Genomic DNA, 56,746 nt, shown 5'->3' with positions numbered 1-56,746 from the left:
GCCCACGATTTGAGCCGATCCCGCATATAGGCAGGCAGCGCATCCGGTTGGTCTTCCAGGGGGCGGCAGCATTTGCCGCAAAGCGCCTGGACAATACGTTGCGCCATCAGCCCGACGATCAGTTCGTGATCGCAGAGGGTTGCCAGAGACAAGCGCTCGTGATCCATCATTTCGAGGCGGCGGATCGTTCGATAGGGGTCCGTTACGTGCACGGTCGTCCAGACGAGGTGGCCCGTCATAGCCGCCTGCAGCGTTGCCAATGCTTCCTCGGCCTTGCGGATTTCCCCCATCAGGATGATGTCGGGGTCCATACGCAACGCCTTGTGGAGCTTGTCGAGAAAGTCCTTTGACGCCGATAGCTGAACGGCCCAATCTTTCGGGTATTCAATCGGATCTTCGATCGTTACCTGGCGCAGATGCGGGAAAAGACGCGCCTGGTCTTCCATGTATTCGTGAAGCGTCGTCGTCTTGCCGCTACCCGTTGGGCCAGTAACGAGCACAACGCCCATAGGAATACGAACCAGATACTCGCTGAGCGCTATCTGTAGCGGCGTAAAGCCTGCAACGGCGAACTTGCCTTCGGGGCGCGCCGGCACCGACAGTTCGATAGTCCGGCTCGTGGCGCGAATTTCCTTCTTGTGCCGGTGGTATTGCATACGCGCGACGAGAAAGCCACCGCCTGTTTCCTCGGGGAAAGACGGTCCGCGAATGAGACGCACGCTTGACACATTTGTGCCCGGCAACGCGTCGCCGCTAATTTGCCCGTCCTGGAAGCTAAGCGGGTTGTACACCGGCTCCTTGATCGTTGCCAGGCCTGTGTAAATCGACCGGACAAGCGCCTCGCCCTCGTCGCGCCGCATGTTCAGCTTGTGCGCAACCATCAGGTCGCCTTTCACACGAAGCTGGACTTCCGCGTGCTTCTCTCGCACGAGGACGTGAATGTCACTTGCGCCCATCGCTGCTGCATCGACGACGATACGGCGAGCCTTCGTAAGCGTAACGAGATCGGTGTCGTCGGCGACGCCGCCTGCCTTTTCGGCTTCGCGCACTGACTCCAGGTCCTGTGCGGAAACGCGCTCCACCTTGGTGACAACGTGTCTTCTCGACAGGTCTTCGAGCCACGTAAGGAACTGCGGGTTGCCAGCGTGACGGGCGTCCACGTGAATCGTGATGGTCTGCACGCCGAGAATCGCATCCACCTGATCCTGGGTGAGCATGCCCAGACGAATCGCGCGATCGCCAATCCGCCCGCCTTTGGCGAGTTCCTTGGGATCTAGCAAGGCACTGACCTGGGCTGCGGTAAGCAAGCCCAGATCAATAGCCACGCGTCCAAATGGCCGCGCCCTTGTAGCGGGATAGACCACATGCGGCAACAGGCCGTTGGGCGGCGGCGGAAGCGGTCCCGGATCTGCGCTCGAGCGCGCCTCCAGCGTTGTCACCTGGAACGACTCTGACGCCGGGACGACGCCCTTGCGAAGTTTCTCTGCGAATCCCATTACGCACGCCCTCCGGGCAACGGTTTTGCCGGGCCACCGTGAGCGGCCGGTATAGTGCTTGCGCGCAACGTATAAAGCGTCGTGTCGACGGTCCATTGCGGTGTACCCTGCGACCAGCGAAGGCCGCGCACGCGCAGGCCCGGGACCGTATCGAACGACGGTGCGGCCGGATCCCACGGCGCCATGCCAAGCTTGAAGACCGGCTGGGAAATCGTCCACGGATCTACCGCAGGCTCGTCGGGCGTCGCTCCCGGTAGCACTGGCTTCGCGATTGCCGCAGTCATGGTGAGCGTGAGCCCGTTCGACTGCGCGAACGACCAGATTGCGCGTTGCGCCGCCTCGGACTGGGCGACGAGCGGCGAAGGCTCGGAAAATGCGCGCCGCACCTGAACTGATTCTTCCGATTTCTGCCCGCCGTCCTGGAGCGTTCCGGGCGCTTCCGATGCAAGCCCGCCTGCCCGCTCCCAGTCCGATGTCATCGAGATGCCGTTCGTGGAGGCGTCGCAGCGCCACGAACTGAGCATCCAGCCACCTCTCGCGAGATCCTGATCACGCCAGGCCAATCCGCACGCCCGGACAACGTCTGAGGGCATGGGCTCGTGCGTCCATGGAAGCACTCTGGATTTGGCGACGCGCTCCGCGCGCTGGGCGGCAGCCAGAGCCAGCCGGTTGTCGTCCTCGATCTTTTTCCTGGCGGCGGCCGCACGCTCGTTATGGACAACCACGCCGGCCGAAATCGCCGCGATCGCGATCGCGACACCAGACACGATCGCGACCGGAACCCAGAGACGCCGTTGCAGATCGGACAGCGTAACTTTTCGCGTCCATGTGCGCGCCATCTCTGCAAGGTCATCGATCGTACCTTCGAGATCGGTTGTCCATTCTCCCAGCTCGCGATGCTGCTCGCGGATGCGATCCACGTCCGCAGCCGTGCCGATCCGGTCACCATCCGGGATGACCTCCTGCCCATCGCGGACCGCGATATACCAGTACCGGTTCTCCGAGATCCGGTACCGGCCCATCCACGGTTGCGGATGCTGGTCAGCAACCATCGCGGCGAGGGATCTCAGTTTCGCCGGCGACGTCACTCCGTCGATCGGGTTGCAAAAGCCGGCCTGAATCGTTCCCGCGCTTGTTTCACGTACGAGCCCCCACCGCCCCTTCTCCAGGGACAGCGCACGCAGTGCTTTGGCCTTCGGACGGGTATCTTCGTGCCGCCATGAGAGGCCCGCCGCGAACGGAGCTCTTACACCGGGAAGCGCAATGATGTCGGCCACGTTAGACCCTCAGAATCCGAGCCTGCTTACCGTTCACGATCGTGACGCTGGTTTCGGTGATCGCCGAAACTTTCCAGCCGTCTGCCACCGTTTCTCCCACCCGCACAGTGATCGTCTTTCCATCGACGTCCAGCACCGCGTTGTATCGCCCATCGAACGCGTTGACCGCGACGGCACGAATCGATGTATGAACTATCGACCTTTGCGGCGCCTGAGGTAGCGCCACCGGCGACGCAATGGGTGCGCCAAATGCAGGCAACGCTCCCATAGGGATCGCCCCCGCCTGTCCGCCGCCCTCATTGACCGCTATGTCGTGCTTGAGCTTGGCGATCTGGTCCTGCGCCTGGAGAATCGGAATCTGCTTGAGAAGTGCGGCGAGCCGCTGCGAATCCGTCATCTGACTAGCTGCATCCATGGCGGCGACACTGGATGCGCCGACGCCAGGTTCCGCGGCTGCGGGCGCATTGACGGCCGGTGCCGCTGCAAATGCCGCAACTGGAACACAAGCCGCAAGGAAAAGACCTTTCATCGTCATCTTCGTTTTCAATCTGTTCTCCTTCACAGCAACCGCGCCGAGATCACCACTGCGATGATGGTGTCGCCCTTCTGGGCGTCGACGCCGCCACCGAGTATCGGCAAGTAAGGGCTGCCAACACCGTTATTGGTCGTGCTCGTGTTTTGCTGGCGCATACCCGTGAGGATCAGTGTCTCGCCCGGCTTGAGACTGACGCTCTGCTCGAAGCGGGTGAGTTGCATCGTCGGAAGTTGCACGCTGGAAGCACTCGATCCGCTTCCGCTTGTGAAGGTCTTCAGATCCAGGAGATCCGACAGCGTCATGTCGAAATCAATCAGGATACGGCCGTCAATGACCTTAGGCAGAAAGCTGCTTGTGAACCCTGGAACGAGGGTCGCGGTCTGCATCGTTGTCGACGAGCCCACACTCGCCGTCAGCGTGCTCTGCGTCGAGGCAACGTAGCCCTCCTGCTTGGCCGCCTGAAGGGCGAGCAGCTTGCCGTTCTGCGTGACGCCGGAGCGGGAGATCAACTGCGAAACGTTTCCGAGTGTCGCGAGCGCCTGCACTGCCGCACTGGATCCGCTCAGGGAGCCTCCCAGGATCGATGCGCCAAAAGTCATCGGCGTCGATGTGCTGGTGACAAGCGGAGCCGCCGCGCCTGTCATTGACAGGCCTGTGTGAGCGCCCGAGCTCTTGTATCCCAGCGTCAGATTGATACCGTAGTTGTGTTCGAGCGTTTCCTGGATCTGGTAGACGTGCACATCGATTGCGACCTGCTTCCCGTACATGGAGTCCAGGTTCTTGACCCAGCTCTCCAGGCGGTCACATTGCACAGGGGTACCGGTTACGGTCAAAACCCCGAGATTCTGGTCGCCGATAACGCAATCCTTGCAGCCCGCAATGGCGTTGGCGGTACGCTCAAGGGTCTGCCACGGGGTGACCTGTACACCTAGCGTGATTGTCTGATTGCCGCTACCGGAGGACGAACTGGAACCGCTTGTACTCGCGGTCTGCGCAGAGCCGGCATTGGCCGTTCCAGCGCCAGAAGATCCCTGCGACGAACCGGAAGATGAATCGCCAGTCGAGATCGATCCGTTCATCGAGGCCGTGTCTGCAATGCTCGGCAACTGGAATGTACGGGTCTCAGTGGTGAAAAACGTCACCACGCCGTCCTTGTAGCGCGACCACACGTTGTAGTGCGCGTCGGCCTGATCGAGAAATCCCCGGAAAGCGCCCGTATAGAACCTGAGCGGCGAACCTGCAAGGGCGCCGGAGGAAACAGGATATGCGGCAGGCAGCGACGGCAGCGCCTGAGCGCCCGGTAATCCAAGCGCTGGCGATGGCAATGCCGTTCGTGCGGAGAACGGCATTGCCATGCCGGCCGCGGCGCCGGCTCCGCCAGGCGAGTTAGCTCCTTGAACAGAGGCATCGACGACCGCGCGCACGCCGATGTTTTCAGTGATCCACATTGCCACTTCCGGGAGGGTCATGCCCTCGGGGTGATTGAACACGACCTGTTTGTCGTAGATTTCAGGCTCTGGCTTCGTCGCCTGAATCTTTTCGCCCATCAACCACGCCCCGTCATGCACCTGGACGATGGGACGACTCTTGACCGAAGTCTCAACCTGCGCTTTCGCGTCTGCGCCCAGCACATCCTGTTCGTGATACACCTGCTGTACGCCACAGCCTGCGAGACTCGCAAACGTCACCGCGGCAGCGACGGCCAGAATCGAATGATGAAATGGAAACTTCATTGGCCCGCCCCCGGTTTATCGACCACCACTGTGTTGTCTCCCTTGCCCTTCCAGATGTCAGCGTGTACGTCTGCCCCATTCGCAGCGAGCTGCTCAAACACGTTCGTGACCGCGGTCTGGAAGTCCGTACCCCACGAAGAATCGTGCGGAGGAACAAAGTCGTCCGGCGTATTCCAGCTCACCGCCCAACCGGCACGCTTCGCCCAGGCCATCAACTGGAATTCCAGAGATTGACCACCAACAAGCTCGTACGGCGCGACCGGATCGGCCTGGCTGACAGGTGCGCTCGCCGGGACATCTGCCGTGGCGCGACTATTGACCACCACTCCAGCCAGCAACTGCGAGGGACGGCCCCGGTGCAAGGACACGGCGCGCTGGCTCCAGTCGATCGTGGCGTGCACATCCGCCAGAGGGCCAATCGCGTTCGTCAGGACGGTGTCCCAAGGGAGTCCACCGCTCCACGACACCAGTTGGGAGTGATCCACGTCACCCATCTCGATCCGGAAGTCCTTCGGTACGATCACCGGCATCATGTCTGCCAGCGCAATATCGCGCCCCTTTCCTCTCGGAACGTAATCATCCGAAGGCCGGTACCCGATCTGCGTCACTTTCCGGCCAGTCGAAACCGGTAAGTCATCGGCCAGCGGTTGTATGGAAATCGCGGGCGCGGGGGCGGCTACCGCCGAAGCCGGTGCAGCTACCACCGGCGGCACTTCGTTGACGAATCCCGCGTATGCCGTTGACGCACATCCCATCCCAATACCAACAGCCGCCAGGATGGCGACGATCATCCTCTTGTGCATCTCGCACCCTCTCATTCGTAATATCTCCGGTGATGCCACCCGGCACTTGCGTGGATCACGGTCCCGCGTGATGTGTGGCGAATTGCGCGTCATGGCGAACCCCCTTGTGACGGGGGCTGCGGCTGCAAGGCAGGCGGCGTGGACGGACTGGCATCGGCTGGGGCAACGCTCGCCTGCCACCGGTTCGGGTCGGTCACGAAGCCGCCGTGATCGGTCACGCGATACAGCGTGTCGCCAACATTGATATGCGAGCGGTCGCCGGAGACGACTTGCGGAGCGACAGCAATCGACGGCTCGGACACCATGCCCTTGTTGAGCAGCTCCGAATAGCGCAGCATCCCGGTGTAGTCGCGATTCAGGCGGTTGAAATTGGTCTGCAGAATCTGATCCGCGAGCGCTTCGCCCTGCGCATAACCGAGCATGACCTGTTCTTTCCAGTATTCGCGCTCGGCCGCTGTCTTGGGCAGAACCGCGGAGAAAGGTACCTGGTCCGTCTGTGCCTTGATGCGCAGCCCCACAAAGAGATAGTCGCGCCAGGAGGGCGCAACGGTAATGAAGCGGGACGGGACAACGATCCGATACATCGAGTCGGCGGTGCGGATCTGGTCCGAGGTTGCTTCTACCGCGTCACGTGCTTCGGTAATCACGGGCGGCAGCATCCCGTTGCGGGTCACGAGCGCCCCGAAGCGGTACATCGTGTCGAGCCGGGTGCCGCGCGCCTCGAGTTCGGCAAGCAACTTCGCGGACCGGTCGGCGAGGCCCTTATGACTGCCCAATGGAAGTGCCGCCTCCTGCAACTCGTTCGCGCGGATGGGCGTGATCGCCGCGGCAGCCGGGACCGTATCGACCGACAGGTTGGCAATGTCGTTCACCGACATGTCGGAGGTGTCTGTCGCATCCGCGAGCGCGAGCGGGCATGCGACCGTGGCCCAGGCCGCTGCGCAGGCAAGCAGGATGGTGGCCGGCTCAAATTTCACGGTAACGAATTTTCACGCGGTTAATCTTCATGACGACGCCCACCCGTGCGCCGGGCCGGGTTCCGATGTCTTCCCGAATCTCCACGAAATCCGTTCCCGCAAGCCCGCATACGAAAGCCGCAATAGCAACGCGCGTGAGTCGCATGTATTGGTCTACCTGTTTATGTATCTGAGGTCCGTCGAATCGCTTCAAATTCCGTATAAAGAGTAGCATACGGAATGTACGGACCGCAACAGATTATTTCGTATCAGGTAAACGATACGTACTTTACATGGCGAGCTTTGGCTGCGGCTGCGTGCGCTGGCGGTAACCGTTCTCCTCCAGCCACTCGTCAACGCGAGCCGTGGTGTTGCCCGCGCTGTCTTTTACGAGCGCTGGGTCGATATTGCCGTGCTCGTCGATACCGAGGATGTTGTACGCCGTGGTGGCGCCGTGAGCCCGCGTGTAGCCACCCGCAGCTTCGGCGACCGCCCTGTATTCGGACTGGCTCACCTGAAACAGATCCTGCACTTGCTGTGACGGCATGCCGTTGAGTTGCGGTAACGGTATGTTTACCATCGCCGTATCGCTCGTGCCGTAGAGAATGAGCGGGCTCTTATGGGCCTCCGCTGCGTTGGCCACCCCACGCAGAACCATGCCCCCTCCGATGAATGCACCCAGGACGGGCGCTGTAAACGCCAGCGCTGTGCCGCCGGCAATCAGTCCGGCCGTCGACAACATCGACGGTCCGAGCGGCAACGGTACCTCTTTTGTTCCCGCCAGATCGTGACCGCCCGAGAGGTGGACGACATCCCCTTGAGCCGAGAAGTTATAGCTGGTGTAACGGCTGCCATCACCCTTGTTCCACAGGGTTGAGATACCCGGGGCATCCAGCGAGACGTTGGTGATGTGGACGTCGGTTGGAACAAGGGGCTTGCCGTGTGAATCAGTGGCGGTGCTCAACATGGACGCCTGCATTTGCGCCTCCGCGCCGCCAAGGGAGTGACCGGTGGTGTATACCGCACTAAAAGGGACATTCGCCTGATCCAGCTTTGCCTTTGCCGCGGTCAATCCTGCGCGGGCAAATCTTTCCGCCACATTCTGCGTGTTCGCTACCGCGTCGACGGCCACCCCAGCGTCCGTGACCACGTTCTTCAAGTTGGCTGTACCACGGTCGGCGATAATGACCTCCCCGGTCTGGAAGTTGATATTGACCTGAGCTGAAAACCCAAGCTGATCCATGGCGGCTCCCAACTTCGGATCGAACCGAGCTATGTCGCTCATCGATAGCGGAGTCCATTGAGGACCTAACTTTGGATCATTCTTATCGCCGTAAGTCGCTACAGCGGCTGTAAAGATATCTTTCAGCGTCGCCGAAGGTGTGGTTTGCGTCATCGCTACACTCCCGAATGTTCGAGTTGGTTATCGGAGGTTGAAGAGAAGAACCGAACTTTTATTGGCCAGCGCCAGATATTGACCGTCCGGGCTCACGGCAAGCCCCTCTCCGTCGCCCATTGCCCCGCTAAATTGCAGCAGGGGTTTTCCCGAGGCAATATCCACGATGCTGTTCTCGATCGGCTTGCGTCCCGGGTCAGCGAACGTTGAACCTTTCAGATAAAGAAATTTCCCGTCAGGACTAAACCCCATTCCGGACCCACCCGGTGCAATGTCGGTTGCATTGAACGAGTGGTAATGGCGAACGCTGAGCGTAGCGCCGTTTATGATCTGACCGGAGGCCAGGAAAATCTCATTCGTTGCGAAGTTCGTTTGACCCTCCGTACCGACTGGAAACGCATAGGTGTACGGTGATTTAGGGTCGTTAGTCGGTTCCTGAGGAAACCACACGGCCTTGGTCTTTTCCTTACCGGAAGGATCCACAAGCCTGATCGCGGTGTCGTACCAGTGAATGAGATGTCCATCGAGCGTTTTGCCTTCGCCAGTTTCACTGGTAGGCATGGCGCTAACCAGTATTCTGTCGTCCGTCGTCCACGAAGCGGTTGTGACCCGAAGGCCGTCGGCATGAATGATCTGCAACGCCCATGTCTTCGTGTCGTATACGTAGATGTCGGATGGATCACCAAGTGTGCCGACGAGGGTCAGCAGCTTGCTGCCGTCCTTGTTCAGCCGCGCGGAAAATCCCACTGCGGGCCGCTCCGGCAGAGTGTCGCCCGTCATCGCATCCCACTGCATCTTGGGGCCAAACGAGAGGGTTTTTCCGTCTGAACTCCACAGCAAGTGGTCCTCTTCGGTCGTCGAATAGTCATACTGACAATGAATGCGGGACTGCTCCCTGTCACGCTGCATGTCCCACACCACGATGATGGTCGGCGAAGAATGACCCGAACCCACGATTCCCAGATAGCGACCGTTCGGGCTAAAGCTTATTTTCATGATCTCTATCGACTCCGACAGCAAACCACCGAGCTTGATCGTCCTCTGCAACTTCGGCGTCGTCACCGAAGCGCTCGCGACATTGCTCACCACACTGTTGCCTGACTGTGCATCCGCATCCGTAGTCATACCTGCTACTCCCATAAAAATCACCGAGGCCACCGCAGCTTTGCGTAATTTCATTGAATTCCTCAAGGTCGATCCAGAAACGAGCCGCACCTTCCGTGGAGTCAAACGCCGCACGAGGGGTTACGGCCGCAACGTATGATTAGCCGGCTCCCGCACGCTTTGACTCGGCTTTACTAGAAACACAAAAGAAGTCACCCGTATTCGAAAAACATACAGGCAAGTCCATCCACGTAGCCACCGCACGAACTTCCGCGCCCCACGCACGTTCCGCGCAGATACCCTCCAGGTAAAACTCGATCCACGAATCCCCCGGCATGTTTGCTCCTGAGTTCGCCGTATAGCTTTGTTCGCCCCACTGCTCCCAGGCCAGACGGTCCACCTCGGCCAGCCATTCCTTGTACGTCAATGCATGCTCGATAGGCTGGACGCCGACGATCAGGCAATCGGTCAACCCATCCGGCTCTGCACCGTCGCGAAAGCTGAGCGAATCACCAACGGCAAACTCCCGGGTCGCCAGCGAGTGCTGTTCCCAGCGCAATCGTTCGACGAGACCGCTGTAGACGATCACCCCATCGATCACATAAAGCGTGGTGACACTCTGCCCGTGGTGTTCGAGATCGAGCCTGTACACCACCTCTTCCTGTCGTCCCGGCCGGACGCTTGCACCCGCCTGCTTTTCGCTCATGGCATCTTCCGCTGCTTTGATATGGCTCGGATTCAGGTCGATCCGTCTGATCTCGCCACTACCGCTACGCCGTATGTTCTGCGGTGATATCGCCCGCGCTGGTTCGACTTCCGGCAAGAGCCAGCACCCGTTGTTCGAGAGCAAGCAAGGCCGACAAATGAAAATGTTCAGTCTTCGGATCCCCGAAGTAAAGGCTGCCGCGCGAGGGATGTCCCGTCTCGAGATACAGTTGCCCGAAGTGACTGGTGGTGGGGTCGTCCATCCGCACGAAATGCGATCCGCCCCACATCATGAAGTCACGCCGAAAGCGATAGGATTGAGGGCGCCACTTCAGCAACCGGAAGATCTCCGGCGCGCTTTGCGCCGAAACCGTAATTTCGCCCCGCGCATCGTCACGCTCAAGACTTCGGATTCCTACCCATTCGTTTCGGATCGATAGCATGTAGTACTCACCCCAGACCGGCACATGTGTCCGGTATGCATACTCGTACTCATCCCGCATTTCCGTCAGCCGGCGATCAAACGCCGGATCGGCGTCAGTCGGCGCAAGCAAGGGCGCGCTCATTTCCATGCCTTCCTCGGCGCGGGCAATTCCCGCTCGACGGGCAAGGCGCAAGGCGTCCGAGAGCAGCCGAAACGGGCCATCGGCAAAGTGGTATGTCGCAACCGCGACGCGAGCGCTCAACAGCAGCGAACCGCTGCTCGACATTGAGAGAGTCCCTGCAAAAAAAGCCGAATGAACAAACGGTCGAGGAACCGCACGTCCATTCGGCACAAAGAGAGCCATCTGGACCGACGACCAGGCGCCGGGGCACTACATCCAGACGCCACCCTGATACGGATCGATCACCACAATCACTTACGTATGATGTATACGATACGATATTAAGAAAACGAAATCAAGCGCCGTTATCTTGCGTTGGTTGCATGTACGCGCTGAAGTTGCGCCTCGAGCACCGGACGCTCGTTGGTCCGCTCCAGCACCGCGAGAAGCTGCCCCAGCAGCACTTCGATATGCTGCGACCGCTGAAAATTCTGGTAATCGATATCGGCCATGAATGCCGTCGTGTAGAGCTGCTCCCGCGCGATCTTGGTCGGGTCGGCAACCGCACCCATTTCGATCTGCCAGTACGGATTACGCCAGCGGCGCCCGGCCTCGAAATCCTCGAGCTCGGCGAGGCTCATCGTGCCTGTGCTTTTGGCAACGGGCGACGCGTTCGCGTTGAAATACTGCTCCGCCGAGTCCGACGAGGAGTTGATGTCGCTGATCAACTGTGCACTGCCTGGAAACGGTGCACGCGCGGCAATCAGGTTGTTGAGTGTGTTCTCCGCTGAGGACACGTTCGCCTGATAGGCCTTTTGCATTGCGATGTAGAGCTTGCCGACTTCCGTATTGGCCTCGGCCTTCGAGACGTACTGCGGAGGTTCCGGATCCACCGACATCCGCTCATAGGCGCGGGCGGCTTCGATTTCCTGCGGCGTAAAGGTCAAGTCGGCATCCTTGCCGGGCATGCCGGCACCGTCGTAAAGCGAGTCCGCATTCGCGTCGCCGTCCGGCATGCTCGACGTCGAGCAACCCGGATAACCCAGCGCAACTTCGTTTGCGTTGCAATACGCCGCCTCGTGGATGGAGGTGGACGCACGGCGCGAAGCCTCGATAGATGGCGCGAAGCTGCTCAATGCCTTCGACAGCGGTGCGCTGGACACGGTGGCGTTACCGCCGGGACGGTAGTTCGTCGCCGTCATGTTCACGCTATGAACGGCCTGCATCGCGTAATTGCTTCCCGATGTCGCGCACGGGTCGATCGGCAATTCGGTTTGCTGCAGGGTCGCGTCCATTTCACTCTGCTGCTGAACCTGAGCCGCCATATCCCGTTGCGTATTTGCTGCCATCACGCTACTGCCCGACTCCTTGGCGCCGATAGCGCCGATATCGTCGTCGATTTCGGTTAGCATAAGCTGCAACATCGATCCAATCGATGTGAGTTCCGCAGACAGTTGCTGAGCGCCCTCTTGCACGGCTGCGACCACACAACCGTCGCAAACCGCGTATGCATTACTGCTGCTCGATAGTGTCAACGCCGCGACCAGCACGACAAGCGATGGAGCGATCTTCTTCATTGGAAGAGCCTCGACAAGCTGTTCGTAATGGCCGACATCACGCCGCCGCTCGACGAGGATGTGTTCGCCTGGGTCGCGCCGGAAAGCATGCCCGAGCTCCCGCTGGAGCTGACCACGCTCGATATGATGCTGTTGATCTGCTGTTGTGCCTGCGCCTGTGCCGCAGCCATCCCCGACTGCGCGGTCGAGCGAGCCTTGTTGACCAGGGACTGACAGACCGACTGTTCAATGTTGGTAAGCGCTGTTATAGCGATCGAGCTGGGCCCCATTCCCTGGGTCGGAATCATCTGAAAGCCCTGAAGACAGGCTGTCTGCAACTGGCTCAACAACGCAAGCGTCTGCAAATTGGCATTGATGTTGGCAAGACGCCGCGCCTGTTCTGCCGCCTGTGCGCTGGCCATCTGCGTCTGCATGGTGCAGGTTGCCAGGACGGGCTGGGCCATCGCCGAAGCAAGCACCGTCGCCAGCACAATCTTCTTCAGGTTCCGCATCATCGTGTTATCCCCAGTAGGTAACGATCAGTCATCGGCCGTCCGGCTGCATTCGCGAACGCTGGCGATTTCATCGTTAATATCGTATCAATATAACGATACGAAATAAAAACCGTACTATTCAACGGGAGGCTGACGGCCTCGCGTGAGCCCGGCCCGGCCAGGCGCCGGCGGCACAACCGCATCCGGGCTGCCGGCTCACGCGCCCAGCCCCGCTGCCGCTACCCTTTGAACGTCGGGCGAAACGTTTGCGAAGCCTTGTTGGCTTCGGCTTCCTGCAAGATCGGTTCGAGCTTGTCAGAGGCCCTGGATAGCCACTGTTGCGCGTTCGCCATATTCTCCCGGCTCGGCAACACGCCGATGTTCATATAGCCCAGCAGACGGGCGACATGAGTGCCGGATTTTTGCAGGTCACGCACTGCGTCGATATTGTCGTCCAATGCCATGTGTCAACCTCTATATGTGATGCGCGTCAAACAGATCTATCCACTATCCGGTTCGACAACAGACACCGCTTCATCAAGCTTGCGCCTGCCTGGTGAGGCAGCTCAGCGGCCATCGTTCGCGAACCCAGATACCTGAGTTGGACCCCATCCCCGAAACTTACGTATAATTATATTGATACGCATCAGTATCCGATTATATCGCTTTCCCGCTCGTTGTCCAGCCGCTGCGGACCTCACATAAACCCGGACAGTCGAGGCCGGTCAATGTGTTGTGCATCGCTCGCCCCTGTTTCCGCGCAGGCGTATGAAGGCCAGTGCGCCAAGACCGGCGAGCGCGCCGATGATCAGCTCGGCATAACGCCCGATGCCGAACAGCATCCAGCGTAGTTTGTCGCCGCCCGTCATTTCCAGAAACGGTCGAGCCGCCAGCCGCTCGCGCTCCAACGTCAACCGTCGCGTGGCAACGCCCGGCGCCGGTCGCGAGGCATACGCCTCGATAGCTACAACACGCTCCCGCAGTCTGCGCACGTCGCTGCTGCTCAGACTCGAACCATCCGCGAGACGAGAGGCAACGACCCGCTGCGCCGCTTCATTCGAAGCCGCCAACGCCTGCATGCCACGGATCTCCGCGGCAGACGCCGGCAAACGGTCGCGTAGCCACATCACAGTGGTCAGCACGATCAGCGCAACAAGAAAAACCTCGCCGCAACCCATCTTCGGAATCTTCATTCCCGTTCGCCTAGGACAAGTGGACGCGACTGGCCGCGAGGTTCATCGACGCACTCTTGCCGCGCGGGCCATCCAGGCACCCGCGGCAATCGCGACGACGCCGAGCGCCCACACCGAGGCGACCAGGCTCTGCATAACGCGATACACCACCGCATCGTCGGCCATGCCGTCGTAATACGCTTCGACCTGCTCACAGATAAACAGGAAATGCGGGAAATGAACCTGAGATGCCGATGCGCAAAGCACGCTCCATGCCGCGAGCATGGCAAGCACCGGGCGGGATAAGAGCGTGCGGTCAGGCTTCACGCGACACGCTCCTGATCCGCGACCGAAACGGCGCGCAAACCGGGCTGCTCGACGCGGATGCCGCCATCGCTCACGCCGACAACATTGGGCACGATGCGCGTCAAGGTTCCGTTGATTGTTCCGCCCTCTTTCATCGCGAGTGTCGTGTACTCGACGTTGCCATTGACGTGGCCGGTTTCGAGCACCACGACCCGGTCGGCGAATACATCGCCCTCGACCGTTCCGCCGATCACCGCCGTGTGGGCCCGCAGCGTGCCGTGAATGCCGCCGGTCGATGTCAGGACCACCTGGTGATCGCCGACCTGTGTCACGTTGCCGCGCACGACGCATTGCAGAACGATGCTCTCCTCGATCTCGAGATCGCCGTTCAGTTGGGCGGCCGCGGGAATGACCGTGCTGATGTCGGTTTCGCCGCCCCGCGCCGGAAGTCCATCCGCGATTTGCAGCGCTGGTTTCGGGGTTGGCGCTGGCTTGGGCGAGGGGGCGGCTGCCGATACACCCTGCTGCGCGTAAGAAGCCTGTTCCTGCCGTTGCTGCAATGCCTGCTGCTGCGCTCGGGCCGCATTCTGCGCGTGCTGCGCGGGGGGCGCAGGCTGCGCGCGGCGCGGCTGTGCAGATGCATCGGGCGCCGGAGCCGGAGCATCGTTGACACTCTGCATCCGCACGGCTGGTGCAGCGCGTCGCGCGAGGCCAACGCCAAGCGCTACGCGCACGAGGAAACCTGGTTCGTTCATATCATCCTCAGTTCGAGACGTTGATGATGCGCCGGTTGGTCACAATCGATCGGCTGACCGGGTCGACCGCAACAATCGTCTCGCCCGGCTGGTAGATCTGGCCCACCGTCAGCTTCTGATTGCCGATTTCCACCACACCGTTGCCGAAACCCGTCACGTTTAGCGCCTGCGCAGACACCGTTTCAACGGGCAGCGACGCCACATCGATATCCGCCGTCGTCTTCGTGGCGTCGAGGGTCGCGTGAAGCGCTTTGGCGCTGGAGATGGCATCCGCGCTGCCGGCACGCACGAGGCGCGCCGGTGGCGGAGTCTTCTGGATGGCATCGATCTTGCCGTCAAGCGCCTGCAGGCCCGCTTGCAGGCTGGCGATCTGTTGCCGCGTCGCTTCGGTCAGTGCCCGCCACGCAGCAATCTGGATCTCATGATCCCGGCGCTCTTTAAGGAGCACCTGCGTGAGCTGCGCCACCGACGGCGTGCTTGCGCCCGCCGGGGCTGCCTGGGGCGCATTCCCCGGTTGCTGCGCCGTCTGTTCGTGCAGCACCGGCTGCGGCAAGCGCGCAGGCGTAGCGGGCCCATAGTGCTGATATGCAGCCCATGCACCAATGCTGGCCCCCGCTATCGCCAGAATCAGCACCAGTCTTCCTGACGCGGTCAGCTCAACACGGCGTTCTTCGGTTTCGCCACCGGCCGGCCGCGCCGCGTGCAATGCGTTTTCCATTCGCTCCCCCGCTTCTCCTGCACCTGTAAAATTGCGTATCAGATACATGATACGTATTAAAAAATAGATTCGCAATCTTTTGCGGAGGCGGCTTTGTATTTGATCGCATGCGATCAAATACAAAGCCCCGCACATCCATAGGATGCCGGGGCTACGAACACAACAAACCTGGGAGCAAATCCGAACTCGAGCCAGTTAGACGATGACTTCGATATCCGGGTGAAAACGGGCCGCTGCCCGCTCGATCATAGGGTACCCCACTCGAAACGACGTGGCTGTGAGCGGCTTGTCGTGGTAGGCGGTGATGGCTGGATAGGTCACGAGATGAATGTGATCGAATTCATCGAGTTCCAGCAAACGCGGCAGCAGATCTGGGCGGCGCGCCACGAAGTCCGACGGCCGGCTCCACTCATAGCGGGTCTTCGCCCGTGTGCCCTCGTCGTCGATCACCCATTGCTGCCAGTGGTCGGCGATGAGCGCAATCAGTTCCTTGGAGGCGCGAAACAGATTGAGCACATCGTGCTCCTTCACCAGCTCGGGCGGCAGCATTTTTGGATACAACGGCAGCTCAAACCCGACCAGAAGATCGATCACGATCATCTCCAGCCGATGAGCGTCCGCGTATTGCCGGGCGTACATCATGCTTTCCATCCGTTGATGTCCGGACAGACCTGTGACGAAGCCCTGCATTCGCCGCGACAGAGGCAACGTGATATCCGAGACATTCAACTGTGCAGGAATGTTACCCGGCTTGTAGAAGAGAACAACGCTGACGTCGATTCCCGGTCGCTTTGCTTTTATCATTCGCGCTCCCCAACCTAATCGTCCTTTCGCCAAGATCCCCGCGCGAGAGGATCGCGTATGCCCTGCCGCTCAGCAACGTCTCGGGCGATACCTTCCAGGGTCTGCCTTTTTTTCTTTCCGGATTCCGTCGGCAGCCGGTCGGTCGCCTCGATGAGCCGTTCGACCGGCTTGCTGATGCCCCCCTGTCCACTGTCCCAGCGGTACGACGCGGCTTTCTCGCGACCATGGGTCGTGGCGAACAGCGCCTTGTCCGTTGGGTTGTCTGGATCATAGCCGAGATCGATCATATGCTGCCGGATGTTGATGATGCGACGGATCGGAATGGTTGCGGGATTGCGCTCGTAAAAGTCCAGCAGGATGCAGACGGTATTGTCGGCCAGAACAGCCGACGGAGTCTTCTGCAACGCGGTCCACTTGGCGCGCTGCAATCCGAAAATCTCGCATGCCGAACTGATGGACAGACCGTACTTCACCCGGAATTTCTCCAGGTCGAGCGCCAATATGGGCCCTTTGCCACTTTGCTTTTGCGTCATAGTTTCGGCGCTGCTTGAACGGCCGTCCCGCTTTTGAGGGAGTGGCCCGGATTACCCCTGCAGATTTCCACCGCGAGCGCGGGCTGGTTGCCGGGCACGGTAGCGAGTGCAGCCGCCTGCTCGACCGCGGCGGCCCGTGTTTCGTTTAGAGGAGATGCTGCTGTGACTGCGCCAACCTGAATTTTTGCTGGTCCTGCTACACTGCAATCCATACGGTGCTCCGATGTGGATTATGTATCAGCTTGATTATACGCATCAATCGCGGAATTTGAATACTATCTCTGACCCAATCAATCTTTCCATTCATCTGAATATTAGAACGGCCACAAATAATCGCAAACTGCCGCAAACGATTGCATGGACCGCGCTCCTGCGAGGCAGCCCGCTCTGGCGAGCTACGGCGAGCGCCACGCCACGACGCGGCCACGCACATCCGTGTGAATAAAGTCGCGCGTATAGAACCCAACCCCGCCTTGCTGCGACAGATACGCAAGGCGTCCCATGTACTCACTGGGAATGGATGGCGTACTGAGATCGCCCGCGCGAAACACCATGCGCTGATCGGGAAGGTGATAGGAGGCGAGCGCCCCCTCATAAAATTCATTGGTCGATGCGGTACGCAAGCCGGAATGAATGTCAAATCTGGCATGGTGTCCGTATGCGGCGAGCCATGCCTGCATCCACGACCATTGCTGGAGCAGCCGCCAGTCGGGCGTTCCTGTGACGCCCGCACGCACGTCGCGCATCATCCATGCAATCGCCCGGAATCCCTCGTCCGTCGAATAGTCGATGTTGGCTTCGTCCGCCCCGCGCCGCACCCACAGCAGCGTCGGAACCGCGTTCGCGGCCTCGGCATTGGCCTTCGTCGGCGCGACCAGCGGAGCCAGCGAGACGGCTGTCGCGAACGCTTTGCAAAATTCTCTACGGCCGATCATTATCTCGCCCCGTCTGGTGAACGCCGAACCGCTTCTTCGATGCGGCGCAGAAGGTCTTCCAGCTCGCCTGCCGATATCGCGGCAGGTGCGCCGGCCCATTTCAATTGCGCGGAAATCTTCGCTTCCATTTCCTTCACCGAAGCCGCCGGATTCTCGCGGCCGAGGCTCGCCTCGATCCTCGCGAGCGCTTCAGCCGTCTTTTCGGTGAAGGCTATCACCGTCCCTCCCGTGCCTGCCTCATCGGTTCTTTCGCACAATGGCGGATCGTGATAGACAGGATTGCGGCGCATCGGCACACGCTCCTCCAGTGAAATTTCGGCCGGCACCGGCGATGCAGGTGGCGTCGGCCCCGACGCTTGCGCCACAGGCACCTCGCGCTCATGAGGGACCTTCATCGCAGCCACCCCCACGGATGCCGTGGACGCATCCGCGTCAACCGGCTCCCAGTACCTGCCCGCCTCATCAGCCTGATGCCTGCGCATCGCCTCGACGGCCGCGGTGTAATAAGCGATCCCGCGATTGATCGCCGTTTCGTCCGGGTTGAGCGTTTCGATGCTGCGATAGGTATCGCGCACCGCGTCCAGCACAGGATCGACAGTCTCGACATACGCCGGGACATGACCCAGGCGGATCTTCTTCGCGATGCGGTCAATCGTGGCGAGCCGTTTGTCGGTCTGCTGGTCCGTCTGTCTGAGCGGCTTGACCTTGCCGGACAGATCCGCGCGTGTGGGCCGCTCAACCTGCAGGAAACGATTCAGGCGAAACGGCAGCCGGGTCTTCTCCATCGAATGGAACCACGTGAAGCTGCGCGCCCGCGTCACCTGATCCTTGAAGATGAGCACCCCCTCCATCTCCTTGAGCGCTTTCAATTCCTGCAGTTCGATGCGGTCACGCCGCTGAATCGAACCGGTCAGATTGCGCCGGTAGTTGGCCGAGGTAAAGTGGTTGACGGAACCCTCGAAGGAGCCCACCTCAACGGAGATCGACTCGCCCGCGACTTTCTTGAACACGTCCAGGGTCTTGTCGGGATCTTCGAGCGCCAATGAGTATTTGATCTTCGTGTTGGCGATCATCGAGTCCACCTCTTCCTTGTTGTCTCCCTTCGCCATCGCGGCAATGTCCTGCCCTGCCGCTATCATCATGAAGCCCAGGCTGCGCGCCTGGGCGAACATCAGCGCAATCCCTTCCGCGAAGTAGTAGCCGAGCTCGTCCATCGTGATGATGTACGGCGCGGGCGATTTCGTCGCCTTGGTGTCGATGATGTCGGCGTAGGTCCCTTCCAGCTTGTGACCGAGGTTCATGGCCATCATCAGCCGGATGCTGGAGACGATCAGCTTGCCGAGGTTGGCCGCCTCCTGCGACGACTTCTCCAGCGTCGGGATCATCACGACCAGGACGCGCCGGTTCAGCAGCACGTCCATCATGTCCACCTCGGAAAGCTTTTCCTTGAAGATATAGCCGTAGGTATCCATCAGCATGGACAGCGTGCGCGCATACTGCCCCGTCAGATAGCCGTGCTGATCCCAGACCGTCTGGTCCCATTTGTCCGGCTGGTGGGCGTGCTCCGGCCTGAAGCCCGGCAGGCCCGTTTCCAGGTACGCCTTGATCGGCAGAAACGCAAATTCGGGAATCTCGCCCTTCTTGCCCTTCAGATACAGCTTGACCAGATTCGGCAGCGCCAGATGTTCGCGGATCACGCCGATCGATAGCGTGATGTTGCCCGCTGCGCGTTCGTAGCACAGCGTACGAATCAGCGCATCCATCATGTTGACGGCCTTTTGCTGCCATTGCGCACCGTCGCCACTCGCCTTCGGCAGCAGGGCCGACGACAGTTGCGACAGAAAGTCCGGTCCGCCCTCGTACCACGGATTGGTGCCGTTCGAGGTCTTTTCGGTGGTTTTTCTCTTCTTATAGGGGTCTGCGCCGCCCGTCATGAAGTTGAGAACAAGATAGTCATCCTCACGACCGACGCGCCGGCACAACGCCCACACAGACGCATGCAAGCTGGAATCCGCCTTGCCGTCCGAATAGAAAAAGCCGGAGCCCCATGAAAGCGCGTTGAAGCACAAGGACAGCAAGGTCACCGTTTTACCCGACCCGGTGGTCCCCATCAGCAGCATGTGCGTGCGGGCGTCGTCGTTGGTCGCCCATAGTTCTCGCAGGTGCTCGGCACGATCCGCGGAGCGCTGGTTGCCGAGATAGACAATCCCGTCCGCCGGCTTGCGCTCGATGATTTCGCCCTTCCCGCCGGGGCTGGGCTTCTCGACGTCAAGCGATGGATCGATCCCGCCAAGGTCTTTCGGATAACGCATGGGCATCTCGTGGCGCTGCCACGAGAACCAGAAATGCGCGAGCAGGATAAGGAGCGTAATCGGCAGCCACATGAAGGCCAGCACGCACGCCGCAATCCCCATGCCGACCTGAAACTTCGCGTAGTGGCCCGGCTGCCTCAGCCAGGCACTGAACCGCTCCGAGATAGTCCGGGGGTCAAGCGTGATGCGCTGCTGGTCGATCTCCTGCCATCGCGAGGTGCCATATTTTTGTGCCATACACCGCTCGGTTTCTTCTCAACGGTAGGACTGTCCGCGCCCGCCCTATTGCGCGGCCGACTGAACGCGGATGGTGTTCGCGCTCGCGCCTGCCGCGAACACATATCCGGTTCCGCTGACGACGCGCGGTGTGGAATTGAATCCGAGCGAGTCGAACGCCTGCATGTTCGCCTTGATGCCGCCGTACGCCCGTGCACACTCGTTGCCCGTTACCGGCTCGCCGGGTTTCACGTGCGTCATCGTGTCGGCCCATTTCTGCTTGCGGTCCGTCCCGCACAGGATTTGTGCCGCCACCTTTGCCGAGCCGTCCTGATAGGCGACCGGCAGCACGTAAACGGAGAAGTCTTTGGCGAGGTCGTTGATGTGCGGCTCGAACTGCTTGCAGGCCGGGCAGTTGGGATCCGAGTACACATACAGCGTTCGCTTCGGTGGCTGATTGTCGAGCCCGAAATGAATCGACGTCATCGTGCGGGCGACATCCGGCGCCGGGTCCGGCGCATGTCCGGCCACCACAGGCATGGAGGCCGGTGCATCCGGCGGCAGCGCATCCGCCGCCGGCTGAACCGGGAACGCGGACGCCACGGAGCTTGCCGCCGACGCCAGAGCGGCACTCGGGTCCGGCACTGCCGCCGCCGGCGATCCGGGCGGCAGGCCCGGTTGCGAACCGGGATTGGCCTGCGACGCGCGCACCAGCGCGTTGAGCGCATCGAGCGATCCGTTGTGCGAGTCGAGATAACGCACGGCCGCCATCGTCAGCATGAGCGTCAGAAACGGCGCTCCGGCATAGCGCAGGATCATGCGCCATACATGCCTGCGGCGCTGGCCGACAACATGCCGGCGCACGGCCGAATGAACCAGCGACAAGCCCTGGCGCGCATCTGCCTCGGTCGCAAAACGTTCGATCAGGGCGATCTTCTCCTGCCCGTCCACCTCGCTGATAAACACGAGGCCATGATTCGCGGTCCCACCATTGCCTTCCTCCCCTTGCTGAGCGGCTCCGGAGGAAATGGAAAACGCGCCGGTTGCGGCTGCATGCCCGCTGGCAAAACGGGTTCGCGTCGCCGCGCTCAGATAGCCCGTTTTCATGAAGGCCGTAAAAACCGTACCGTCCGGCTCGACCAGAACAAGGTCGCGTGACTGTGGCCTGGTCCGTTCAAACTTCAGTTTCATAGGGATTCCTCATCGAAAAATCGGCCATGTCGATTACAGCACCCCGGTTTCTTCGAGGTAGCGTTGCAGTGCCTTGACGGCGTCGTCAACGTGCGGCGCGGTCAGAACGCAGTCGTTATCCCACGCGACATCTTCGGCCTGCATCTGGTTGAATACGCCGGCCGACTCCATGAAGGGCACCTTCCGGCCCGCCGTATTCAGCGGATACCAGAGTGCCCGATCGAGCGGCTTGAGCCAGATGAAATTCGAAGACGGCAGCACACCCAGTTGGCGGGACTCGATCAGAAGCGCCATTAGCAAGGTCCGCGGATAGGGATGCTTGCGCAGCCAGTCTCGCGCCGGTTTCGCCTGGGCGCAGCGCTCGAACGCCTCGCGCGCAAGTGCAAGATCCGGCCGCGACTGGGCATTGGACGCGCTGTAGTTCAGGGCGTCCACCAGCGCCTTCGAAGCCTCCAGGTCCTTGAAGAAGACCCGCAGGCCGAAGATCGCGAACAAGGCCCTCTCAGTGTCGCTTAACTGCGTGAACGCATTGACCGGCTTGCCCAGCTGGCGCACAAGCAGCTCACGCGTGCGCTCAAGCTCCAGCCGTTCGTTGACGATCAGCCCATGTTGAGCAACCCACTCCTCCGGGTGCATCGAGGACGCCCATTCCGGCGCGCTATCGTTGGACAGATCCCGGCGCAAAACCGGTGCAACGGCAGAAAAGCTACGGCTCTGGACCTCGAGCAACGACTGGATGGTATGGACACGGGTGGCTCGAACAACCGGATGGCGTGCGGCTCGCCATGCAAAAGCGATGCTCAGCGTGACTGGAATGACGAGATAGAACGCGCCGACCTCCCATCCAAGCACCAGCAATTCCTTGAACGTGATGACGCCCGCGTACCGCGCATAGATCCCGATACGTCCGCGAAGCGCGTCAGCCGCACCCGACAGGTGCGCGACCGGCAGGACTTCCCATGCTTTCCAGACCAGCAGGAGACGCGCAATGGCTTCATGCTTCTGATGCCAGAGGAGCATGGCCGCGCACACCACGACGACCACCCCCAGCGCGACGATCGGAGCCGAGCTGCGGTTATTTACCTGATCCGGCATCCGAACCTCTCGGCCTGTTGAGCCACCCGCAGAACGTAGCGATCGTGCTCGCCCGGCGTGCGGCTATGGTAGTTGCCGACCCCAGCCCAGAAGCTACCGGTAGCGTTGATTTCGTAGCGAATGATGTATGCCGAGCCGTTCACTGCCAGACATGCGTTATTGGCAAAGTCAGACGCCGTGATGCCAAACTTTCTCTGGAAATAGTTCATCCAGACGGTATTGATTTGCGTAATGCCGTAGTCTTTCGTGCCATTGCCGTTCGAGCGCACCAGACCGGGCCTCAGGTCGCCGCTGGATTCGACCTCGTGCACCGCATGCAGGATGCACGAGGGAACCTGGTACTTCGCCTCGGCTTCGACCACGCAGGACTGAAAGGTCTGCTCCGGCATCGGAAATGGCAGGTAGGGCATGCTATTGCCTGGGCTCCATCTGGCCAATTCGCGCGATAACGCTTTCGATTTTCTGTTCGCTGAACAGCATCGCGTAGTCCCCGCCCTTGCGAATCAGCTTCAGTCTCCGGTTCGCCTCGGGCAGCGTTTCAATGTGATGCGGCCACTTCAGCTCCACCTCCACCGCAACCGGAATCGCTTCGCTAAACGGCATCATGCGGAAGAACGTGTTCAGCTCGGGGTCGCAGGCTTCCATCTGATCCCGATTCATGGCTCGAACCAGTTCAGCCATGCGCGCCGCCACTCCCCTCACCATGAGGCGAACGTCGGGCGACGCGGATGCATAGTTGTGCGCGGCGTCTATCTGGCGGGCGACCAGTTGACCGACGGTGGACGTCATCAGGTCGATCAGCTCACTCCGCGCTTGTCCAAGGCCAGGTGCCATATGTGTTACGATAAGGTGTGTTGTTTCGTATGATATGGTTGATACGAAATTAAGTCAACTTTCCGATTTCAAGGCAAAAAGGGGATTTCATGGACGCGCCTATCAAGCCGAAACTCAAGCCGCACTCGCCTCACCCGACACCGGAGCAGAAGGAAAACGTGCTCAAGCCGGTCGCCGAACTGGTGATTTCCGAGCTGGAAACCGGGGAAGCGCCTGGTCTCGATTACCTTGCATCCGCCGATGGGCTGGGACTGCTGGTCGAAGTGGCCAAGTTCGCCGGGGAACTGGTCGAAACGCGGCAAGCGCCGGCCCGCCACGTCGTGTCCGAACCGGTCGACCCGCGCCGCTGTGTCGATCCGCGCAAGAAAATCTTGCCGCGCTGAGCCGTGACGCGCGGTTCCGACGCCCCCACCTCACGCGACGGGGGCTGCGTACCCGCAACCGCTATCCCAGCCGTGACGCCAATTGCCACGTCGCCTGAATCAGCGGAGTCACGTACGGACGCACATCCTGCTGCGCAGCGAAAGAGACACTCATCGCGGCGAGCGGTTCGCCGCGGCGGTTAAGCACCGGCGCGGCGAGATGACAAACACCTGGAGCCACGTCCGAGCGAATCAACGCATAGCCGACGCGCCTGATTTCCGCCAGCTCGTGCAGCCATTCGTCCGCGCCGGGCAGATTGGGCGAGGTCTGCGTGACGCGGGTCGAAATGAACTCGCTCCAGTAGTGCTTCTGCACGCTCGCGGGAAGCATGCTCATGAGCGCCTTGCCCGCCGCGCACTGATGAAGCACATCGGACAGGCCCACGTAGGCACCGAACGTTTCGGCGAACGGCCATGAAACCTGCGCGACCACGAGCACGTGGGGACCGGCCTGCACGCTCAGGTTCACGGTCTGGTGCAGTTCATTTTTCAGCACGTCTGCGATCGGATGGAACAGCGGCACGATCGGCTGCTGGAGGTACGCCGCGGACGCCATCTGAAAGAGCCTCGCACCCGCGCAATATGCCTTTTTGCGCCGCAGGTCACGCACCACCATCCCTCTCTGTAGCAGCGTTCCGATAATGCGGTGGCAGCTTGTCACGGGAAGGTTCACGCGTTCGGCGATTTCGGAAAGCGTCAGTGGCCAGGTGGACTGGACCAGCGTTTCCAGAATATCCAGGGCCCCGTCTACAGCCGGGGCCTTCGATTTCTCTACGGGTAAGGGGTCGGGCGCGTTCATCGACGGGTATTCTATCGGCTTTGGCCGGTCCAGCCGCTGGAGTTGGCGGGTGTTAGCGGGTGTTAGCCCACGGTCACTGTCTTCAACCCTGCAAAAGCGGGCTTGCGCAGGACGAATCAGGCGGCGGCACTCTCCAGAATCAGGCTCGCCGCCCTTTCCGCAATCATCATCGTAGGGGCATTGATGTTGCCCGAGGTGATGTTCGGGAACACCGAGGCGTCCACCACGCGCAGATTCGCCATGCCGTGCACCTGCAACCGGCTGTTCACGACCGTGCGCTGCATGTCGCTGCCCATCGCGCACGAACCGCACAGGTGGTAGATCGACCCGCTCTGCTCCCGGAAGAACTGCAGCATGCTGTTGTCGTCGGATACGGTTTCTGCCGGGCGTACTTCCTCGGCCGTCACCCGTTTGAGGCACGACGTCCCTGCCAGATCGCGCACGAGCCTGCTGCCTGCAATTGCCTCGGCCCGGTCGTGCTCGGTCGACAGGTAGTTGGGATCGATGCGCGGCGCCGCGTGAATATCGGTGCTGGTGAGCCGGATCGTGCCGCGGCTTGTCGGCCGGCACGGCGCGAAAAAGATCGTGTAACCGGAGTACGGCTCGACGCGCGGCATGCCGCCCGATTCCGGCAGGACATACGAAAGCGGATTGAAGTACAACTGCACGTTGGGCACGGTCTCCTCCCCGCTCGTGCGCAGGAAGCCGCCGGCCTTGACCGTCGTCGCCAATATGCCCTTGCGCCTGAACAGGTACTGGAGCATGGCGCGAGCCTGTTTGGGCAGGCTTCGTACCTCGTCGTTCAAGGTCGGGCAGTTCGCCCGGTAGTAGTACGAGGCGCACAGATGATCCTGCAGGTTCTCTCCAACCGCCGGCATAGGGTGAACGACGGGAATCTGGTGCAGCGTCAGAAGCGCCGCGTTGCCGACGCCCGAACACTGCAGCAGTTTGGGCGTTTCCACGGCGCCGGCGGACAGAATGACTTCGCGGCGCGCAGTGAAGTGCTGCCTATGGCCCTTGATCAGCACATTGACGCCGGTAGCCTTTCGGTTCCGGTCGAACAGGACGCGCTCCACCAGTGCATCCGTCTGCACCACGACATTCGCACGCTTCATGGCGGGGTGCAGGTAGGCCGTGCACGACGAATCCCGTTGTCCGTTGCGGGTGTTGATATCGTAGACACCGTAGCCCTCGAGCCGCGCACCGTTGAAATCGTCATTCGAGCGGTAGCCCAGCGTGGCGCATGCCTCGAAAAACGCCTCGCAGATCGGATGCACCGGATCACGCGTGATGTTGATCTTGCCGCTGCTGCTATGCCATTCGGTATCGCCCGCATGGTGCGATTCCAGCCGCTTGAACCACGGCAGCACGTCGTCCCAGCCCCAGCCGGGATTGCCCTGCGCGGCCCAGTCGTCGAAATCCTGCCGCTGGCCGCGCACATAGATCATTGCGTTGATCGAGCCTGAGCCGCCCAGCACCTTGCCGCGCGGCGTATAGACGCGCTGGCCCGCCAGTTCCCGCTGCGGCGAGGTCTGATAGCGCCAGTTGTACTTCGCGTCGTAGAACAGCTTCGCGAACCCGAGCGGCATGCGCAGCCACAGGGATCTGTCCGCGCTGCCGGCCTCGAGCAGCAGCACCCGGAATCGCCCCGATTCACTGAGGCGGTCAGCGAGGATGCAGCCGGCCGAGCCGGCTCCGACGATGATGTAGTCAAAGGTGTTTGCCTCCATCCCTGGTGCCTATTCCTTGTCGACGGCGTAGCGCGCCTTCCAGCTATCGGACGGTCCTGCCTTCACGTCAAACGGTTGCGTCGAGACCGTCAGGTGCAGACGCCGGCTCGTGTACGGCATATGAGCCCTGACGACATCCATATCGAGTTCGACGCCAAGGCCTGGCTCGGTCGGCGGGATGATGTAGCCGTCTTCCCACACGATGGGCTTCTTCAGGATCTCGGCGTGGAAGCCTTCCCAGCGCATGATGCTCTCCTGGATCAGGAAATTGGGTGACGCCACGCCGAGCTGGATGCTCGCGGCGGCGCCGATCGGACCGTTGTAGAGATGCGGCGCAATCTGCGCATAGTGCACCTCCGCAAGGCTGGCAATCTTCTTTGCTTCGAGAATCCCGCCCACGCGACCGAGGTTCATCTGCAGGATCGACGCGGCATTGTTGCGCAGCACGTCGAAAAACTCGTATTTGGTGGTGAGGCGCTCGCCGGTGGCCACGGGGATGCTGGTCTTCTGCGCGACTCGCCCCATCGCCTCGGCTTGCCCCGGGGGAACCGGCTCTTCGAACCACAGCGGGTCGTAGGGCTCGATGTAGCGTGCCAGCCGCACGGCGGCCGATGGCGTCATCTGGCCGTGCGTGCCGAAGATCAGATCACACTGGGTGCCGACCGCCTGGCGCAGACGCCGGCAGAACTTCGCCGACAGCTCCAGCAGGTCGAGGCTGAGCTGATGCCCGCAGTACGCGGTGTAGGGCCCGGCCGGATCGAACTTGATCGCGGTAAAGCCCTGTTGCGCGTATTCCACGGCGCAGCGCACGGAAAGCTCGACGTCCTCGTAGTCGTGGCTGTATTCGCCGTCGGCCGTCTTCGGATACAGATAAGTGTAGGAGCGCAGGCGCTCGTTCACCTTGCCGCCGATCAGCTCGTAGACCGGCTTGTTTGCCGCCTTGCCGATAATGTCCCAGCACGCCATTTCGAGGCCGCTTACGATCCCCATCATGCTCAGGTCGGGACGCTGTGTGAAGCCGCTGGAATAGGCTTCGCGGAAAAAGCGCTCAATGTGGTGCGGATCGTGGTTTTCGAGGTAGCGCTGATAGACGTCGGCGATGGCCGCTTCCATGACGCTCGGGTGGAAGCTCGCCGCGTAGACTTCGCCCACCCCTTCGATGCCGCACGCAGTCTTCAGCTTCACGAAGATCCAGTAACGGCCACCGATATACGGCGGCGGCACGGCAACGACATAGGTTTCAAGCGAGGTAATTTTCATGGGTTGGCCTTGAGGCTTGTGACAGTTGAACCGTATTGCGGAGCAGCGGAAATCAGCGGCCCGGGAAGCGGTAATGCTGTGTGCGCTTCCTGAAGACATACACGAGGCCGCTGCCGACGAGGCAGCACACGCCGATGTACACGAAGTAGAGCTGGGTGCCGAGCACACCCGGGAAACGGTGCGAGATCGCCGAGCTGATCATCGGCAGGAACACGTCCGGAGAGAGGCCGATCATCGAAATGATTCCGATCGCGAGGCCCGTTACCCGTGCAGGGACATGGCAGCGGTCGATGATGGCCCAGTACAGGCCGTGCACCGAATACGTCATCAGCCCGAGCACGACGATGCAGCAAGCCAGCAGCCACGTAGGCACCGACGCGGGTACGAGCACGAACAGCATCCAGGCAATCGCCGCGGCAAGCATGCCGCCGCCCAGCACATTGACGTTGGAGAAGCGGTCGCCGAGGAAGCCTCCGCCGATAGCGCCGATCGGGCGCATCCACAGCTTGATGACGGTCAGCTCGCCGGCGAGTACCGCCGAAGCCGAGAAGTGTTCCTGGATATAGCTGGAAAAGGAAAACGTGGCCCACAGCAACTGGTAGCCCGCAAGCACGATGAAACTGATGAGCCAGATCTCCGGAATGCGGACCAGCATGAAGAAATCGCCGAAGGCGGAGGAAGCGCCCTGCCCTGCGCCGCCGGAGCCACGCGTGCGGTTCCGGTCGCTCGGCAGGATCAACCCGGCCAGCACACCGATCCCAAGGCAGGTGTACGCGTACATGTGGATCACCGGACGCAGCGATACCTGCGGAGCCTGGCTCGCATAGTGAGCGAAGATGGCTATCGCGATCGAGGCGAGCACCGCTTCCGTGAGACCGCGGCCGCCGTCGAGGATGCCGAAGAAGCGGCCCTGCTCGCGTTCGGTGCCCAGCAGCTTGACGGCCCGCAGGATGGCCGACCAGAATGTCAGCCCGCCGGCGATCCCCCAGCCGAGAAAGATCCAGCGCAGCATCGAGGGTTCAGGATAGGTGGCGAACCAGAGGCCAAGCAGGCCCACGACGCCCAGGGAGAACACGACGAGCCAGCGTGAGCTCACGCGGTCGGCCAGCCAGCCGCTGGGGATATAGGTGATCACATAGACGATGCCCAGCACCGAGTAAAGCTCGCCGAGCTGGTCGGCAGTAATGTGGAACGCTTGCAGCAGCGTGTTTTCAAAATTCTGGCGCAGGTAGAGCAGCGGATACAGGGCCCCGGCTGCGAGCGTCAGCACGGCCAGCTGAAAATAGCGGACTAACGGGGAGCCACTGGCAGAAGTTTCTGCCAGAGTCTGCTCAGGGGATTCGATTGTTACGGTCATGGCGTCTCCTTTATTGAATAACTTGTGACCAGCCTGTTAGGCCGGTGCTGCATGACAACTTCGAAAAATTTTCACCCTGGCGGGTAATCCGCCTTGTTTTTATAAGTAATCCTTATAATATTTCGTGCCTTTTCAAACCAGAACCGCGCTATCTGGACGTACCTTGCAGAGGTACGTCCCGCCCAGTCTTTCAATCCAGCTTCACGATACGGCTCAGTGCGGCACCACGACGAGGCGCGTCTGCGTGAACGCCAGCATGCCGTGCTGGCCGTCGTCGCCGCCGATGCCCGAGCGCTTCCAGCCGCTGTGGTGCCCCTGATACGGATCGTCCGGGATACGGTTCACGTAGCATTCGCCCGCCTCGATCTCGTTGGCCACACGCATGATCGTGCGGTGGTTCTCGCTATAGATCATCGAGGCAAGCCCGAACTGGTGATCGTTCGCCATGTCCAGCGCTTCATCGAGCGTCTGATACGTGACCACGCCCAGTACCGGCCCGAACGTTTCTTCCTGGATGATCTCCATCTCCTGGCGGCATCCGGTGAGCAGCGTCGGCGGATAGAAGAAGCCCTTGCCCTGCGGAATCACGCCGCCGCATTCGAGCACCGCGCCGTCGTCGATCGCCCGCTCCACCATCTGGTGAATGTGCAGGCGTGCGTTGTTGTGGATCAGCGGTCCCATCCAGTCGTGACTCTTGCTGCGATCGCCCCACTGACGCTCGCGCATGCGGTTGCGCAACAGGGCGATGAGTTTCGGTGCGACTTCCTCATGCACATAGACGCGTTCAACCGCGGTGCAGAGCTGGCCGCAGTTTGAGGTCTTGGAGCGCACGATATCGGCCGCTGCCTGTTCAAGACTGGCGTCCGGTTCGATGATGGCGGGCGTCTTGCCGCCCAGTTCGAGCGACACCTTGGCGATATTGACCTGGGAGTATTCGAGCACCTTGCGGCCGGCGCCGACGCTGCCGGTCAACGTGATCATGCCAACGGACGGAGCCGTACAGATCTGCTCCGCCACCACATGGTTCATCGCCATGATGTTGATGACGCCGGCCGGAACGCTCGCGTCCTGCACGGCACGGGCGATTTCCAGCGCCGAGCACGGGGTGTAGCTGCTCGGCCGCACGACGACCGTGTTGCCGGTGATGAGCGCGGGGGCGAGCTTGCGCATCAGCGTATACACGGGCGAATTGAAAGGGATCAGGCACACCACGACGCCAATCGGTTCGCGGAACAACATCAGGTTCTCGCCGACGTTGTCGCTCGGGATGATCTCGCCCGTGATGCGGCGCGCCCACTCCGCGTGATAGCGGGTGACTTCGGCTGCGTACTGGACTTCGGCCCGGGCATGCTGGGGGCTCTTGCCGGATTCGAGTGCAAGCGCCTGAGCGATGTTATCGGTGCGGGCAAGCAGTGCATCGGCCAGGCGGTGCAGCACCTTCGCGCGTTCGACGGCAGGCATGCGCCGCCATTTTTTCTGTGCGGCAGCCGCGCATTGAACGGCCAGATCCGCGTCTTCGGGGCTGGCGCTGTCGACAGCGGCGATGATCTCCCCGGTTGCGGGGTTGCAGACTTCGATGGATGGCGCCCGGTCCGAGTCGTTGAAGTGGTTGTCGGTGAAATTCTGGTAATGGCGCACGTTGACGTCCTTGTTCGTTGAACTGCCCGCAGTCTTGCAGAGCTCGGTGGGACTATATGAGCGTGCTTTGGAGAGGGTCAACAGATTCCCATGCGCCATAAATTTTTTCCACATATGGAAAAATGCGCGAGCCATTCCAGGGCAAACCCTAATGCCCATCGCAAACGATTCATATAAACATATATATGAATTCACCCAGGCCCTCGCGCCCCACACGATCGTGGATGACCGCATTCCCAGGTATCACCGCTTGCGCGACCAGTTGGCCGCGCGTATCGCCGCGCTCGAGTGGCAGCCACACGACCCGCTACCCACCGAACAGGAACTCGCAACCGCTTATGGGCTCGCGGTCGGCACAGTGCGCAAGGCCGTCGACCTGCTGGAGCGCGAAGGGCTGGTTGAACGTTTTCAGGGGCGCGGCACCTTTGTGCGCCGTGCCACCTTCGACAGGTCGCTGTTTCGCTTCTTCCGCTTCCACTCGCCCACCGGTGAGCGGCGCGTCCCCGAAAGTCGCATTCTCGAGCGCGTCGTCACGCGAGCACCCAAAGCGGTGATTGCCCGATTCGGTCTGAAGGCCGGCGCCAAGGCGATCCGGCTCGCCCGCTTGCGCCTGATCGACAGCACGCCGATCGTTGCCGAACAGATCTGGTTGCCGTACGAGCCCTTTGCTGCTCTCGCCGAGTGCGAGCTCGAGGCGTTCGGTCCGCTGCTCTACCCGTTCTACGAGGCGCGCTGCGCCCGCGTGGTGGCGCGGGCCGATGAACGTCTGACTGTCGAGTCCGCCAGTGAGGAGGATGTCGCCACGTTACAGGTGCCGGCGCATAGCCCGATTGTGGTGATCGAACGGGTGGCCTTCGGCTACGACGGAGCGCCGCTCGAATGGCGCCTGTCGCGTGGCGCAGCCGAGCACTTCTCCTACGAGGTAGAGATCCGCTGATTTCCTGCTTCGCCCGGCAATCGGTATCGCCATGCCCGTCACCGGCAACAGATCGCCCGAGGCACATCACTCAATTTTCGGGGTTTAACCTTCATCAACGCCGGCACAAGGCGCGCGGAGTCCAAATGTTTTCGTGGTATCGAGACGTATCGAAGAACGAGCGGCATACCTTCTGGGCCTGCTTCGGCGGCTGGGCGCTCGACGCCCTCGACGTGCAGATGTTCAGCCTCGTGATTCCGGCCATCATCGCGGAATGGGGCATCAGCAAGACCGAGGCAGGTCTCGTGAGCGGCGTGACGCTGGTTGCATCGGCGCTGGGCGGCTGGATCTGCGGCGCGGCGGCGGACCGCTTCGGGCGCGTGCGGACCTTGCAGGTCACGGTCGCCTGGTTTTCGATCTTCACGCTGCTTTCGGCCTTCGCGCAAAACTTTCCGCAGTTCATCGTGCTCAAGGCCCTGCAAGGTTTCGGCTTCGGCGGTGAATGGGCGGCCGGCGCGGTGCTGATGGCCGAGACGATCCGCAACCAGCATCGCGGCAAGGCTATGGGCGCGGTGCAAAGCGCATGGGCCGTCGGCTGGGCTGCCGCCGTGCTGCTCTATGCGGGCGTGTTCTCGTTCCTGCCGCCGGCGCTCGGCTGGCGGGTGATGTTCGGCGTCGGCATCCTGCCCGCCCTGCTCATCATCTATGTCCGGCGCAATATCCAGGAGCCGTCCGCCGGCACCGCAAAGACGCCTCATGAAGGCAAGACCGGCGCAATCGAACGCGTCCCGCTCCTGTCCATCTTCGCCCCCGACGTGCTGCGCATGACGCTGATCGGCGGCCTGCTCGGCGTGGGCGCGCATGGCGGCTATTCCGCACTGACGACGTGGCTGCCAACCTTTCTGAAAACCGAGCGGCATCTGTCCGTGCTCGGCACCGGCGGATACCTGGCGGTGATCATCCTGGCGTTTTTCTGCGGCTGCCTTGCCGCCTCGGTGTTGCTCGACGCCATCGGACGCCGCCAGACCATTCTGCTGTTCTCGGTCTGCTGTGTGGCCATGGTGATCGTGTATGTGTTCCTGCCGATGTCGAACGAGGCCATGCTGGTGTTGGGCTTTCCGCTTGGATTCTTCGCCGCGGGCATTCCGGCGAGCATGGGCGCCCTGTTCAACGAGCTGTATCCGCGCGGCACACGCGGCACCGGGGTCGGCTTCTGCTATAACTTTGGACGGGTCGTCTCGGCCGGTTTTCCCGTCATGGTCGGGCATCTCGCCGGGCAGTTCTCGCTTGGATTTGCGATCGGCGTCGACGCCGCGATTGCCTATGCGATCGTCGCGGTTTCCATTCTGATGCTGCCGGAGACGCGTGGCCGTACACTGAACGAAGAACCCGCAGCCTGAGCTTCACGAATGACGCTATCCAACGGTACCCCTCTTTCCTGCATGGCGACGACGGAACCGGTCACCGGCATCGACAGCCACGCGCACGTGTTCGTCAGCGGCCTGCCGCTCGCACCGGGCCGGCGCTATGCGCCAGCCTACGAAGCCACGCTCGACGACTATCGCGCCATGCTCGCCAGTCTCGGCCTGTCGCACGGCGTGCTGGTTCAGCCGAGCTTTCTCGGCAGCGACAACGGCTACCTGTTGTCCTGTCTGGATGCGCATCCCGGGCAGTTGCGCGGCATCGTCGTCGTCGATCCTGCGCGCGATGCCGCGCAGTTCGAAGCCTGGCACACGCGCGGCGTGGTCGGCGTGCGCGCCAATCTGATCGGCAAGGCCGCGCCGGACTTTGGCGACGCCGCGTGGTCGGCGTGTCTCGAGCGCATGGCGGCACTGAACTGGCATCTCGAAGTGCAGATCGAAGCGGCGCGCCTGCCCGCCATCGCCCCTGCACTGCTGGCAAGCGGCGTGCGGATCGTCGTCGACCATTTCGGGCGGCTCGATCCCGCGCTGGGCATACGCGACCCGGGCTTCGCCAGCCTGCTCTCGCTCGGCGCGACGCGCCAGGTGTGGGTAAAGGTGTCGGGCGCGTATCGCGTGAGTGCCGACCGGCATGATCCGGCTTGCGCGCTGGCGCTCGCCGCCAGCGCGTGGCCCGCACTGGTTCGCGAATTCGGCGTCGGGCGTCTGGTGTGGGGCACCGACTGGCCCCATACGCAATTCGAAGACGTGCAGAACGCCCGCTTGACCCGCGAGATGCTGGAATCTGTGGCACAACAACCGGAGCAGTTGCATGCGGTGCTGGTCGACACGCCGGCGGCGCTGTTCCAGTTCCGCTAGCGCGGCAGCAGGCATCGAGCGGTAAACACAGAAGTAGAAGTAGAAGCAGACACAGCAAGACCACAACAAGAATCGTATTGCGCGACTGCCTGCCGGTCGCGTCTCGCCACACGCTAACCAAGGGCCATCGTGTTCAACAATCTTTCGGTCAGAACGGGTCTGACGCTTGCCACCGGCATCTTCGTGCTGCTGGTTCTGGTGGTCGGTGCATGCGCTTTCACCTCGCTTGCCTCGACCAATCAGGCGCTCAGAGGCATGTACCAGCACGATATGACCGCCACCAACGCGCTGTCGCGCAGCTCGGAACTGCTGCTGCGCTGCCGCTCGGCCAAGAATCGCTATGAATCGCTGTCGGGCCAGCAGAAAGACACCGAGGCGGCCCAGCAGTTGCAACTCGCCACCAGTTACTGCAGCGAATCGCAGAAGCAATGGGATGCCTTTATGGCCGTGCCGGTTTCCGACGATGCGCAGGCGCTGTTCAGCAACGCGGCGGACAAGCATGCAGCCATGATGAGCAAGGGCATCATGCCGGAGTTCGATGCGCTCAAGGCCAAGGACTTCGACGCGTATCACCGCATCCAGTTGCAATACAGCAGCCCGCTCTACAACGAATTCGACAAGCTCTCGCAGCCGCTGCTGGACTATGCGGTGTCGCGTGCGGCGCATCGTTTCGAGGATGCGCAGGCCCGCGCGCAGACCATGAACACCGTCCTTGTCGTCTGCGCGTTGCTGGCGGTCGCCATCGGCCTGTTCGTGCGCAGCGCGCTCACCCGCGTGGTGGTCGAGCCGATCAGCGAAATGGCGCAGGACTTCGAGCGCATGTCGAAGGGCGACTTGCAGAAAGACATTGTGGCGCGCGGCACGAACGAGATCGGCCAGTTGCAGGCCGCACTGCGCCGCATGCAGCTGGAATTGGCCGGCACGGTGCGGCATATTCGTGCGTCGACCGAATCGATCACCGTCGCAGCGAGCGAAATCGCCTCCGGCAATGCCGACCTGTCCGCGCGCACCGAGCAGCAGGCCGCATCGTTGCAGGAAACCGCGGCGAGCATGGAAGAGATCACCGGCACCGTCAAGCAGAATGCCGACAATGCGCGTCAGGCAAGCTCGCTCGCCCGCAATGCGTCGGACATCGCGGGCCAGGGCAGCGCGGTCGTCAATAACGTGATTGGCACGATGGCGGAGATCAACCAGAGCTCCGTCAAGATCGCCGACATCATCACGATCATCGAAGGCATCGCCTTCCAGACCAACATTCTCGCCCTCAATGCGGCGGTTGAAGCCGCGCGGGCCGGCGAGGACGGCCGGGGCTTCGCGGTGGTGGCCGGCGAGGTCCGCAGCCTTGCGCAGCGCTCATCGGCGGCGGCCAAGGAAATCAAGGCGCTGATCGACACCTCGGTGGAGCGGGTGCAGGCAGGTACGAGCCTCGTGAACCAGGCCGGCAGGACGATGGAAGACATCACCCACGCCGTGCAGCGCGTCACTGACATCATGGGTGAAATCTCCGCCGCCTCCGAAGAGCAAAGCGGCGGGATCGACCAGATCTCGCGCGCCGTCACCCAGATGGACGAAGTGACCCAGCAGAATGCGGCGCTGGTTGAAGAAGCAGCGGCAGCGGCGCAGTCGCTCGACGATCAGGTGAAAACCTTGCAGCAGGCAGTGGCGATTTTCCGCGTGGAGGCCTAAGCGTACTCAGGCCGCGCGCACCGTGCGGCCGAACACGCCTTCCATCAACTGCTGCGCGATATCCCAAGCAAGCATGGCTGCTTTCGGGCTGCCGGATATCTGCGCGGTGACGGTCGCGCCGTCGATCAGAATCAGAAACTGCGCCGCCAGCCGCGCCGCCGCCGTCTCGTCGAACAGCTCGCCGAGCAACTGGCGCAGCAACGCCGTCACATGCTCTTTCTGTGCTGCCGCGGTGCGATGAATCGCATCGGTGTGATCGGGGAATTCAGAGGCCGCATTGATAAACATGCAGCCGCTGAAGGTCTCCTCGCTAAACCATGCTTCGTGCCACAAAAACACCGCCTTGATACGCTCGAGCGGCAGCGTGTAACGATCGACAAAACCACGCAACGATGCTCCAGCCTGCTCTTCGCGCTGCCGCAAGACCTCCAGCACAAGCTCGGACTTCGACGCAAAGTGGTTATACAAGGTCATCTTCGCAACGCCGGACTCCGTGATGATGCGGTCGATGCCGACCGCGTGATAGCCTTCCTGCGAAAACAGTTCAGTGGCTTTGTCGATGAGCGTCTGGCGCTTGCTAGGGATCGGTTTTTGCGTCACGGTCATCTGTTCAGTTGCGCCTACTTTCCGTAGGTCTCGCCGACCACGAGGGCCGGGAAGTCAGGGGGGAAATGCGCCGGCGCCTCAAGGTCGAGACGGCGAATCTGCATCTCGATCTGTGCCACGCTGCTGCTCAATTCGCTATCCTTGAGCCGGCTCATCAGCTCGGCCCACTGCTCGATCGAGACGAGGCAGGCAATCGGACGCTGATGCCGCATGACGATCAGCGGTTGTGCCGTCGCATCGCGCAGTGCTTTTGATGGATTCTTGCTCAGGTCTCTTGTGGTGATTGCTCGTGCGCCATGCGTCGCCAACGTTTCCATTCTGACCCTCTCTCGTGTAAGGACAACCTACGGTCTAACCGCCGTCGTGATGTACGCTCGATATGCGCCGGCGGCGCCTGTGAGGAATGCCAACGCAAATAAGACTTGGTAATGCTTTGTGAGATGACAACGCATTCTATACAGACCAGTCTATTTAGGCGATGCGTCTGACAATTAATTCTGTTGAATTATTTTTGACAGAAGCTTACGAAAATATTACGCGAAAGAATTGCCTGCCTGAAATGAAAAAGACCCACCTGTCCTACGCTTGATGCGCAGGCCAGGTGGGTTTAAATGAAGAAATCCGGAGCCGGATCAGGCGATCTGCAACAGTCTCTCGTGCAGGTTATCGTAGTACTCGGCGCAGGTATTCAGGCGCCATTGCGCGCCCACGAAAATGTCGTTCATACGCTGCGGGAATTTTCCGGCAAGCGGCACGATCACGTTCGAGAGCCAGCCCTCGGCATGCACGACGTCGATGCTCACATGCTCGTCGTAGTACTCGAGTTCGCCCGCGGTGCCGAGTCCGAGACGGCGGCAGCCGCGCGTCAATTTTTCGTACTGCGATGGATCGAGCAGCTCGGTCACCGCCATCACGCCGAGCGACTTGAAGCCCTGGCTGCGGTTAAGCCCCGTCATCATGAACAGGTTGTAGCCCGCGAGTCCTTGCCAGTTGAGCAGCGACGCGTGATCGTCTTCGGCGTGCGGAATGCCGGTGCTCAACAGCAGGTTGCGAAACAGCGTGACGTGGCTGCGCAGCGGGTCGCCCTTGCCGGCTTCGTCCCAGAAGTTTTGCGAGAGCTCGCCACGCACGGCCGGATCGGAACCCAGCAAGGCGAGCACGATCAGATCGAAGAAGCGGATATTCAGTGCGCTGTCGCTGCGGAAAAACTCCGTCAGTTGCGCGAGGTTCGCCTGCGTCTCCAGAAAATCGAACAACGGATGCTTCGAGGCGCGGTGTTGCGCCGAGACCGAACAGATTGCCTGCACCAGGTCCTCGGGCGTGCTCAGTTCGGCCGGCACCAGGATGTCATTGAGCGAAGGCGATTCGAGCCAGCGGCGCTCGATTGCGCCGCGCAGGCGGATCAGATACGGGTTGAACTGATTGTGGCAACGCACGCTCGCGGCCGGCGCGACGAACAGGTCGTAGAGCGCAAACAGCATGGCATGCACGTCGGCAAGCGCGCGTTCGTCGCCGCGCTCGAACGCGGCGTCGAGCGTTTGCTGTACGTCACTCGAAAGCGCGTCGAACTCCGCCTGATTCTGGTCGAGATACGACTCCAGGGTGGGATCTTCGATGATCGTGCGGACCGTTGCGGCGATATTGGTCCATCCGGATGGGTTTGTCGTAAGCGGCGGCGGAACCGATATTGCACGGAAAGACGAAAGACGTGCGTTTTCCGTCCCGGTTTGAACGCTAACCATGGGGCACCTTGAATGTGGGTGATTTTTTGCACCCGGACAGTGGGTCGCGGATGGCCCGACACGATGTGGGATGTTGCGAGCGTGTAGTTTTGTGTCGATGCAAAATGATTATGTGGCGAACACATTTCACCTACATGTCGAAAGGTACTGACAACTCTGCGCGCCGCGACCCTGAACTGCCGCAGACCGGTCGCGCTTCCAGGGGCCCGCAAGGCGGCGCCGATGCGCAGGGTTCGGCCCGTAACACGACCTCTCGCCGTAACGTGCCGTTACGCCACGTTACGTAGCAGCATCCGCAAATGCCGCTCGCGCCGCGGCTCCCTCCGCCCCCCACAAAGCCCCGTCCCACTGCGATTTCCGGCCGGTCACACGCCACGCTGTGGGGCGCGCCGTCCACATGGCACGTTCCCTGCAATACAGGTCGTGGACAACGAACGCCAGCCAGCCTTGCCAGCGGCGCTCGTGGACTCACCGGCCTGGCCCAGGCCACAACGCCCACGGACACAACAATGATTGCCGACCTCCTGAACGACGCCGCCGCCGCAGCAGCCGCAACCTCAGCCGCAACCGCAGCCGCAGCCGCGAGCGATCTTCACGCCGACTTCGCGCAGCAGCACCCGCTGCAAATCGCAGTGTGCCTGCGCAAGCTGATCTCCAGCCAGGACTTCGTGGCGGTGGAGTTCGGCGGCCGGCAGATCGTCTCTCAGGTGCTCGACGTCGACTCGCGCAATGCCCGCTTTGTCTTCGATGCCGGCAGCGTCGCGGCTGACAATCGCGCACTGCCTGCCGCGCAGCGGCTTGTGTTCCGCAGCCTGCCGGGCAGCATCCGCACCGAGTTCGCGACGGCTGCGGCAGAGCCGGTCGTCTTCGAAGGACGGCTCGCTTTCGAGGCGCCCTTTCCGGCACTCCTCTACTACGTGCAGCGGCGCGAATTCTTTCGCGTGCAGACGCCGCTACTCGAACCCTATCGCGCTACCGGACGTTACGAGGACGGCGAGGCGTTCAAGGTGGAACTGCAGGATCTCTCGCTCGGCGGCGTGGCGCTGAGAACGGCCGATGCCCGCTTTGGCGCGCTTGAGGCAGGTTGCGTCTTGCGTAACGTCGCCGTGCAACTCGGCGACTACGGCATCCTGAAGCTCGACCTGGAAATCGTCGCACCACGTCATTCGTTCAGCGCGAGCGGCGAGTGCCGCTTCATCATGGGCTGCAAGTTTGTCGCGCTGCCTGGGACGGCCGAGCGCATGCTTCAACGCGTCATCACGCAACTCGAAACCCGGCGTCAGGCACTGGCGCCGCGCGAGTAAAAGCAAAGGCTCATGGCGCGCAGAGCTTGCGCGACGCGATGGCCTTTTTCAGCCTGTTGGATTCGGACCCGGGCCGCCCTTTCAGGGCTTCCCGGGTAGCCGTGCGGGGGATGCCGGCGCGAATCGGCGGCGGCGGTTAATATGCCAACTGTGACGGCCGCCCCGATGCCATCCGCAATGCCAACCCCTTGACCACACCGATGCTCGTTCGCAATGAATGCCCCGCCCCTGCGCTCGAATGTCGAAAATTGAGCAAAGCCTATGGGGCGGCCCGGGTCGTCCTCGCCCAGCTCGATTTCACGCTCGACCCGGGTGAGTTTGTCGCGATCATGGGCGATTCGGGCGTCGGTAAATCGACGCTGCTCAACCTGATTGCCGGCCTCGACGTGCCCGATAGCGGCGACGTGCTGATCGACGGCACGCTCGTTTCCGGTCTCGACGACGACGCGGCCACCCGCCTGCGCCGGCAAAAGCTCGGCTTCGTTTTTCAGGCGTTTCATGTGCTGCCGCATCTCACGCTCGCTCAAAACGTCGCGCTGCCGCTGCTGCTGAACAATCTGCCGCCGGCCCACGCGCTCGACGTGCTTGCGGCGGTGGGACTCGCCGGCCGCGGCGGCGACTTCCCTCGCCAGTTGTCCGGCGGCGAGCTGCAGCGAGTGGCGATTGCCCGTGCGCTGGTGCATCGCCCGAGACTGATTCTGGCGGACGAACCGACCGGCAACCTCGATCCCGATACGGCCCACGAAGTGCTGGCGCTGTTTCGCGCCCAGGCGCTGGCGAACGGCGCCGCGACCATCATGGTGACGCACTCCGAGGCCGCGGCAGCGGTGGCGGACCGCGTGCTGATTCTGAGCGACGGCGGTCTGCATGCCGCCGGCAACGGGAGCGTGCGCCGTGTCCGTTCGTCCCACGAGTGACGCCACGCCGGGCCGCCCGGCGCGGAAGCAGGCGCGCGGCGGGCGGCGGCTGGCCCGCTGGCTGCTGGAAGCGGAATGGCGCAGCCAGCGCGGACGCGCCATCGTGGCGTTGGCGGCCATTGCGCTCGGCGTGGCGCTCGGATACGCAGTGCAGTTGATCAACAGCGCGGCGTTCAACGAGTTTTCCGCGGCGGCGCGCAGCCTCTCCGGCCAGGCGGATCTGCAGGTGCGCGGCGCCCAGCCTACCTTCGACGAGTCGTGGTACCCGCGCCTCGCCAGCCAGCCGGGCGTTGCGCTGGCAAGTCCCGTCCTCGAACTGGATGCCACCGTGCCTGGCCAAAGTACGCCGCTCAAGGTGCTCGGCATCGACGTGTTCAGGGCCAGCCGGATCGCGCCGGACCTGGTCGGCGTGCCTGCTTCGCAAAGCCCGATGGATACGCTGGCTGACGACACGATTTTTCTCTCCCCGGCAGCGCAGCAATGGCTCAACACCGGCATTGGGCGGCACATCGCGCTGCTGAGCGGCACGGCGAGCGTGCCGCTGCGGGTGGCGGGCGGCCTGGTGCGGGCGCGACCGGGGCAGCGCATCGCCGTGATGGATATCGCCGCGGCACAGTGGCGTTTCGCACGCCTGGGCAAGCTCTCGCGGGTCGATCTCGAACTCGAGCGCGGCGTCGACCGGGAACGCTTCAGGCGCGATCTGCAGGCGCGCCTCGGCAACCAGCTGGTGGTCTCCGAACCGCGCGATGTGGAAAGCCGCACCGACAGGCTCTCGCGCGCCTACCGCATCAACATGAATGTGCTGGCGCTGGTCGCGCTATTCACGGGCGCGTTTCTGGTGTTTTCGACCCAGGCGCTGAGCGTCGTGCGGCGCCGCTCGCAACTGGCCATGCTGCGCGTGCTCGGCCTCACGCGTGGGCAGTTGCTGCGGCAGATTCTCACGGAGGGCGCGCTGCTCGGTGTGCTCGGGTCGCTGGCGGGTCTCGCGTTGGGGTACGGACTGGCGAGCGCCGCGCTGCGGTTTTTCGGCAGCGATCTGGGCGGGGGGTATTTCCCCGGCGTGCGTCCGCAAGTCGGGTTTGAACCGCTGGCTAGCGCGATTTTTCTTGTGCTGGGTATCGCGGTGTCCGTGCTTGGCAGTCTCGCGCCTGCGCTGGAGGCGGCCCGCGCCCGCCCCGCCGCAGCGTTGAAAGCCGGGAGCGAAGAAGGTGCGCTGGCGCGGCTCGCCACACCATGGCCCGCGCTCGGCTGCCTCGCCGTGGCCGGCGTGCTGACCCAACTGCCGCCGGTTTTCGACGCGCCGATTCTCGGCTATCTCGCCGTCGCACTGTTGCTGGTGGGCGGCATTGCCTTGATGCCGCGCTGCACCGCCATCCTGTTCACCGCAGTCAGCCGCTCGCGCGCGGGACGCGCGGCCCGGACAACCAGCGCGTTGTCGCTCGCGCGTCTCGCCAATGCGCCCGGGCAGGCTTCAGTGGCAATGAGCGGCGTGCTGTCCAGCTTCGCGCTGATCGTCGCCATGGCGATCATGGTGGCGAGCTTCCGCGTTTCCGTCGATAGCTGGCTCGAGCATCTGCTTTCCGCCGATCTTTACGTTCGCATAGCGCCGAGCGGCGACACCGGCGTGCTGAATCTCGACGAGCAGGCCAAAATCGCCGCGACGACAGGCGTGAAAAACGCCGCTTTTACCCGCACCTCGCAAGTGACGCTCGATCCTGCGCGCCCCGCCATCGTCTTGCTGGCTCGCGAGATCGACGCCGCCGACCCCGGCTCCAGTCTGCAGATGAGCGGGCCCGTGCTGGGCGTTGCAGCGTTGCATGGCGCAACGCCGGTGTGGGTGTCGGAGGCGATGGTCGATCTGTACGGCTATCGTCTCGGGCAGCACGTCGAGCTACCGGTAGGCGGGCACGATCAGGCATTCGTCGTGGCCGGCGTGTGGCGCGACTACGTTCGCCAAACCGGCGCGATCGAGCTGCGGCTGGCGGACTATCGACGCCTCACGCACGACACCGGCGCGACCGATGCCGCCATCACCGTCGCGCCCGGCGCAAGCGTCGAGCAGGTCATGACCGGGTTGCGCGGGCTGCCCTTCGGCGAAGCGCTGCAGTTCGCGCAACCGGGTGAGATTCGCGCCCGCTCGCTGACGATTTTCGACCGCAGCTTTGCGGTGACGTATCTGCTCGAAGCGGTTGCCATTGTGATCGGCCTGTTCGGCGTCGCGGCGACGTTCTCGGCGCAGACGCTCGCCCGCTCGCGGGAGTTCGGCATGTTGCGGCACGTCGGCGTGACGCGGGGGCAGATACTCGCCATCCTTGCCAAGGAAGGCGGCATGCTCACGGCACTGGGCATTGCGATGGGCTTCGCCCTGGGCTTTGCAATCAGCCTGATTCTCGTGTTCGTGGTCAACCCTCAGTCGTTTCACTGGAGCATGTCGCTGCATATGCCCTGGACCGTGTTGAGCCTGGTGGCGGCTGTGATGCTCGCCGCTTCCTGCGCCACGGCTGTGGTCGCGGGACGCCGCGCGGTCTCGCTCGACGCGGTGCGTGCGGTGAAGGAGGACTGGTGATGCGGGCAGTGCAAGAGCGCCTGCTGGCCGCGAGGGTTTGCACCGTTGCCAGCCTGAAGACACATATCGCAGTCCGAATTGTCTCGCGCGCGATTATTTTATTCTGCCTATTCTGCCTCAGCGTATTGATGACGCGTGCGCCGGCGATAGCCGCCCCGCCCGAATTTGCACAGGTCACGCCCGGCCATCCGCTGACGTTTCCCGCAGACATGGGCGCGCACCCCACGTTCAAGACCGAATGGTGGTACGCCACCGGCTGGCTCAATACGCCCGACGGTCAGCCGCTCGGTTTCCAGATCACATTTTTCCGCATGGCAACCAGGCACGATGCCGCGAACCCGAGCGCCTTCGTCCCCTCGCAACTGATCATTGCGCACGCCGCGCTGAGCGACCCGGCTTTCGGCAGAGTGGTATACGACCAGAAGACCGCACGACAAGGATTCGATCTGGTCTTCGCCAAACAGGGCGATACCAACGTCAAGCTGGACGCCTGGCATATGACGCGCGCCGCCGACGGTCACTACATGGTGAGCGCGCAAGCGGGAGCGTTCGCGCTGAATCTGTCGCTCACGCCGACGCAGCCGCCATTGCTGCAAGGCGAGCACGGCTACTCGCAAAAGGGGCCGCGGCCTGACGACGCAAGTTACTACTACAGCGAGCCGCAGTTGCGCGTGAGCGGCAGCGTGACGCGGCCAGCGCGAGCGGCAGGAGGGCCGGGCGGCGCTCCGGGAAGCGCCGCACACGGCAATCCGCACGATGCCGGAGCACCCGGCGGCATCACGCAGGTGAGCGGCATGGCATGGCTCGACCATGAGTGGTTCAGCACGCTACTGAGTGCGGACGTTGCGGGATGGGACTGGCTCGGCGCCAACCTGGCAGACGGTTCGGCGCTGATGGCCTTCAAGGTTCACGGCCACAATGGCGGCGCGGTCTGGGCCCATGCGGCGCTGCGCGATGCCAGCGGCCGGATCACAAGGTTCGGCTTGGGCCAGGTCGACTTCACCCCGCTGCGGACCTGGCGCTCGCCGCATACCGAGACGCTTTATCCGATCGCCGAGACCGTGAAAACCGGTTCGACAACCTGGCAACTCGAACCGCTGCTTGACGATCAGGAAATGGATACGCGCGATTCCACCGGCGAGGCTTACTGGGAAGGCGCCGTGACCGTCAGGCGCGCCGGCCAGAGCGTGGGACGCGGATATCTGGAACTGACGGGGTATTGAAAGAAACTGGTGCTTCAGAAGCCGGCGAAGGCGCCCCGCTAACGACCCACTAACGGCTCTCTGACCATCCCTCTCGTCCGATAGCGCCCTGCATCGTATGCAGGAACCACCCTCCCCATCAAAGCCCCGCCAGCGTGCTCCATAACCGCGCGCTCAAGGTGCGCGCGGCATCGTCGGAATCCGCGTAGGGCTGCGCCTGCACGGTCACCATGCGCCAGAACGACGTGCCGATATGGCGCAACTCCACGTGGGTTCGCGTGGACGGGAACGCGATCAGATGTCCGTTGGCCGACCAGCTTTCGTGACCGTCGATCGTCTCCCTGACACCAGGCACGCCGAGTGGCATCGTCGCGGCGTTGTTGTGGAGGTAAGCCGGAATGTAGGCGCTGAAGCCCACGTCGGGCAGTTCTTCGCGCGCAAAGACGACCGCGGCGCGCCCGGATAGCTCGGTAAACGTGTAGATCGGCTGCCCCTTGTCGCTTTGCGCCTCCGACAGTTTCCAGATGCCGTCCACGCTCACGCTGGCACGGCTGACCGGGTTGGTCCATGCGAACGAGGCGCCGGCCGGCTGCACCGCGCCGCTCGCAGGCTGGGGCGCAGCCTGGCGATGCGAGGCGTGCCAGATCCAGAACGCGCATCCGAGAATGACCACGGCGGCGCAGAAGATTGCCTTGCGCGGCAGACCGCCCGGGTTTGCAGCGGCGCGGTAGGCAGCGGCCGCATCGTATGCCGTCCGCCCGTTCCCATTGAATCCCGGTTCCTGACGACCCATCTCGAAGGGCCATGACTCTGCACTTGCGCCACCGTTGCCGGTTGCGAAGCCGTCCGGCGCCGCGGCAGCTGACGGCCCCTGTACCTTCGGCGCTTCCTGCTCGCGCGCCGCAAGTTCGCGGTCGTAGGCAGCCCGGCGGTCCGTGTCGCCTAACACCGTGTAAGCCTCGTTGATGATGCGCATGATCCGCTGCGCGTCCGGGCTGTCGTTCTTGTCGGGGTGGTAACGCTGGCTCAGGGCCTTATAGGCGGCACGAATCACCTCTGCCGGCGCGCCGCGTGTGACCTTGAGATTGTCGTAATGGGTATGCATGTGCTTTCCATAGGGACTCGCCCCCTTATCGACAGAATATCGGCTCAAAAACAGAATGCTTTAGGTGCGCAGAAACGACGCCGCGATCCTCTGCGCAATCAATCCGCAAAAAGCGCGTACCGCACGACAACGTTTGCGACATCGCGGCGCCCTCAAACAACCGGAAATTTTGCCGCAGCAGCCGGTAAATCATTGAAATTGCACTGAAGATGCGCCGCGAAATGCCGTTATAAGAGGGTTATATCCCAATCCCGACTAGGAGCACTGATGGACTCGGTAGCTCGAATAAGGGGGGCGTTCACGGTCGACGGCACCGATCCGGAGCTGGTCCGTTCGCAGATGCAGGCGTTCGGCCGTCAGATCCCCCTGCTCTACTTCATGCTGGTGGTCAACACGACGGCCGTGGCCGTCACGCACCTCGCGTGCGCACCGGCATGGCTCGTCATCTATTGTCCGCTTGCGCTGTGCGCGGCCTGCGCGATCCGCTGCGCCCGCTGGTGGCATTTCCGGCATGTGACGCTCACCCACGAGCAAGCCGTCCCGGAACTGCGCAAGACCTTCTGGCTGGCGTGTGCCTTCGGCGTCGGTTTCACCGCCTGGTCGCTCATGCTGTTTCCTTACGGGCCGGCCTACGAGCAGGCCCAGGTCGCCTTTTACATGGCGACCACCGTGGTGGGCTGCGTATTCTGCCTGATGCATCTGCGCGCCGCGGCGCTGGTCGTGCTGACGATCGTCATCGGCTCCTTCACCGTCTTTCTGATTGCCGCGCGCCGGCCGGTCTTCATCGCGATGGCGGTGGACATGCTGTTCGTCGGCGTCGCCCTCGCCTTTATCGTCCATCTCTACTATCGCAACTTCGCGAGCCTCGTGTCGTCGCAGCGCGAACTGGTGCTCAGCCACGACATTACCCAGAAACTCAGCGACGACAACTTCCGGCTCGCCAACATCGACAGCCTCACGGGCCTGCCGAACCGGCGCAGCTTCTTCTCGTCGCTGAACGCGCTCGCCGAGCAAGGCACAGGCGAAACCGCCAACTTTCACATGGGGCTGATCGATCTGGACGGCTTCAAGCAGGTCAACGACATCTACGGTCACTCGAGCGGCGATCTCGTGCTCAAGGAAGTCGGCGCGCGGCTTCTGATGCTGGCCGATCCGGCGATTTTCTTCGCACGGCTGGGCGGTGACGAGTTCGGCGTCATCATTCAACGGCGTCTGAGCGAAGACGAGCTCGACCGTCTCGGCCAGACGCTGTGCGAGCGGCTCAGCCGCCCCTATACGGTGGGTGACAATACCGCCGAGCTATCGGGCACGATCGGCTGGGCCGGTCTGCCGCCGGCCAGCGTGAGCGTGGCCGAGATTTTCGAACGCGCAGATGCAGCGCTCTATGTCGGCAAGGAGAGCCGGCGCGGCACCGCGGTGGTGTTTTCCGCCGAGCACGAACACCGCGTGCGGCGCGCCAGCCTGGTGGCCCAGGAGCTCAAGGCCGCGCACCTCGACGACGAACTGTATCTGGAGTTTCAGCCCATCTATGACGTGACCAGCCGCTGCGTGGTCGGCTTCGAGGCGCTGGGCCGCTGGCGCAGTCCCAAGCTCGGCCAGGTGGGGCCGGAAGAGTTTATCCGGATTGCCGAGCGCACCGACCTGATCCGCGTCGTCACCGAGGTGCTGTTGCGCAAGGCGCTCGCGGAGGCCGCCCATTGGCCGGCGCATATCTATCTGTCGTTCAATCTGTCCGCGCTCGACATTTCGACGGTGCCGCGCGCGCGGCGGCTGCTGGAGATCGTGCAGGAAAGTCCCACCGAAACCGAACGCGTGCACTTCGAAATCACCGAGACGGCGGTGACGCGCGACTTCCGGCAGGCACGCGCATCGCTCGCGCTCATCAAGCAGATCGGCTGCCATGTCTCGCTCGACGATTTCGGCACCGGCTATTCGAGCCTGAGCTATGTGCACCGGCTGCCGTTCGATACGATCAAGATCGATCGCAGCTTCGTTGCCGAAGTCGATTCGGACGTGGCGTCCAGCAAGATCATCAAGTCGGTGATCGACCTGTGCCGCAATCTCGGCCTCGAGTGCGTGGTGGAAGGCGTGGAAACCGAGTCGCAATGCGAGATTCTTACCGCGCTGGGTGGCTGCGTCATGCAAGGCTATCTGTTCGGCAAACCCATGCCGTCTCACGCCATGCCGGCGTTGCAGCTTAATGCGGTTTGATTATCGGGCACGATCGCACCGCCCTATCTGACCGTTTTGCCATCTGGGCGTCAGCATTGCGACACAACCACACTCGTAGACTGGCAAGGCGTTGTGGAGACCGAAATTCGGCGCCGCTTCATTCAATCAGCCGAAGTCCTAACGTCCTTCTTCCAGGAGTGAATCATGAAACGAATTGCCTATATTGCAGCAGCCGTCTCGGTGATGGCTTGTGCAGCCCCGGTCTTTGCGCAGGATGTCCCGGCCACGCCTCAGCAGGCCGCGCCGGTCACCAACGACAACAGCAACACCAACAGCGCTGCCAATAGCGGCGTCGGCATGGACGTCAGCGGACAAACGGCCGCCGGTTCGCCGGCCGACGAGACGCGCCAGGACGTGGAACAGCAGCTGTATCAGGCGGAAACGGACGGTCAGCTCAAGACCCTCAATCACACCGTCTACAACGGTAATTGAGTTCGTGCCCGCTGCGCACCGGGCGGCGCGTCCGGTGCGTTGCGGCACGTAGCACCGTTGTTGCGCAGACGCAGCGACCCGGCGCGGCACTCAGTTTGACGTGCCCGTGCTGAGCTTTGGCCATACCAGCGTGAATCTGACCCCGCCGCGCGCGGGGACATACAGATCACGACTGCGTTGCGCGCCGTCGAGACTGGCCGTCAGCCGGTAGTGACCCTGCGGAAGCCGGGCATACAGATACGGCCCGTCCGAGGTGGCGTTGAACACCACCGTGCCATCCGATCTCGCTACCTGCACCGCCACCCCGGAGAGATACTCGCCGGATCCGGTCGTGAACGTCGCCCGCATGTTGTAGCCCGACGCGAGGCCGCGAAACGCGGCGACTTCGTCCTGCCCCACGCCGCCCGTCACGTAGGCGATGCCGTGGTCGTGAGCGACCGGGATGTCGCCGGAGACTGCGCTGCGCGCGGCCGTGTCCACGGCCGGTTCGGCGGGGGCTGGCATGTTTTGCGCAGCCAGCGCGGGCACGGGTGCCGGATAGGCCGGCGCTGCACGCGCCACGGGCTCGTGCGGCGGCGGCTTGTGCTCAGGTGTCTGCCTCGCTGGAACCGGTGCCGCAGGAACCGGCGCGGGCGCTGCAGCCGGAGTGGCCGCTTGCGCGGCGGTTGGCGAGGCGGTTGGCGCTGCACCCGTAGCACGCGGCCGGGCCGCGCCGGATTCGCAACTCAAGCCGGGGATGCTGCCGCTCTGATTAGCAGGACGCCCTTCGAGCACCCACCCCGGTAACGGCACGCCTTGCCCCTTCGCACGCGGCACCAGCGTGTCGCGCATATGCGCGGCGACCGCGCTGCGCTCCTGAGGTGTGGATGCGCGATGCATTTGCGCACAGAAATCGATCCGCTCGTCGTCGCTAAGCAGTTCAGACGGAACCGCCTCCGACGAAGTTTGACTCCGCTGCGCGTGTGCGCTCAACGCCATCGCCGTGAGGCCGCACATGAGTGTCCACCGCATGATCTTCGGCACAGCGGAAAACGTAACGGACATGGGTACCTCCGGGCAAGCTCGGGGAGCGCAGCATTGGGGCAGTTCGGGGAGCGTCGATGAGCGCTTCGCTTAACTTCTTGTGAGCAACTGCGGCAGGCGTGGTCTTGCGGGGATAAGTTGTGGGCGGAACAAAACCCAATCGCAGTGTAGCAAACCCATTTAGGTGCAATACGGCGTAGAGACCGCGCGGGTTAGTCGATCTCCGCCATGTTCCAGTGTCCGGGAGCCGTTTGGCCGGATTGACGCCGCGAGTTCGCGCGATGCGTCGCACAACGCGTCGCAAGGCGTTGCGCCCCCTATTCCCTCAGGAAACGAACGGCAGCTTCCGGTCGCGCGCCGCCGCCAGCATCGAGACGGTGATCTTGCGCACTTCGAGTTTGCTTTGGGTGATATGCGCGCGCAGAAGAATGCTTGCTTCGGGCAAGCGGTTGCGCTCGATCAGTTGCAGCATCGTCGCGTGTTCGTCGTAGGTCGCACTGGTGCGGTGCGGCTTGAGAAAATCCAGCCGCCGCACAATGCGGATACGCTCGGTCACTTCGTTATGGACGCGCAGCATTTCGCCATTGCCGGTTGCCGCCACGAGCTGACGGTGGAAGTTTTCGTCCATGCCGAACATGGTGACGGGATCGCTCTCGCGCAATGCGGGATCGATGCACCAGATGGTCTTGAGCGGTTCGATCGCTTCATGCGGCGCGTTGCCCGAGATCAGCCGTTCAAGGGCGGCCAGCTCCAGCACGATGCGCAGATCGTAGAGCTGGTCCAGTTGCTCGAAGTTGATCTGCGAGACTTTCCAGCCGCGCCGGAATCCCACTTCCAGATAGCCCTCGCGTTGCAGGCGAAACAGGCCGTCGCGCATCGGCGTGCGCGAGACGCCGTAATGCTGGGCGATATCGCTCTCGGAAAAGCGGTCGCCGGGGAACAGCCGAAAGCTGAAGATATCGTTCTTCAACTGTTGATACACCTGCTCGGCGAGCGCGTTGGGGGCGTTGGGGGCATTGCCCGCGAGCGGCGCGACCGCAGGCCTCACCTCGCGCGTGTCGGTTTCGCTCATGTCGCCGCCTCTCCTTGCCGTGTGCCTGTTATCGCCGTCTCACGGCACGGGGATGAGGCTAACGTGCGCCGCAACGATGATCCACCCATGATGAACACCCGACGCCGCGCCAAGACGCGCCCATGTCTGCATTTGCCGCCCTAGCAGCGGCGTTGCCTCACTCGTGAATTCCGTGCTGACGGTGGCATGGTCCACACCGAAGGTCGTCACCACCGTGCGGTGCAACCGCCGCGAGCGCGGCACCGGCTCGCATGCGGCGCGCCAGGCGCGAATCGCCGCGCCGCCGTGCTGCACTTCGGCGATGCCGTAACGCACCGTCTCCTGAGCATCCCAGAACAATGCGTTCATGCTCCCGATGTCGTTCTCGAGCAGCGCGCGTTCGTATTCGTCAAATGCCGCGGACACTTGCGCGACGATCTCCGGCAGGTTTACTTCCATGCCTGCACTCCCTCTTGCAATGCGGCGAGCGGCGCGGTCCAGCCGACGATGCCCCCTTGCGAGCGGATCATCTCCAGGCTCGCCTGCCTGAACGCCGGAAAATAGCTGGCGGTGGCGTCTTCGATCAGCAGGCATTCGTAACCACGGTCGTTGGCCTCGCGCATGGAGGTCTGCACGCAGACCTCCGTCGTGACACCGGCGAACAACAAGTGCGTAATGCCGTTTGCCTGCAGTGCTTCGCCTAACGGGGTGGCGTAGAACGCGCCCTTGCCGGGTTTGTCGATGACCAGCTCACCGGCACGCGGCGCGAGCGCGTCGATAATCGCGTTGCCGGGTTCGCCGCGCACGAGGATTCGCCCCATCGGTCCGGGCTCGCCAATGCGCAGATGCGGAGCGCCGCGCAGGCGTTTGGCCGGCGGACAGTCGGACAGATCGGGCGCATGCGACTCGCGTGTATGAACCACCAGCCAGCCCGCGTTGCGGGCAAGCGCAAGCAGTTCGGCGACGGTGGGCACAATCTGCGCCAGCAAGGAGACATCGTTGCCAAGCGATTCGCCGAAGCCGCCCGGCTCGATGAAATCGCGCTGCATGTCGATGATTACCAGCGCGGTGTGCTGTGGTTCGAACACGAACGGCGCAGGCAGCGCCTGAACTTCGATGCTCATGGTTTGGACCCAGTTATAAGGAGCGGCGCCTGCCCACCGGCAGGCGCCTGCTCAGTACCCCGTTTTTGTGTGGTTTTAGCATTGCTCTTTGTCGGACTGGCCGCTAATGCACTGCCGGCTCGTCTGTGTGTCCCGCCATGTGCCGCCCCAGCACGGCGCGCTCGGCGCCCGCTGCCGCGGTTTCGTACACCAGCCGTCCCTCCGCCATCACAGCGATCCGGTCGGCCAGTTCCAGCAGTTCGTCCAGATCCTCGCTGACGAGCAATACCGCCGCGCCCGCGTCGCGTGCCGCAATCAGCCGCGCGTGAATGTCCGCCACCGAGGCGAAATCGAGTCCAAACACGGGGTTCGCCACGATCAGCACGTCCACCGGCTGTCCCAGCTCGCGCGCCAGCACGGCCCGCTGCACATTGCCGCCGGAGAGCGTGCCGATCATCCGCTCGGGCGCGGGTGGCCGCACGTTGAAATCGCGGATCAGTTGCGTGGCGCGCTCGCGCATCGCCTTGCGGTCAAGGCGCCAGCCGCTGCGGCATAGCGGCGTGCGGTCGAAATCGCGCAGGGCGAGGTTTTCCGCCACACTCATGCCGGCGACGCAGGCGTTCTTGAGGGGCTCCTCGGGAATCGCGAACACGCGGCGTGTCGTCATTTCTTCCCGGGTGGCGTGATACGGCGCGCCCGCAATCTGCATGCCGCCTTCCACAGGGCGGCGTTGTCCGACCAGCGCCTCGACCAGTTCCTTTTGCCCGTTGCCGGAGACACCCGCAATGCCGAGAATCTCGCCGGCCCGGACCGTCAGCGTGACCCGACGCACCGCCGTATGGCCGCGATCGTCCTGCACGGAGAGCTCGCTTAACGCCAGCCTGATCGTGGCCTGCGGATCGAGCGGCTTGCGCCCGGCGCGCCCGGTGCGGATTTCGGCAAGCACGGGCGAGTCCTGAACAGAAGCTTCTGCTTGCGGCGCAGAACCGGTACCCATCATCCAGTTGGCGAGCTGTTCGCGGTCCGTTTGCGCAACCGCCGTGGTTCCTACCTGACGGCCTTTGCGCAGCACGGTGACGTCGTCCGCATACGCCATCACCTCGCGAAACTTGTGCGTGATCATCAGCACCGTCAGCTCGTCACGCGTCGTCAGATCGCGCATCAGGCCGAGCACCTCGTCGGCCTCCTGCGGCGTGAGCACCGAGGTGGGTTCATCCAGAATCAGGAAGCGCTGCCGCAGATAGAGCTGCTTGAGAATTTCGAGCTTCTGCTTTTCGCCGGCGGCAAGTCCGGCAACCGGGGCTTCGAGCGGCAGCCTGAAGGGCATGCGCTGCATGAACTCCGTCAACGCAGCGCGCTCGCGCTTCCAGTCGATTCGCCACGGCAGGCTGGCGCGCGACAACAGCAGGTTCTCCTCCACCGAGAGTCCCGCGGCCAACGTGAAATGCTGATACACCATACCAATGCCGAGCACCTGCGCATCGCGCGGCGAGGCGATGCTCACTTCGCGGCCGTCCGCGGTAATCTGGCCTTCGTCGAGCAGGCCATAACCCACCAGCCCCTTCACCAGCGTGCTCTTGCCCGCGCCGTTCTCGCCGAGCAGCGCGTGAATCGTGCCCGGTGCGACCTTGATGGAAACCTTGTCGAGCGCGCGGAACGCGCCGAACGATTTGCAGGCGCCCAGCACTTCGACGCCCAGTGCGTGCGTCACCGCATCTTGCGGCTGGTTATAGGGAGCGGGGGTCGACATGATCGCTCAGCGCCCGAGTGTGGCAAGCAGTGCTGACGAATCGGACACCGTGCCGAATACGCCGCCCTGCATCGTAATCATATGCAGCGCGGCGTCGTGGTTGCCCTTGTCGGTCGCGCCGCAGCAGTCGGCCAACACCGTGCATTCGAAGCCGCGATCGTTCGCTTCGCGCATGGTGGTGTGCACGCAGACATCGGTGGTGATGCCGGTCAGCACCAGATTGGCGATGCCGCGCGTGCGCAGGATCAGTTCGAGATCCGTGGCGCAGAATGAGCCTTTGCCGGGCTTGTCGATGATGATCTCGCCGGCGAGCGGCGCGAGTTCGCCGATGATCTCCCAGCCGGGTTCGCCGCGCACCAGAATCCGGCCACAGGGGCCTTCGTCGCCGATACCCACGCCGCCCGTTCCCGCGCGGCGGCTGCGCCAGCGCTTGTTGGCGGGCAGATCGGAGAGGTCGGGCCGATGTCCTTCACGCGTGTGAATGATCGTGAAGCCCTGCTCGCGCATCAGGGCCAGCACGCGCTTGATCGGCTCGATCGGCGCGCGTGTGAGCGACAGATCGTAGCCCATCTTGTCGACATAGCCGCCATGGCCGCAGAAATCCGTCTGCATGTCGATGATCACCAGCGCCGTGTTGTCCGGCCGCAGTTCGCCGTCGTAGGGCCACGGGTAAGGCTTCGCTTCGATGAATCGGTTCATGGTCGGCAACTCTTCAGATTGGCAATGGCGTTGGCATTTGATAAAGCATCGGAATGCTGCTTCAGCGCGTCAGGCTAAGCTCGCCCGGCGCGCCGGCCAGCGTGCGGTCGGGGCGGCAATTGATAATCATGATGGCGAGCGTCAGCACATACGGCGCAGCGTTGTAGAGGTAGTAGCCGCTCGTCACGCCAATGCTTTGCAAGGCCGGTCCGAGCGCCCCGGCCGCGCCGAACAGCAGTGCTGCAACGAGGCAGCGCAGCGGTTGCCAGCGCGCGAAGATCACCAGCGCGACCGCCATCAGCCCTTGCCCGCTGGAGAGCCCCTCGTTCCAGCTCCCCGGATACACGAGCGACAGATAGGCCCCACCGACGCCCGCAAAGAAACCGCCCGCCGCAGTCGCGGCAATCCGGATGCGCGTGAGCGGATAGCCCATCGCCCGTGCCGTTTCGGCATGATCGCCGACGAGCCGCAACGTCATGCCCCAGCGCGTGCTGCGCAGTCCCCACTGCAGCACAAACGCCAGCACGATGCCGATCACGAACAACGGATTGATATGCAGCGCGTTATGCAATTGCGGCGAGACGGCCCAGCTTCCGAGGTCGATCGACTGCAGCATCGGCGCCTGTGGCTGGATAAACGGCTTGCCGAGATAAAACGCGAGCCCGGTGCCGAGCAGCATTAACGCAATGCCGAAGGCGATATCGGAGACACGCGGCAACGAACACACGAGTCCGTGCAGGCAACCGAACAGCAGGCCCACCACGCCCGCAGCCAGCACGCCGAGCCACGGCGAGCCGGTCAGATACGAGGCGGCATAGCCGCTCATGGCGCCGGAAACCAGAATGCCCTCGAGGCCGAGATTCACGCGCCCGCCCTTCTCCGTCAGGCATTCGCCGAGACTCACGAACAGATACGGCGTGCTCACCCGAATCGCGCCGGCCAGCAACGAGAGCAACAGGATCACGACGGGCGAATGCATGTCAGGCATGAGTCTTCTCCAGTTGCACCGGCGTTTCGGTGACGGCGAGCGCCTGCAGTTTCAGCCGCCACGCGACAATGCGGCCGCCCATGGCTTCCCACGCCAGCAGGTTCGCGAACAACAGGCCCTGCAATACCAGCGTGGTGGCATCGGGCAGGTCGAGGCGCCGTTGCAGCAGACTGCCGCTCGCCTCGATGCCGCCGATCAGCACCGCGCACAACACAATCGCGAGCGGGTTTTGACGGGCCGCGAAGGCGACGAGGATGCCGCTATACCCATACCCGGCCAGCAGCGAGGCATTGGCGCTGCCCTGCACCGCGGCCACTTCGAACATTCCGGCCAGACCCGCCGCCGCGCCGCCCATCGAGCACGCAGCCAGCGCCAGCAGCCCGACCGGCAGGCCCACGAGACGCGCCGCACGGTTGCTGCCGCCCACCACGCGCATCGCGAAACCCCGCGTGCTGTGCCTGACGAACACCCATGCCGCCACGCAGGCCACGGCGCCCCATAGCAGGCCCCAGTGCACTTCGAGACCCGGCAACGAGCCGATCGTCATGGCGTCGGGCACCGGCAGCGTCGACGGTTTGTTCAGGCTCGCCGGATCGCGTAGCGGCCCCTCCACCAGATGCTTGAACAACGCAATCGCGATGTAGGACATCAGCAGGCTGCTGATCGTCTCGTTGACGCCGCGCCATTGCCGCAACGCGCCGACCGCGCCGATCCAGATGCCGCCCGCGAGCATCCCCGCCAGCGCCATCAAGGGCGTGGCGATGAACCAGGGGGTGCCCGCCGGCAAACACTGCGGCACTACGGCCGCAGCCAGCCCGCCGAGCGCCAGTGCGCCTTCGCCGCCGATCACCACCAGCCCCACCTGCGCCGGCAAGGCCACGCACAGCGCGGTCAGCATCAGCGGCGAGGCGCGCAGCAAGGTGCTTTGCCACGCAAACGACGAGCCGAACGCGCCCTGAAAAATCAGCCCGATGGCATCGAGCGCCGGAGCGCCCTGCAGCAGCAGGAACAGCCAGAACAGCAGCAAGGTACCGGCCAGCGCAAACAGCGTAGGCAAGGCCGGCAGCACGCCGAGCATCAGCCGGGCAGAACCCGCATTAGGACGCATGGCCGCTCCCTGAAAAGTGCGTGGACCGCGAGTGCATCAGATCTGCCCCACCACACCGGAGACCAGATAGTTCATGCTTTCGAGCGTGTAGTCGGTCTGCACGTGACTCGTGCCGTCCGCCACCACCACGCCGCCCTTGTTGTCCTTGATCGGACCTTTGAAGATCACGAATTCGCCGGACAGCATCTTCGCTTTCACGCCGTCGGCGCTTTGGCGCGCATCCGCCGTGACCTTCGCGCCATACGGCGACATCTTCACGAAGCCTTCCTTCAGGCCGCCGCGCAGCACGTTGGGCTGGGGCTTGCCGCCTTGCGCACCCGCCACCAGTTCCTTGTACGGCGTGGCCCAGTCCCACTCGGCGCCGGTCAGATAGCCCTTGGGCGCGAGCGCGGCCTGGCTCGCGTGATACCCGCAGCTCATGACGCCGCGCTTCTCGGCGGTTTCGATCACTACCTTCGGACCGTCGACGTGACAGGTCAGCACATCGCAGCCCTGGTCGACGAGGCTGTTGGCCGATTCCGCTTCCTTGACCGGCATCGACCAGTCGCCGGTGAAGATCACATGCGTGGTGATGGACGGATCGACGGATTGCGCGCCGAGCGTAAACGCATTGATGTTGCGCAGCACCTGCGGAATCGGCTTGGCCGCGACGAAGCCGAGCTTCTTCGTCTTCGTCATATGGCCTGCGACCACACCGTTCAGGTACTGGCACTCATCGATGTAGCCGAAGTAACTGGTGATGTTTGCCGGATTGCCCTGTTTCCACAGTCCGCCGCAATGCGCGAAGCGCACGTTGGGATACTTGGCGGCCATTTTCAGCACGTGCGGATCGAAGTAGCCGAACGAGGTAGCGAAGATCAGCGTCGCGCCGTCCTGCTCGATCATCGCCTCCATCGACTTCTGCACCGCGATGGTTTCCGGCACGTTCTCTTCTTCGACCACCTTGAGGTTGGGCAGCGTCTTGATCACGTTGGCAGCCGCCGCCTGTGCCTGGTTATAGCCGTAGTCGCCGCGTGCACCGACGTAGATCACACCCACGGTCAGTTTGCTGGCGGCGAATACCGAGTCGAACGGCAGCACTGCACCCAGCGTCAGCAGGCTGGCGTTCTTCAGAAAGTGGCGGCGGTTGCTCATGGTCGATCCGGTCTCGTGGGGTTGACGGTTAAGGTGTGGGGGCATCTGGGCGCAGCGTGGCGAGGCTCTGGCAAGCGGACAGGCGGACACGCGCGAGCGCCACACCGCGCGCAGCCAGGGCGCGGGTCGTGAGGAACGCTTGAGGTGTGTCCGGAATTGTCATGAGTTCAATCTTGAATACAAGTTTGAACTCCATCTAGCAGGAGCTATGCCAAATGCGTGAGAT

55 protein-coding genes (1 of these 55 running past the window's edge) are annotated in these 56,746 nt (G+C 62.6%); 11 read left to right on the top strand and 44 right to left on the bottom strand.

Going from position 1 to position 56,746, the window contains the following annotated elements:
- The 25 genes from FFS45_RS08830 to FFS45_RS08710 form a co-directional block, all read right to left on the bottom strand.
- A protein-coding gene (locus FFS45_RS08830; protein ID WP_171029607.1) for an ATPase, T2SS/T4P/T4SS family crosses the window boundary here: on the bottom strand, nucleotides 1-1,496 show its 5' portion. 295 nt of this gene lie to the left of the window's left edge; the window shows 1,496 of its 1,791 coding nt (coding positions 1-1,496); it begins with the start codon at nucleotides 1,494-1,496; the stop codon falls past the left edge of the window.
- Nucleotides 1,496-2,773 (bottom strand): type 4b pilus protein PilO2, encoded by a 1,278-nt coding sequence (gene pilO2, locus FFS45_RS08825; protein ID WP_137954245.1) that lies wholly within the window; start codon nucleotides 2,771-2,773, stop codon nucleotides 1,496-1,498. Before pilO2 ends, FFS45_RS08830 begins: the two co-directional genes overlap by 1 nt.
- A 1-nt stretch (nucleotide 2,774) precedes the next feature.
- A complete protein-coding gene (pilP, locus tag FFS45_RS08820; RefSeq protein ID WP_137954244.1) occupies nucleotides 2,775-3,320 on the bottom strand; it encodes a type IV pilus biogenesis protein PilP in 546 nt (181 codons plus the stop codon).
- Nucleotides 3,321-3,331: 11 nt separating this feature from the next.
- Nucleotides 3,332-5,041: a secretin N-terminal domain-containing protein gene (locus FFS45_RS08815; protein WP_137954243.1), complete on the bottom strand. Its 1,710-nt coding sequence runs from the start codon at nucleotides 5,039-5,041 to the stop codon at nucleotides 3,332-3,334.
- A complete protein-coding gene (locus tag FFS45_RS41675; protein ID WP_171029606.1) occupies nucleotides 5,038-5,844 on the bottom strand; it encodes a TcpQ domain-containing protein in 807 nt (268 codons plus the stop codon). The genes FFS45_RS08815 and FFS45_RS41675 overlap by 4 nt, the downstream gene beginning before the upstream one ends.
- Nucleotides 5,845-5,933: 89 nt before the next feature.
- Nucleotides 5,934-6,821 (bottom strand): type IV secretory system conjugative DNA transfer family protein, encoded by an 888-nt coding sequence (locus FFS45_RS08805; protein WP_137954242.1) that lies wholly within the window; start codon nucleotides 6,819-6,821, stop codon nucleotides 5,934-5,936.
- A gap of 268 nt (nucleotides 6,822-7,089) precedes the next feature.
- The gene (locus tag FFS45_RS08800; RefSeq protein ID WP_137954241.1) at nucleotides 7,090-8,196 is read right to left on the bottom strand and encodes a lipase family protein; all 1,107 of its coding nucleotides are present in this window, start codon (nucleotides 8,194-8,196) and stop codon (nucleotides 7,090-7,092) included.
- 27 nt (nucleotides 8,197-8,223) lie between these two features.
- Nucleotides 8,224-9,375, bottom strand: coding sequence for a WD40 repeat domain-containing protein (locus tag FFS45_RS08795; protein WP_137954240.1), 1,152 nt, complete (start codon nucleotides 9,373-9,375; stop codon nucleotides 8,224-8,226).
- 85 nt (nucleotides 9,376-9,460) lie between these two features.
- Complete coding sequence (locus tag FFS45_RS08790; protein WP_137954239.1) at nucleotides 9,461-10,006, bottom strand: hypothetical protein; 546 nt, start codon at nucleotides 10,004-10,006, stop codon at nucleotides 9,461-9,463.
- 64 nt (nucleotides 10,007-10,070) lie between these two features.
- Nucleotides 10,071-10,715: a hypothetical protein gene (locus tag FFS45_RS08785; RefSeq protein WP_212745711.1), complete on the bottom strand. Its 645-nt coding sequence runs from the start codon at nucleotides 10,713-10,715 to the stop codon at nucleotides 10,071-10,073.
- A gap of 200 nt (nucleotides 10,716-10,915) precedes the next feature.
- Nucleotides 10,916-12,127 (bottom strand): conjugal transfer protein TraW, encoded by a 1,212-nt coding sequence (gene traW, locus FFS45_RS08780; protein ID WP_137954237.1) that lies wholly within the window; start codon nucleotides 12,125-12,127, stop codon nucleotides 10,916-10,918.
- Complete coding sequence (locus FFS45_RS08775; protein ID WP_137954236.1) at nucleotides 12,124-12,621, bottom strand: hypothetical protein; 498 nt, start codon at nucleotides 12,619-12,621, stop codon at nucleotides 12,124-12,126. Before FFS45_RS08775 ends, traW begins: the two co-directional genes overlap by 4 nt.
- Before the next feature lie 218 nt (nucleotides 12,622-12,839).
- Nucleotides 12,840-13,064 carry a hypothetical protein gene (locus FFS45_RS08770; RefSeq protein ID WP_137954235.1) on the bottom strand — a complete coding sequence of 75 codons (225 nt, stop codon included), beginning with the start codon at nucleotides 13,062-13,064 and terminating at the stop codon, nucleotides 12,840-12,842.
- A 261-nt stretch (nucleotides 13,065-13,325) separates the two neighbouring features.
- Nucleotides 13,326-13,793, bottom strand: a complete 468-nt coding sequence (locus FFS45_RS08765) for a hypothetical protein (RefSeq protein WP_137954234.1) — start codon at nucleotides 13,791-13,793, stop codon at nucleotides 13,326-13,328.
- Nucleotides 13,794-13,835: 42 nt separating this feature from the next.
- Nucleotides 13,836-14,099: a hypothetical protein gene (locus tag FFS45_RS08760; protein WP_137954233.1), complete on the bottom strand. Its 264-nt coding sequence runs from the start codon at nucleotides 14,097-14,099 to the stop codon at nucleotides 13,836-13,838.
- Nucleotides 14,096-14,833: a polymer-forming cytoskeletal protein gene (locus tag FFS45_RS08755; RefSeq protein WP_137954232.1), complete on the bottom strand. Its 738-nt coding sequence runs from the start codon at nucleotides 14,831-14,833 to the stop codon at nucleotides 14,096-14,098. The genes FFS45_RS08760 and FFS45_RS08755 overlap by 4 nt, the downstream gene beginning before the upstream one ends.
- Nucleotides 14,834-14,840: 7 nt before the next feature.
- Nucleotides 14,841-15,551, bottom strand: a complete 711-nt coding sequence (locus tag FFS45_RS08750; protein ID WP_137954231.1) for a hypothetical protein — start codon at nucleotides 15,549-15,551, stop codon at nucleotides 14,841-14,843.
- 195 nt (nucleotides 15,552-15,746) lie between these two features.
- The gene (locus FFS45_RS08745; RefSeq protein ID WP_137954230.1) at nucleotides 15,747-16,355 is read right to left on the bottom strand and encodes a hypothetical protein; all 609 of its coding nucleotides are present in this window, start codon (nucleotides 16,353-16,355) and stop codon (nucleotides 15,747-15,749) included.
- A gap of 14 nt (nucleotides 16,356-16,369) precedes the next feature.
- Complete coding sequence (locus FFS45_RS08740; protein ID WP_137954229.1) at nucleotides 16,370-16,888, bottom strand: hypothetical protein; 519 nt, start codon at nucleotides 16,886-16,888, stop codon at nucleotides 16,370-16,372.
- A gap of 395 nt (nucleotides 16,889-17,283) precedes the next feature.
- Entirely contained in the window at nucleotides 17,284-17,823 is a 540-nt protein-coding gene (locus tag FFS45_RS08735; protein WP_171029605.1) for a DUF882 domain-containing protein, read from the bottom strand.
- On the bottom strand, nucleotides 17,823-20,372 hold the full coding sequence (locus tag FFS45_RS08730) for a hypothetical protein (protein ID WP_137954227.1): 2,550 nt from the start codon (nucleotides 20,370-20,372) through the stop codon (nucleotides 17,823-17,825). The genes FFS45_RS08735 and FFS45_RS08730 overlap by 1 nt, the downstream gene beginning before the upstream one ends.
- 45 nt (nucleotides 20,373-20,417) lie before the next feature.
- Nucleotides 20,418-21,542 (bottom strand): thioredoxin fold domain-containing protein, encoded by a 1,125-nt coding sequence (locus tag FFS45_RS08725; protein WP_137954226.1) that lies wholly within the window; start codon nucleotides 21,540-21,542, stop codon nucleotides 20,418-20,420.
- A gap of 33 nt (nucleotides 21,543-21,575) precedes the next feature.
- Complete coding sequence (locus FFS45_RS08720) at nucleotides 21,576-22,637, bottom strand: hypothetical protein (protein ID WP_137954225.1); 1,062 nt, start codon at nucleotides 22,635-22,637, stop codon at nucleotides 21,576-21,578.
- Nucleotides 22,622-23,047, bottom strand: coding sequence for a lytic transglycosylase domain-containing protein (locus FFS45_RS08715; RefSeq protein ID WP_137954224.1), 426 nt, complete (start codon nucleotides 23,045-23,047; stop codon nucleotides 22,622-22,624). The genes FFS45_RS08720 and FFS45_RS08715 overlap by 16 nt, the downstream gene beginning before the upstream one ends.
- Before the next feature lies 1 nt (nucleotide 23,048).
- The gene (locus tag FFS45_RS08710) at nucleotides 23,049-23,426 is read right to left on the bottom strand and encodes a hypothetical protein (protein ID WP_137954223.1); all 378 of its coding nucleotides are present in this window, start codon (nucleotides 23,424-23,426) and stop codon (nucleotides 23,049-23,051) included.
- A gap of 134 nt (nucleotides 23,427-23,560) precedes the next feature.
- On the opposite strand from FFS45_RS08710, the gene FFS45_RS08705 reads away from it, so the two are divergent.
- A complete protein-coding gene (locus FFS45_RS08705) occupies nucleotides 23,561-23,854 on the top strand; it encodes a hypothetical protein (protein ID WP_137954222.1) in 294 nt (97 codons plus the stop codon).
- 61 nt (nucleotides 23,855-23,915) lie between these two features.
- Here the strand turns inward: FFS45_RS08705 and FFS45_RS08700 are convergent, their stop codons facing one another.
- From FFS45_RS08700 to aldA, 5 genes are all read right to left on the bottom strand, one after another.
- Nucleotides 23,916-24,692, bottom strand: a complete 777-nt coding sequence (locus FFS45_RS08700) for an IclR family transcriptional regulator (RefSeq protein ID WP_137954221.1) — start codon at nucleotides 24,690-24,692, stop codon at nucleotides 23,916-23,918.
- A 116-nt stretch (nucleotides 24,693-24,808) separates the two neighbouring features.
- Entirely contained in the window at nucleotides 24,809-26,422 is a 1,614-nt protein-coding gene (locus tag FFS45_RS08695; RefSeq protein WP_137954220.1) for a GMC family oxidoreductase N-terminal domain-containing protein, read from the bottom strand.
- 9 nt (nucleotides 26,423-26,431) lie between these two features.
- Entirely contained in the window at nucleotides 26,432-27,682 is a 1,251-nt protein-coding gene (locus FFS45_RS08690; protein ID WP_137954219.1) for a mandelate racemase/muconate lactonizing enzyme family protein, read from the bottom strand.
- 52 nt (nucleotides 27,683-27,734) lie between these two features.
- On the bottom strand, nucleotides 27,735-29,039 hold the full coding sequence (locus tag FFS45_RS08685) for an MFS transporter (RefSeq protein WP_137954218.1): 1,305 nt from the start codon (nucleotides 29,037-29,039) through the stop codon (nucleotides 27,735-27,737).
- Nucleotides 29,040-29,252: 213 nt separating this feature from the next.
- Complete coding sequence (aldA, locus tag FFS45_RS08680) at nucleotides 29,253-30,776, bottom strand: aldehyde dehydrogenase (protein WP_137954217.1); 1,524 nt, start codon at nucleotides 30,774-30,776, stop codon at nucleotides 29,253-29,255.
- 52 nt (nucleotides 30,777-30,828) lie between these two features.
- Between aldA and FFS45_RS08675 the strand changes: the two genes are divergently transcribed.
- The 4 genes from FFS45_RS08675 to FFS45_RS42720 all read left to right on the top strand — a co-directional run bounded on the left by FFS45_RS08675 (nucleotide 30,829) and on the right by FFS45_RS42720 (nucleotide 35,558).
- Complete coding sequence (locus tag FFS45_RS08675; RefSeq protein ID WP_137954216.1) at nucleotides 30,829-31,614, top strand: GntR family transcriptional regulator; 786 nt, start codon at nucleotides 30,829-30,831, stop codon at nucleotides 31,612-31,614.
- Between the two features lie 125 nt (nucleotides 31,615-31,739).
- Entirely contained in the window at nucleotides 31,740-32,993 is a 1,254-nt protein-coding gene (locus tag FFS45_RS08670; protein ID WP_137954215.1) for an MFS transporter, read from the top strand.
- Nucleotides 32,994-33,002: 9 nt separating this feature from the next.
- Complete coding sequence (locus FFS45_RS08665) at nucleotides 33,003-33,872, top strand: amidohydrolase family protein (protein ID WP_137954214.1); 870 nt, start codon at nucleotides 33,003-33,005, stop codon at nucleotides 33,870-33,872.
- Nucleotides 33,873-34,001: 129 nt separating this feature from the next.
- Nucleotides 34,002-35,558, top strand: a complete 1,557-nt coding sequence (locus tag FFS45_RS42720) for a methyl-accepting chemotaxis protein (protein ID WP_137954213.1) — start codon at nucleotides 34,002-34,004, stop codon at nucleotides 35,556-35,558.
- A 6-nt stretch (nucleotides 35,559-35,564) separates the two neighbouring features.
- Here the strand turns inward: FFS45_RS42720 and FFS45_RS08655 are convergent, their stop codons facing one another.
- The 3 genes from FFS45_RS08655 to FFS45_RS08645 form a co-directional block, all read right to left on the bottom strand.
- Nucleotides 35,565-36,158, bottom strand: a complete 594-nt coding sequence (locus FFS45_RS08655; protein WP_212745710.1) for a TetR/AcrR family transcriptional regulator — start codon at nucleotides 36,156-36,158, stop codon at nucleotides 35,565-35,567.
- Nucleotides 36,159-36,178: 20 nt separating this feature from the next.
- Complete coding sequence (locus FFS45_RS08650) at nucleotides 36,179-36,481, bottom strand: type II toxin-antitoxin system Phd/YefM family antitoxin (RefSeq protein WP_137954212.1); 303 nt, start codon at nucleotides 36,479-36,481, stop codon at nucleotides 36,179-36,181.
- Nucleotides 36,482-36,796: 315 nt separating this feature from the next.
- On the bottom strand, nucleotides 36,797-37,906 hold the full coding sequence (locus tag FFS45_RS08645) for an iron-containing redox enzyme family protein (RefSeq protein WP_137954211.1): 1,110 nt from the start codon (nucleotides 37,904-37,906) through the stop codon (nucleotides 36,797-36,799).
- 509 nt (nucleotides 37,907-38,415) lie between these two features.
- Here FFS45_RS08645 and FFS45_RS08640 point away from each other — a divergent pair.
- The 4 genes from FFS45_RS08640 to FFS45_RS08625 all read left to right on the top strand — a co-directional run bounded on the left by FFS45_RS08640 (nucleotide 38,416) and on the right by FFS45_RS08625 (nucleotide 43,916).
- A complete protein-coding gene (locus FFS45_RS08640; protein WP_137954210.1) occupies nucleotides 38,416-39,210 on the top strand; it encodes a flagellar brake protein in 795 nt (264 codons plus the stop codon).
- 200 nt (nucleotides 39,211-39,410) lie between these two features.
- Complete coding sequence (locus tag FFS45_RS08635) at nucleotides 39,411-40,127, top strand: ABC transporter ATP-binding protein (RefSeq protein ID WP_137954209.1); 717 nt, start codon at nucleotides 39,411-39,413, stop codon at nucleotides 40,125-40,127.
- A gap of 49 nt (nucleotides 40,128-40,176) precedes the next feature.
- On the top strand, nucleotides 40,177-42,693 hold the full coding sequence (locus FFS45_RS08630) for an FtsX-like permease family protein (protein ID WP_249362737.1): 2,517 nt from the start codon (nucleotides 40,177-40,179) through the stop codon (nucleotides 42,691-42,693).
- Nucleotides 42,694-42,821: 128 nt separating this feature from the next.
- Nucleotides 42,822-43,916: a carotenoid 1,2-hydratase gene (locus tag FFS45_RS08625; protein ID WP_249362728.1), complete on the top strand. Its 1,095-nt coding sequence runs from the start codon at nucleotides 42,822-42,824 to the stop codon at nucleotides 43,914-43,916.
- A 118-nt stretch (nucleotides 43,917-44,034) separates the two neighbouring features.
- On the opposite strand, the gene FFS45_RS08620 is transcribed toward FFS45_RS08625, so the two are convergent.
- The gene (locus FFS45_RS08620; protein ID WP_137954206.1) at nucleotides 44,035-45,000 is read right to left on the bottom strand and encodes a J domain-containing protein; all 966 of its coding nucleotides are present in this window, start codon (nucleotides 44,998-45,000) and stop codon (nucleotides 44,035-44,037) included.
- Nucleotides 45,001-45,267: 267 nt separating this feature from the next.
- Here FFS45_RS08620 and FFS45_RS08615 point away from each other — a divergent pair, with 267 nt between their 5' ends.
- Together FFS45_RS08615 and FFS45_RS08610 are read left to right on the top strand one after the other, a co-directional pair.
- Entirely contained in the window at nucleotides 45,268-47,211 is a 1,944-nt protein-coding gene (locus tag FFS45_RS08615; protein WP_137954205.1) for an EAL domain-containing protein, read from the top strand.
- Nucleotides 47,212-47,376: 165 nt separating this feature from the next.
- Nucleotides 47,377-47,664 carry a hypothetical protein gene (locus FFS45_RS08610; RefSeq protein ID WP_137954204.1) on the top strand — a complete coding sequence of 96 codons (288 nt, stop codon included), beginning with the start codon at nucleotides 47,377-47,379 and terminating at the stop codon, nucleotides 47,662-47,664.
- 90 nt (nucleotides 47,665-47,754) lie between these two features.
- On the opposite strand, the gene FFS45_RS41670 is transcribed toward FFS45_RS08610, so the two are convergent.
- The 10 genes from FFS45_RS41670 to FFS45_RS42715 form a co-directional block, all read right to left on the bottom strand.
- Entirely contained in the window at nucleotides 47,755-48,708 is a 954-nt protein-coding gene (locus tag FFS45_RS41670; RefSeq protein ID WP_171029604.1) for a carboxypeptidase-like regulatory domain-containing protein, read from the bottom strand.
- A gap of 304 nt (nucleotides 48,709-49,012) precedes the next feature.
- Entirely contained in the window at nucleotides 49,013-49,759 is a 747-nt protein-coding gene (locus FFS45_RS08600) for a GntR family transcriptional regulator (RefSeq protein ID WP_137954202.1), read from the bottom strand.
- Between the two features lie 39 nt (nucleotides 49,760-49,798).
- The gene (hpxZ, locus tag FFS45_RS08595; RefSeq protein WP_137954201.1) at nucleotides 49,799-50,197 is read right to left on the bottom strand and encodes an oxalurate catabolism protein HpxZ; all 399 of its coding nucleotides are present in this window, start codon (nucleotides 50,195-50,197) and stop codon (nucleotides 49,799-49,801) included.
- On the bottom strand, nucleotides 50,188-50,862 hold the full coding sequence (locus tag FFS45_RS08590) for an isochorismatase family cysteine hydrolase (protein WP_137954200.1): 675 nt from the start codon (nucleotides 50,860-50,862) through the stop codon (nucleotides 50,188-50,190). Before FFS45_RS08590 ends, hpxZ begins: the two co-directional genes overlap by 10 nt.
- Nucleotides 50,863-50,965: 103 nt before the next feature.
- Entirely contained in the window at nucleotides 50,966-52,591 is a 1,626-nt protein-coding gene (locus tag FFS45_RS08585) for an ABC transporter ATP-binding protein (protein ID WP_137954199.1), read from the bottom strand.
- A gap of 6 nt (nucleotides 52,592-52,597) precedes the next feature.
- On the bottom strand, nucleotides 52,598-53,290 hold the full coding sequence (locus FFS45_RS08580) for an isochorismatase family cysteine hydrolase (protein ID WP_137954198.1): 693 nt from the start codon (nucleotides 53,288-53,290) through the stop codon (nucleotides 52,598-52,600).
- 61 nt (nucleotides 53,291-53,351) lie between these two features.
- Nucleotides 53,352-54,278, bottom strand: coding sequence for an ABC transporter permease (locus tag FFS45_RS08575; protein ID WP_137954197.1), 927 nt, complete (start codon nucleotides 54,276-54,278; stop codon nucleotides 53,352-53,354).
- A complete protein-coding gene (locus tag FFS45_RS08570; protein ID WP_137954196.1) occupies nucleotides 54,271-55,386 on the bottom strand; it encodes an ABC transporter permease in 1,116 nt (371 codons plus the stop codon). The genes FFS45_RS08575 and FFS45_RS08570 overlap by 8 nt, the downstream gene beginning before the upstream one ends.
- Nucleotides 55,387-55,422: 36 nt before the next feature.
- Nucleotides 55,423-56,520 (bottom strand): BMP family ABC transporter substrate-binding protein, encoded by a 1,098-nt coding sequence (locus tag FFS45_RS08565; protein WP_137954195.1) that lies wholly within the window; start codon nucleotides 56,518-56,520, stop codon nucleotides 55,423-55,425.
- 28 nt (nucleotides 56,521-56,548) lie between these two features.
- A complete protein-coding gene (locus FFS45_RS42715; protein WP_283204752.1) occupies nucleotides 56,549-56,683 on the bottom strand; it encodes a hypothetical protein in 135 nt (44 codons plus the stop codon).
- Nucleotides 56,684-56,746 lie beyond the last annotated feature (63 nt).

Source organism: Burkholderia sp. 4M9327F10, assembly GCF_005503145.1.
In the GTDB taxonomy this organism is placed as follows: domain Bacteria; phylum Pseudomonadota; class Gammaproteobacteria; order Burkholderiales; family Burkholderiaceae; genus Paraburkholderia.
This window is presented reverse-complemented; position numbering and strand designations above follow the sequence as displayed.

Coding starts and splice junctions, on each gene's coding strand:
- FFS45_RS08815 (WP_137954243.1), bottom strand. CDS start 5,041: ATGAAGTTTCCATTTCATCATTCGATTCTGGCCGTCGCTGCCGCGGTG.
- FFS45_RS41675 (WP_171029606.1), bottom strand. CDS start 5,844: ATGCACAAGAGGATGATCGTCGCCATCCTGGCGGCTGTTGGTATTGGG.
- FFS45_RS08800 (WP_137954241.1), bottom strand. CDS start 8,196: ATGACGCAAACCACACCTTCGGCGACGCTGAAAGATATCTTTACAGCC.
- FFS45_RS08795 (WP_137954240.1), bottom strand. CDS start 9,375: ATGAAATTACGCAAAGCTGCGGTGGCCTCGGTGATTTTTATGGGAGTA.
- FFS45_RS08790 (WP_137954239.1), bottom strand. CDS start 10,006: ATGAGCGAAAAGCAGGCGGGTGCAAGCGTCCGGCCGGGACGACAGGAA.
- FFS45_RS08785 (WP_212745711.1), bottom strand. CDS start 10,715: ATGTCGAGCAGCGGTTCGCTGCTGTTGAGCGCTCGCGTCGCGGTTGCG.
- traW (WP_137954237.1), bottom strand. CDS start 12,127: ATGAAGAAGATCGCTCCATCGCTTGTCGTGCTGGTCGCGGCGTTGACA.
- FFS45_RS08775 (WP_137954236.1), bottom strand. CDS start 12,621: ATGATGCGGAACCTGAAGAAGATTGTGCTGGCGACGGTGCTTGCTTCG.
- FFS45_RS08770 (WP_137954235.1), bottom strand. CDS start 13,064: ATGGCATTGGACGACAATATCGACGCAGTGCGTGACCTGCAAAAATCC.
- FFS45_RS08765 (WP_137954234.1), bottom strand. CDS start 13,793: ATGAAGATTCCGAAGATGGGTTGCGGCGAGGTTTTTCTTGTTGCGCTG.
- FFS45_RS08755 (WP_137954232.1), bottom strand. CDS start 14,833: ATGAACGAACCAGGTTTCCTCGTGCGCGTAGCGCTTGGCGTTGGCCTC.
- FFS45_RS08750 (WP_137954231.1), bottom strand. CDS start 15,551: ATGGAAAACGCATTGCACGCGGCGCGGCCGGCCGGTGGCGAAACCGAA.
- FFS45_RS08745 (WP_137954230.1), bottom strand. CDS start 16,355: ATGATAAAAGCAAAGCGACCGGGAATCGACGTCAGCGTTGTTCTCTTC.
- FFS45_RS08740 (WP_137954229.1), bottom strand. CDS start 16,888: ATGACGCAAAAGCAAAGTGGCAAAGGGCCCATATTGGCGCTCGACCTG.
- FFS45_RS08735 (WP_171029605.1), bottom strand. CDS start 17,823: ATGATCGGCCGTAGAGAATTTTGCAAAGCGTTCGCGACAGCCGTCTCG.
- FFS45_RS08730 (WP_137954227.1), bottom strand. CDS start 20,372: ATGGCACAAAAATATGGCACCTCGCGATGGCAGGAGATCGACCAGCAG.
- FFS45_RS08725 (WP_137954226.1), bottom strand. CDS start 21,542: ATGAAACTGAAGTTTGAACGGACCAGGCCACAGTCACGCGACCTTGTT.
- FFS45_RS08720 (WP_137954225.1), bottom strand. CDS start 22,637: ATGCCGGATCAGGTAAATAACCGCAGCTCGGCTCCGATCGTCGCGCTG.
- FFS45_RS08715 (WP_137954224.1), bottom strand. CDS start 23,047: ATGCCCTACCTGCCATTTCCGATGCCGGAGCAGACCTTTCAGTCCTGC.
- FFS45_RS08710 (WP_137954223.1), bottom strand. CDS start 23,426: ATGACGTCCACCGTCGGTCAACTGGTCGCCCGCCAGATAGACGCCGCG.
- FFS45_RS08705 (WP_137954222.1), top strand. CDS start 23,561: ATGGACGCGCCTATCAAGCCGAAACTCAAGCCGCACTCGCCTCACCCG.
- FFS45_RS08700 (WP_137954221.1), bottom strand. CDS start 24,692: ATGAACGCGCCCGACCCCTTACCCGTAGAGAAATCGAAGGCCCCGGCT.
- FFS45_RS08695 (WP_137954220.1), bottom strand. CDS start 26,422: ATGGAGGCAAACACCTTTGACTACATCATCGTCGGAGCCGGCTCGGCC.
- FFS45_RS08690 (WP_137954219.1), bottom strand. CDS start 27,682: ATGAAAATTACCTCGCTTGAAACCTATGTCGTTGCCGTGCCGCCGCCG.
- FFS45_RS08685 (WP_137954218.1), bottom strand. CDS start 29,039: ATGACCGTAACAATCGAATCCCCTGAGCAGACTCTGGCAGAAACTTCT.
- aldA (WP_137954217.1), bottom strand. CDS start 30,776: ATGGCGCATGGGAATCTGTTGACCCTCTCCAAAGCACGCTCATATAGT.
- FFS45_RS08675 (WP_137954216.1), top strand. CDS start 30,829: ATGCCCATCGCAAACGATTCATATAAACATATATATGAATTCACCCAG.
- FFS45_RS08670 (WP_137954215.1), top strand. CDS start 31,740: ATGTTTTCGTGGTATCGAGACGTATCGAAGAACGAGCGGCATACCTTC.
- FFS45_RS08665 (WP_137954214.1), top strand. CDS start 33,003: ATGACGCTATCCAACGGTACCCCTCTTTCCTGCATGGCGACGACGGAA.
- FFS45_RS08650 (WP_137954212.1), bottom strand. CDS start 36,481: ATGGAAACGTTGGCGACGCATGGCGCACGAGCAATCACCACAAGAGAC.
- FFS45_RS08645 (WP_137954211.1), bottom strand. CDS start 37,906: ATGGTTAGCGTTCAAACCGGGACGGAAAACGCACGTCTTTCGTCTTTC.
- FFS45_RS08640 (WP_137954210.1), top strand. CDS start 38,416: ATGATTGCCGACCTCCTGAACGACGCCGCCGCCGCAGCAGCCGCAACC.
- FFS45_RS08635 (WP_137954209.1), top strand. CDS start 39,411: ATGCTCGTTCGCAATGAATGCCCCGCCCCTGCGCTCGAATGTCGAAAA.
- FFS45_RS08625 (WP_249362728.1), top strand. CDS start 42,822: ATGACGCGTGCGCCGGCGATAGCCGCCCCGCCCGAATTTGCACAGGTC.
- FFS45_RS08620 (WP_137954206.1), bottom strand. CDS start 45,000: ATGCATACCCATTACGACAATCTCAAGGTCACACGCGGCGCGCCGGCA.
- FFS45_RS08615 (WP_137954205.1), top strand. CDS start 45,268: ATGGACTCGGTAGCTCGAATAAGGGGGGCGTTCACGGTCGACGGCACC.
- FFS45_RS08610 (WP_137954204.1), top strand. CDS start 47,377: ATGAAACGAATTGCCTATATTGCAGCAGCCGTCTCGGTGATGGCTTGT.
- FFS45_RS41670 (WP_171029604.1), bottom strand. CDS start 48,708: ATGTCCGTTACGTTTTCCGCTGTGCCGAAGATCATGCGGTGGACACTC.
- FFS45_RS08600 (WP_137954202.1), bottom strand. CDS start 49,759: ATGAGCGAAACCGACACGCGCGAGGTGAGGCCTGCGGTCGCGCCGCTC.
- hpxZ (WP_137954201.1), bottom strand. CDS start 50,197: ATGGAAGTAAACCTGCCGGAGATCGTCGCGCAAGTGTCCGCGGCATTT.
- FFS45_RS08590 (WP_137954200.1), bottom strand. CDS start 50,862: ATGAGCATCGAAGTTCAGGCGCTGCCTGCGCCGTTCGTGTTCGAACCA.
- FFS45_RS08585 (WP_137954199.1), bottom strand. CDS start 52,591: ATGTCGACCCCCGCTCCCTATAACCAGCCGCAAGATGCGGTGACGCAC.
- FFS45_RS08580 (WP_137954198.1), bottom strand. CDS start 53,290: ATGAACCGATTCATCGAAGCGAAGCCTTACCCGTGGCCCTACGACGGC.
- FFS45_RS08575 (WP_137954197.1), bottom strand. CDS start 54,278: ATGCCTGACATGCATTCGCCCGTCGTGATCCTGTTGCTCTCGTTGCTG.
- FFS45_RS08570 (WP_137954196.1), bottom strand. CDS start 55,386: ATGCGTCCTAATGCGGGTTCTGCCCGGCTGATGCTCGGCGTGCTGCCG.
- FFS45_RS08565 (WP_137954195.1), bottom strand. CDS start 56,520: ATGAGCAACCGCCGCCACTTTCTGAAGAACGCCAGCCTGCTGACGCTG.
- FFS45_RS42715 (WP_283204752.1), bottom strand. CDS start 56,683: ATGACAATTCCGGACACACCTCAAGCGTTCCTCACGACCCGCGCCCTG.